56 protein-coding genes, 2 tRNA genes and 1 pseudogene (2 of these 59 running past the window's edge) are annotated in these 57,671 nt (G+C 29.8%); 41 read left to right on the plus strand and 18 right to left on the minus strand.

Features of this window, described 5'->3' with window-relative positions; translation table 11 throughout:
- The 5 genes in view from ACOTU8_RS02060 to argH are tightly spaced (at most 31 nt apart) and all read left to right on the plus strand, a layout consistent with a single transcriptional unit that may run on beyond the window.
- On the plus strand, positions 1-1,215 hold the 3' portion of the coding sequence (locus ACOTU8_RS02060; protein WP_422341571.1) for a sodium-dependent transporter. The gene continues 120 nt to the left of window position 1, outside the view; the window shows 1,215 of its 1,335 coding nt (coding positions 121-1,335); its start codon lies off the left edge, out of view; it ends in the stop codon at positions 1,213-1,215.
- Between the two features lie 12 nt (positions 1,216-1,227).
- Entirely contained in the window at positions 1,228-2,568 is a 1,341-nt protein-coding gene (locus tag ACOTU8_RS02065) for a sodium-dependent transporter (protein WP_422341572.1), read from the plus strand.
- Positions 2,569-2,599: 31 nt separating this feature from the next.
- Positions 2,600-4,387: a biotin/lipoyl-containing protein gene (gene pycB, locus ACOTU8_RS02070; protein ID WP_422341573.1), complete on the plus strand. Its 1,788-nt coding sequence runs from the start codon at positions 2,600-2,602 to the stop codon at positions 4,385-4,387.
- A 12-nt stretch (positions 4,388-4,399) separates the two neighbouring features.
- Positions 4,400-5,974 carry a phosphoenolpyruvate carboxykinase (ATP) gene (gene pckA, locus ACOTU8_RS02075; protein ID WP_422341574.1) on the plus strand — a complete coding sequence of 525 codons (1,575 nt, stop codon included), beginning with the start codon at positions 4,400-4,402 and terminating at the stop codon, positions 5,972-5,974.
- 9 nt (positions 5,975-5,983) lie between these two features.
- Positions 5,984-7,366 carry an argininosuccinate lyase gene (gene argH, locus ACOTU8_RS02080; protein WP_422341575.1) on the plus strand — a complete coding sequence of 461 codons (1,383 nt, stop codon included), beginning with the start codon at positions 5,984-5,986 and terminating at the stop codon, positions 7,364-7,366.
- Positions 7,367-7,387: 21 nt separating this feature from the next.
- On the opposite strand, the gene ychF is transcribed toward argH, so the two are convergent.
- The 6 genes from ychF to rpiB are packed head-to-tail and all read right to left on the minus strand — an operon-like array spanning position 7,388 to position 11,871.
- Positions 7,388-8,491: a redox-regulated ATPase YchF gene (ychF, locus tag ACOTU8_RS02085; RefSeq protein WP_422341576.1), complete on the minus strand. Its 1,104-nt coding sequence runs from the start codon at positions 8,489-8,491 to the stop codon at positions 7,388-7,390.
- Positions 8,488-9,939: a leucyl aminopeptidase gene (locus ACOTU8_RS02090; RefSeq protein ID WP_422341577.1), complete on the minus strand. Its 1,452-nt coding sequence runs from the start codon at positions 9,937-9,939 to the stop codon at positions 8,488-8,490. The genes ychF and ACOTU8_RS02090 overlap by 4 nt, the downstream gene beginning before the upstream one ends.
- Positions 9,936-10,532 (minus strand): DedA family protein, encoded by a 597-nt coding sequence (locus ACOTU8_RS02095; protein WP_260628399.1) that lies wholly within the window; start codon positions 10,530-10,532, stop codon positions 9,936-9,938. The genes ACOTU8_RS02090 and ACOTU8_RS02095 overlap by 4 nt, the downstream gene beginning before the upstream one ends.
- 24 nt (positions 10,533-10,556) lie before the next feature.
- Positions 10,557-11,105, minus strand: a complete 549-nt coding sequence (gene apt, locus ACOTU8_RS02100; RefSeq protein ID WP_422341578.1) for an adenine phosphoribosyltransferase — start codon at positions 11,103-11,105, stop codon at positions 10,557-10,559.
- Complete coding sequence (locus ACOTU8_RS02105) at positions 11,102-11,434, minus strand: membrane protein (RefSeq protein ID WP_004316351.1); 333 nt, start codon at positions 11,432-11,434, stop codon at positions 11,102-11,104. Before ACOTU8_RS02105 ends, apt begins: the two co-directional genes overlap by 4 nt.
- Positions 11,434-11,871, minus strand: a complete 438-nt coding sequence (gene rpiB, locus ACOTU8_RS02110) for a ribose 5-phosphate isomerase B (RefSeq protein ID WP_422341579.1) — start codon at positions 11,869-11,871, stop codon at positions 11,434-11,436. The genes ACOTU8_RS02105 and rpiB overlap by 1 nt, the downstream gene beginning before the upstream one ends.
- 163 nt (positions 11,872-12,034) lie before the next feature.
- Here rpiB and cheB' point away from each other — a divergent pair, with 163 nt between their 5' ends.
- The 9 genes and pseudogenes from cheB' to kcuS all read left to right on the plus strand — a co-directional run bounded on the left by cheB' (position 12,035) and on the right by kcuS (position 19,948).
- Positions 12,035-12,589 carry a CheB methylesterase domain-containing protein gene (gene cheB' / locus ACOTU8_RS02115; protein WP_422341580.1) on the plus strand — a complete coding sequence of 185 codons (555 nt, stop codon included), beginning with the start codon at positions 12,035-12,037 and terminating at the stop codon, positions 12,587-12,589.
- 15 nt (positions 12,590-12,604) lie between these two features.
- Positions 12,605-13,393 carry a CheR family methyltransferase gene (gene cheR, locus ACOTU8_RS02120; RefSeq protein ID WP_422341581.1) on the plus strand — a complete coding sequence of 263 codons (789 nt, stop codon included), beginning with the start codon at positions 12,605-12,607 and terminating at the stop codon, positions 13,391-13,393.
- 120 nt (positions 13,394-13,513) lie between these two features.
- Positions 13,514-14,242, plus strand: a complete 729-nt coding sequence (pebC, locus tag ACOTU8_RS02125; RefSeq protein ID WP_002865902.1) for an amino acid ABC transporter ATP-binding protein — start codon at positions 13,514-13,516, stop codon at positions 14,240-14,242.
- Between the two features lie 21 nt (positions 14,243-14,263).
- Entirely contained in the window at positions 14,264-15,043 is a 780-nt protein-coding gene (gene peb1A / locus ACOTU8_RS02130; RefSeq protein ID WP_422341582.1) for a bifunctional adhesin/ABC transporter aspartate/glutamate-binding protein PEB1a, read from the plus strand.
- 1 nt (position 15,044) lies between these two features.
- A complete protein-coding gene (locus ACOTU8_RS02135; RefSeq protein ID WP_422341583.1) occupies positions 15,045-15,797 on the plus strand; it encodes an amino acid ABC transporter permease in 753 nt (250 codons plus the stop codon).
- A gap of 10 nt (positions 15,798-15,807) precedes the next feature.
- Positions 15,808-16,467: an amino acid ABC transporter permease gene (locus ACOTU8_RS02140; RefSeq protein WP_422341584.1), complete on the plus strand. Its 660-nt coding sequence runs from the start codon at positions 15,808-15,810 to the stop codon at positions 16,465-16,467.
- Positions 16,468-16,574: 107 nt separating this feature from the next.
- Entirely contained in the window at positions 16,575-17,504 is a 930-nt protein-coding gene (gene prsA, locus ACOTU8_RS02145; protein WP_002856539.1) for a ribose-phosphate pyrophosphokinase, read from the plus strand.
- Positions 17,505-17,671: 167 nt separating this feature from the next.
- Positions 17,672-19,782 (plus strand): annotated as a pseudogene (gene cstA / locus ACOTU8_RS02150) (carbon starvation CstA family protein).
- Entirely contained in the window at positions 19,763-19,948 is a 186-nt protein-coding gene (kcuS, locus tag ACOTU8_RS02155) for a KCU-star family selenoprotein (protein WP_422341585.1), read from the plus strand. Before cstA ends, kcuS begins: the two are co-directional and overlap by 20 nt.
- A 39-nt stretch (positions 19,949-19,987) precedes the next feature.
- On the opposite strand, the gene ACOTU8_RS02160 is transcribed toward kcuS, so the two are convergent.
- Positions 19,988-20,401: an acyl-CoA thioesterase gene (locus tag ACOTU8_RS02160; protein WP_002853544.1), complete on the minus strand. Its 414-nt coding sequence runs from the start codon at positions 20,399-20,401 to the stop codon at positions 19,988-19,990.
- A 61-nt stretch (positions 20,402-20,462) separates the two neighbouring features.
- Here ACOTU8_RS02160 and ciaB point away from each other — a divergent pair, with 61 nt between their 5' ends.
- The 3 genes from ciaB (at position 20,463) to cysM (ending at position 23,719) form a co-directional block, all read left to right on the plus strand.
- On the plus strand, positions 20,463-22,295 hold the full coding sequence (gene ciaB, locus ACOTU8_RS02165; RefSeq protein ID WP_422341586.1) for an invasion protein CiaB: 1,833 nt from the start codon (positions 20,463-20,465) through the stop codon (positions 22,293-22,295).
- 101 nt (positions 22,296-22,396) lie between these two features.
- Positions 22,397-22,693, plus strand: coding sequence for an HU family DNA-binding protein (gene hupB / locus ACOTU8_RS02170; protein ID WP_002859562.1), 297 nt, complete (start codon positions 22,397-22,399; stop codon positions 22,691-22,693).
- A 126-nt stretch (positions 22,694-22,819) separates the two neighbouring features.
- Positions 22,820-23,719, plus strand: a complete 900-nt coding sequence (cysM, locus tag ACOTU8_RS02175; RefSeq protein WP_422341587.1) for a cysteine synthase B — start codon at positions 22,820-22,822, stop codon at positions 23,717-23,719.
- 6 nt (positions 23,720-23,725) lie between these two features.
- Here the strand turns inward: cysM and ACOTU8_RS02180 are convergent, their stop codons facing one another.
- The 3 genes from ACOTU8_RS02180 to ACOTU8_RS02190 are packed head-to-tail and all read right to left on the minus strand — an operon-like array spanning position 23,726 to position 25,158.
- Positions 23,726-24,286 carry an SCO family protein gene (locus ACOTU8_RS02180; protein ID WP_422341588.1) on the minus strand — a complete coding sequence of 187 codons (561 nt, stop codon included), beginning with the start codon at positions 24,284-24,286 and terminating at the stop codon, positions 23,726-23,728.
- The gene (locus ACOTU8_RS02185) at positions 24,283-24,735 is read right to left on the minus strand and encodes a hypothetical protein (protein WP_422341589.1); all 453 of its coding nucleotides are present in this window, start codon (positions 24,733-24,735) and stop codon (positions 24,283-24,285) included. Before ACOTU8_RS02185 ends, ACOTU8_RS02180 begins: the two co-directional genes overlap by 4 nt.
- A gap of 3 nt (positions 24,736-24,738) precedes the next feature.
- Positions 24,739-25,158 carry a copper chaperone PCu(A)C gene (locus tag ACOTU8_RS02190; RefSeq protein ID WP_422341590.1) on the minus strand — a complete coding sequence of 140 codons (420 nt, stop codon included), beginning with the start codon at positions 25,156-25,158 and terminating at the stop codon, positions 24,739-24,741.
- 336 nt (positions 25,159-25,494) lie between these two features.
- Here ACOTU8_RS02190 and ACOTU8_RS02195 point away from each other — a divergent pair, with 336 nt between their 5' ends.
- The 4 genes from ACOTU8_RS02195 to ACOTU8_RS02210 all read left to right on the plus strand — a co-directional run bounded on the left by ACOTU8_RS02195 (position 25,495) and on the right by ACOTU8_RS02210 (position 29,499).
- Positions 25,495-26,472 (plus strand): L,D-transpeptidase family protein, encoded by a 978-nt coding sequence (locus ACOTU8_RS02195; RefSeq protein ID WP_422341591.1) that lies wholly within the window; start codon positions 25,495-25,497, stop codon positions 26,470-26,472.
- Entirely contained in the window at positions 26,473-27,459 is a 987-nt protein-coding gene (gene alr / locus ACOTU8_RS02200) for an alanine racemase (RefSeq protein WP_422341592.1), read from the plus strand.
- 2 nt (positions 27,460-27,461) lie between these two features.
- Positions 27,462-27,929, plus strand: coding sequence for a tRNA (cytidine(34)-2'-O)-methyltransferase (locus ACOTU8_RS02205; RefSeq protein ID WP_422341593.1), 468 nt, complete (start codon positions 27,462-27,464; stop codon positions 27,927-27,929).
- Between the two features lie 103 nt (positions 27,930-28,032).
- Entirely contained in the window at positions 28,033-29,499 is a 1,467-nt protein-coding gene (locus ACOTU8_RS02210; protein ID WP_422341594.1) for an alanine/glycine:cation symporter family protein, read from the plus strand.
- Between the two features lie 27 nt (positions 29,500-29,526).
- On the opposite strand, the gene glnQ is transcribed toward ACOTU8_RS02210, so the two are convergent.
- A complete protein-coding gene (glnQ, locus tag ACOTU8_RS02215; protein ID WP_422341595.1) occupies positions 29,527-30,255 on the minus strand; it encodes an amino acid ABC transporter ATP-binding protein in 729 nt (242 codons plus the stop codon).
- A complete protein-coding gene (locus ACOTU8_RS02220) occupies positions 30,248-30,991 on the minus strand; it encodes an amino acid ABC transporter permease (RefSeq protein ID WP_422341596.1) in 744 nt (247 codons plus the stop codon). The genes glnQ and ACOTU8_RS02220 overlap by 8 nt, the downstream gene beginning before the upstream one ends.
- Before the next feature lie 118 nt (positions 30,992-31,109).
- Between ACOTU8_RS02220 and ACOTU8_RS02225 the strand changes: the two genes are divergently transcribed.
- Both ACOTU8_RS02225 and ACOTU8_RS02230 read left to right on the plus strand, forming a co-directional pair.
- Positions 31,110-31,256 carry a hypothetical protein gene (locus tag ACOTU8_RS02225; RefSeq protein ID WP_422341597.1) on the plus strand — a complete coding sequence of 49 codons (147 nt, stop codon included), beginning with the start codon at positions 31,110-31,112 and terminating at the stop codon, positions 31,254-31,256.
- Positions 31,249-31,818, plus strand: coding sequence for a DJ-1 family glyoxalase III (locus tag ACOTU8_RS02230; RefSeq protein WP_422341598.1), 570 nt, complete (start codon positions 31,249-31,251; stop codon positions 31,816-31,818). The genes ACOTU8_RS02225 and ACOTU8_RS02230 overlap by 8 nt, the downstream gene beginning before the upstream one ends.
- Before the next feature lie 29 nt (positions 31,819-31,847).
- Here the strand turns inward: ACOTU8_RS02230 and ACOTU8_RS02235 are convergent, their stop codons facing one another.
- Complete coding sequence (locus tag ACOTU8_RS02235) at positions 31,848-32,213, minus strand: histidine triad nucleotide-binding protein (RefSeq protein WP_422341599.1); 366 nt, start codon at positions 32,211-32,213, stop codon at positions 31,848-31,850.
- Between the two features lie 122 nt (positions 32,214-32,335).
- Here ACOTU8_RS02235 and pheS point away from each other — a divergent pair, with 122 nt between their 5' ends.
- The 10 genes from pheS to abc-f all read left to right on the plus strand — a co-directional run bounded on the left by pheS (position 32,336) and on the right by abc-f (position 45,487).
- On the plus strand, positions 32,336-33,328 hold the full coding sequence (gene pheS / locus ACOTU8_RS02240) for a phenylalanine--tRNA ligase subunit alpha (protein ID WP_422341600.1): 993 nt from the start codon (positions 32,336-32,338) through the stop codon (positions 33,326-33,328).
- Entirely contained in the window at positions 33,325-35,646 is a 2,322-nt protein-coding gene (pheT, locus tag ACOTU8_RS02245) for a phenylalanine--tRNA ligase subunit beta (protein WP_422341601.1), read from the plus strand. Before pheS ends, pheT begins: the two co-directional genes overlap by 4 nt.
- Positions 35,643-36,929, plus strand: coding sequence for a 3-phosphoshikimate 1-carboxyvinyltransferase (gene aroA / locus ACOTU8_RS02250; protein ID WP_422341602.1), 1,287 nt, complete (start codon positions 35,643-35,645; stop codon positions 36,927-36,929). Before pheT ends, aroA begins: the two co-directional genes overlap by 4 nt.
- A complete protein-coding gene (gene ispH, locus ACOTU8_RS02255; protein WP_422341603.1) occupies positions 36,919-37,752 on the plus strand; it encodes a 4-hydroxy-3-methylbut-2-enyl diphosphate reductase in 834 nt (277 codons plus the stop codon). The genes aroA and ispH overlap by 11 nt, the downstream gene beginning before the upstream one ends.
- A 129-nt stretch (positions 37,753-37,881) precedes the next feature.
- Positions 37,882-39,552 (plus strand): 30S ribosomal protein S1, encoded by a 1,671-nt coding sequence (rpsA, locus tag ACOTU8_RS02260; protein ID WP_422341604.1) that lies wholly within the window; start codon positions 37,882-37,884, stop codon positions 39,550-39,552.
- Complete coding sequence (locus ACOTU8_RS02265) at positions 39,552-40,040, plus strand: hypothetical protein (protein WP_422341605.1); 489 nt, start codon at positions 39,552-39,554, stop codon at positions 40,038-40,040. Before rpsA ends, ACOTU8_RS02265 begins: the two co-directional genes overlap by 1 nt.
- Positions 40,037-41,620 carry a phosphoglycerate dehydrogenase gene (gene serA, locus ACOTU8_RS02270; RefSeq protein WP_422341606.1) on the plus strand — a complete coding sequence of 528 codons (1,584 nt, stop codon included), beginning with the start codon at positions 40,037-40,039 and terminating at the stop codon, positions 41,618-41,620. Before ACOTU8_RS02265 ends, serA begins: the two co-directional genes overlap by 4 nt.
- Positions 41,607-42,269, plus strand: a complete 663-nt coding sequence (locus tag ACOTU8_RS02275; RefSeq protein WP_422341665.1) for a response regulator transcription factor — start codon at positions 41,607-41,609, stop codon at positions 42,267-42,269. Before serA ends, ACOTU8_RS02275 begins: the two co-directional genes overlap by 14 nt.
- Positions 42,263-43,552, plus strand: a complete 1,290-nt coding sequence (locus ACOTU8_RS02280) for a sensor histidine kinase (RefSeq protein WP_422341607.1) — start codon at positions 42,263-42,265, stop codon at positions 43,550-43,552. The genes ACOTU8_RS02275 and ACOTU8_RS02280 overlap by 7 nt, the downstream gene beginning before the upstream one ends.
- Before the next feature lie 3 nt (positions 43,553-43,555).
- The gene (abc-f, locus tag ACOTU8_RS02285; RefSeq protein WP_422341608.1) at positions 43,556-45,487 is read left to right on the plus strand and encodes a ribosomal protection-like ABC-F family protein; all 1,932 of its coding nucleotides are present in this window, start codon (positions 43,556-43,558) and stop codon (positions 45,485-45,487) included.
- 28 nt (positions 45,488-45,515) lie between these two features.
- Here abc-f and ACOTU8_RS02290 read toward each other — a convergent pair.
- Together ACOTU8_RS02290 and ACOTU8_RS02295 are read right to left on the minus strand one after the other, a co-directional pair.
- Positions 45,516-45,590, minus strand: a tRNA-Gly gene (locus ACOTU8_RS02290).
- Positions 45,591-45,599: 9 nt separating this feature from the next.
- Positions 45,600-45,686: transfer RNA gene (locus tag ACOTU8_RS02295), tRNA-Leu, on the minus strand.
- A gap of 181 nt (positions 45,687-45,867) precedes the next feature.
- Between ACOTU8_RS02295 and flgL the strand changes: the two genes are divergently transcribed.
- Both flgL and ftsK read left to right on the plus strand, forming a co-directional pair.
- On the plus strand, positions 45,868-48,117 hold the full coding sequence (gene flgL, locus ACOTU8_RS02300) for a flagellar hook-associated protein FlgL (protein ID WP_422341609.1): 2,250 nt from the start codon (positions 45,868-45,870) through the stop codon (positions 48,115-48,117).
- A gap of 107 nt (positions 48,118-48,224) precedes the next feature.
- Complete coding sequence (ftsK, locus tag ACOTU8_RS02305) at positions 48,225-51,065, plus strand: DNA translocase FtsK (RefSeq protein WP_422341610.1); 2,841 nt, start codon at positions 48,225-48,227, stop codon at positions 51,063-51,065.
- 84 nt (positions 51,066-51,149) lie between these two features.
- Here ftsK and rpsO read toward each other — a convergent pair whose 3' ends face one another.
- On the minus strand, positions 51,150-51,422 hold the full coding sequence (gene rpsO, locus ACOTU8_RS02310; RefSeq protein WP_002852579.1) for a 30S ribosomal protein S15: 273 nt from the start codon (positions 51,420-51,422) through the stop codon (positions 51,150-51,152).
- A 175-nt stretch (positions 51,423-51,597) separates the two neighbouring features.
- Between rpsO and ACOTU8_RS02315 the strand changes: the two genes are divergently transcribed.
- The 5 genes from ACOTU8_RS02315 to ACOTU8_RS02335 are packed head-to-tail and all read left to right on the plus strand — an operon-like array spanning position 51,598 to position 56,079.
- The gene (locus ACOTU8_RS02315; protein WP_422341611.1) at positions 51,598-52,008 is read left to right on the plus strand and encodes an Rrf2 family transcriptional regulator; all 411 of its coding nucleotides are present in this window, start codon (positions 51,598-51,600) and stop codon (positions 52,006-52,008) included.
- Positions 51,995-54,169: a flagellar biosynthesis protein FlhA gene (flhA, locus tag ACOTU8_RS02320; RefSeq protein ID WP_422341612.1), complete on the plus strand. Its 2,175-nt coding sequence runs from the start codon at positions 51,995-51,997 to the stop codon at positions 54,167-54,169. The genes ACOTU8_RS02315 and flhA overlap by 14 nt, the downstream gene beginning before the upstream one ends.
- A gap of 8 nt (positions 54,170-54,177) precedes the next feature.
- Positions 54,178-55,224 (plus strand): DHH family phosphoesterase, encoded by a 1,047-nt coding sequence (locus tag ACOTU8_RS02325; protein ID WP_422341613.1) that lies wholly within the window; start codon positions 54,178-54,180, stop codon positions 55,222-55,224.
- Complete coding sequence (locus tag ACOTU8_RS02330) at positions 55,208-55,450, plus strand: hypothetical protein (RefSeq protein WP_422341614.1); 243 nt, start codon at positions 55,208-55,210, stop codon at positions 55,448-55,450. Before ACOTU8_RS02325 ends, ACOTU8_RS02330 begins: the two co-directional genes overlap by 17 nt.
- The gene (locus ACOTU8_RS02335) at positions 55,447-56,079 is read left to right on the plus strand and encodes a hypothetical protein (protein WP_422341615.1); all 633 of its coding nucleotides are present in this window, start codon (positions 55,447-55,449) and stop codon (positions 56,077-56,079) included. Before ACOTU8_RS02330 ends, ACOTU8_RS02335 begins: the two co-directional genes overlap by 4 nt.
- Here ACOTU8_RS02335 and ACOTU8_RS02340 read toward each other — a convergent pair.
- Positions 56,067-56,207: a hypothetical protein gene (locus ACOTU8_RS02340; RefSeq protein ID WP_422341616.1), complete on the minus strand. Its 141-nt coding sequence runs from the start codon at positions 56,205-56,207 to the stop codon at positions 56,067-56,069. The two genes, ACOTU8_RS02335 and ACOTU8_RS02340, sit on opposite strands and share 13 nt — an antisense overlap.
- A 201-nt stretch (positions 56,208-56,408) precedes the next feature.
- Here ACOTU8_RS02340 and ACOTU8_RS02345 point away from each other — a divergent pair, with 201 nt between their 5' ends.
- Positions 56,409-57,395 carry a c-type cytochrome gene (locus ACOTU8_RS02345; RefSeq protein WP_422341666.1) on the plus strand — a complete coding sequence of 329 codons (987 nt, stop codon included), beginning with the start codon at positions 56,409-56,411 and terminating at the stop codon, positions 57,393-57,395.
- Positions 57,396-57,428: 33 nt separating this feature from the next.
- On the opposite strand, the gene dsbA is transcribed toward ACOTU8_RS02345, so the two are convergent.
- Positions 57,429-57,671: the 3' portion of a thiol:disulfide interchange protein DsbA/DsbL gene (gene dsbA / locus ACOTU8_RS02350; protein ID WP_422341617.1), read on the minus strand. Its footprint extends 399 nt past the window's final position; only the last 243 of its 642 coding nucleotides appear in the window; its start codon lies off the right edge, out of view; its stop codon occupies positions 57,429-57,431.

The raw sequence follows: 57,671 nt of genomic DNA on the forward strand, positions 1-57,671 counted from the left end.
TTACTTTATATAATTCTTACTTTGGGTGTAGGTTTTGTGATATTTTTAGCTGAGCTTAGCATAGGAAAGATTAGCGAAAAAGATCCTGTTAATGCTTATGAAAAATTAGCACCTTCAAATAAAAAAGCTTGGTCTTATGTTGGTTTTACTATGGTGGGGGCGATTTTAATAGTTTCTTTTTATACCTTGGTAATCGGTTGGATAGTTAAATATGTGTTTTTAAGTATCACTGGAAATTTGCCTATGGATCTAGAAGTAAGTAAAGCGCAGTTTGGATTTTTTACAAGTGAGGATTTTTTAAGTCAGTTTATTTGTTTTACTTTGGTTTTTTTATGTGTTTTTTATATTGTTTCTAAAGGTGTTAAGAATGGGATTGAAAAGTTAAATGTTTGGATGATGCCTTCATTATTTATTTTGCTTATTTTGATGCTTGTTTATGCTATTAGCAAAGATGGTTTTGTGATGGCGGTTAAATTTCTTTTTGTACCTGATTTTTCCAAAATCAACACTTCAAATGTTCTTGAAGCTTTAGGACTTGCTTTTTTTAGTCTTTCTTTGGGCGTTGGAACGATTATTACTTATTCTGCTAGTCTGCCTGATAAAACTAATTTTATTACAAGTACTTTAAATATTATTTTTATCAATCTTTTAGTTGGTTTATTAATGGGTTTGGTTGTTTTTACTTTTATCTTTGAATTTGGTTACAATCCTAATCAGCAAGGACCAGGACTTGTTTTTATTTCCTTGGCTACTTTATTTGAAAAAATTGGAGCGATTGGTTGTATTTTTGGATCAGCGTTTTTTATTTCTTTAATCTTTGCTGGTATTACTTCAGCTGTTTCAATGATAGAGCCTTTTGCTTTTTATCTTATTAATACCTTTGGTATGAGCCGTAAAAAAGCTTTGATTTTAATCGGAATTGTTGTTTATATTTTAGGAATGTTGTGTATTTTATCTTCTTTAAAAAGTACTCAATTTGGATTTTTTGGAATGAGTTTTTTTGATTTGCTTGATAGTGTTTCAAGCAAGATTATTATGCCTTTAGGTGGAATTTTGGCAGCTATTTTTGTGGGATTTGTGATGAAAAAAGAAGCTTTAAAAATTTTATTTGAACCTTATATGAGGGGTATATTTTTTGAACTTTGGTATGTGTTTTTGAGATTTATTTCCCCTTTGGCTGTTGTTATAGTTATGATAGCCGCTTTTTTAAAGTGAGTTTGAAAAATAATGAGAACATATTTTTCAAAAATCGGTTTTATATTGGCTGTTGCTGGTGGAGCTATTGGTTTGGGTAATGCTTGGAAATTTCCAACTTTAAGCGCAGAAAATGGTGGTTTTGTTTTTGTGCTTTTATATTTGTTTTTTACTTTAACCATAGGATTTAGTATTTTTTTGGCTGAGGTGGCTATGGGACGTTTAAGTAAAAGTGATCTTGCAAATGCTTATTCAAATCTTGCCATAAAATATGGCAATAAATGGCGATATGGCGGCGTTTTTATGTTAGGTGGTATTTTTGTCCTCTCTTTTTATCTAGTTATCATGGGATGGGTTTTAAAATATACTGTAGTTAGTCTTTATTATCTTCCTAAAACTTTAGATGAAGCAGCAAGTAATTTTCAGAATTTAATTACTACAAATTTGACAAGTTCTGTTTTTTTCTTCACTTTATCTTTTTTTCTTACTTTGTTAATAGTATCTAAAGGGTTAATCAAAGGGATTGAAAAATTAAACGTTGTTATAATGCCTAGCTTATTTTTAATGCTTGTTTTTATGTTGTTTTATTGCATGGGATTTAAGCAAGGTTTTGCAAATGCTTTTTTTTATTTATTTTATCCTGATTTTTCACATTTTAAATTTAGCTCTATTGCTGAAGCTTTAGGGCTTGCATTTTTTACCTTATGCTTGGGAATAGGTTGTATAGTTACATATTCATCAGCCTTGGATAAAAAAACAAATTTTATAAAAAGTTCAGTGTATATCGTTTTGATTAATTTATTGATTTCTTTTATTATGGGACTTATTGTTTTTACTTTTATCTTTGAATTTGGAGCCGATCCGCATACTCAAGGAGCAGGAATTGTTTTTGTATCCTTGATGAGTTTGTTTAATCAACTTGGGGCTTTAGGCTATATTTTTGCATTTTGTTTTTTCTTAGCACTTTTTTTTGCTGGTATTACTTCAGCTGTTTCAATGATAGAGCCTTTAACTTTTTATATGATTAATAACTATCAAATTTCTCGTGCTAAAGCTCTATTTTTAATAGGTTTATTTGTTTTTATTTTTGGAATTTGTTGTATCTTATCGTTAAATTTAAATTTTTTTTCTATGTTTAGTTTTTTTGGTAAAGATTTTTTTACTTTATTGGATAAATTAACTTCAAATTTTTTACTTCCACTTGGTGCTATAGTATGTTCTATATTTGTAGGTTTTTTTATGAACATAAAACAAATTTATAAAATTTTTTCTAAATTTATAAGTCGAAAAATTTTCTTGATTTGGCTATTTTTTATTCGTTTTATATCGCCTATAGCAATAATTTTGGTAATGTGTTATCAAATTTTTGTATAATTAATGAAAAAATATTTTTTAAGGAAAAATAATGGCTAAAAAATTCATCGATGTAATGGATACAAGCTTTAGGGATGGTTTTCAGTCTATTTATGGGGCTAGGGTTTTAATGGATGATTTTTTTCCTGCAGTAGAAGCAGCAAAAGAAGCAGGCATTACACATTTTGAATTTGGCGGTGGTGCTAGGTTTCAAAGCTTGTATTTTTATCTTAATGAAGATGCTTTTACCATGATGGATAGATTTAGAGCTATTGTAGGAAAAGATGCCAATCTTCAAACTTTGGCAAGAGGAGTCAATACCGTTACTTTAGATACTGGAAGTAGTGAACTTATTGATTTGCATGCAAAACTTTTTGCAAAACACGGTACTACAACGATAAGAAATTTTGATGCCCTTAATGATGTAAATAATTTAAAATTTAGCGGTGAATGTATAGTGAAACATGGGTTAAAGCATGAAATTGCTATTACTTTAATGGATTTACCGCCGAATTGCAAAGGTGCTCATGATGTGCCTTTTTATGAAAAAATTTTAAAAGAAATTTTAACAGCAGGAATTCCTTTTCATAGTATTTGTTTCAAAGATGCAAGTGGAACTTCTAATCCAAATAAAATTTATGAAACCATTAAAATGGCTAGAAAAATTTTACCTCAAGATACACATATTAGACTTCATACGCATGAAACCGCAGGGGTGAGTATAGCTTGCTATCTTGCAGCGCTTGAAGCAGGGATCGATGGTATCGATTTGGCTGCAGCTCCTGTAAGTGGCGGAACGTCTCAGCCTGATATTTTAACCATGATGCATGCTTTAAAAGGCAAAGATTATGATTTAGGCGGACTTGAAGAAGAAAAAATTTTAAGATACGAAGAAGTTTTAAAAGATTGTTTAAAAGAGTATTTTTTACCACCTGAAGCTACTATGGCAAATCCGCTTATTCCTTTTTCTCCTATGCCAGGAGGAGCTTTAACAGCAAATACACAAATGATGAGGGATAATAATATTTTAGATAAATTTCCACAGGTCATTCATGCTATGAGAGAAGTTGTAGAAAAAGGTGGATTTGGCACTTCGGTTACTCCGGTTTCTCAATTTTATTTTCAACAAGCATTTAATAATGTTATGTTTGGGCCTTGGAAAAAAATCGCAGAAGGTTATGGAAAAATGGTGCTTGGTTATTTTGGAAAAACTCCAGTTGCACCCGATGCAAACATTATTGAACTTGCTTCAAAACAGCTTAATTTAGAACCTACTACAGAACTTGCTATCAATATAGCCGATAAAGATGAGAGTAAAAGTATAGCTTATACCAAAACCTTACTTGAAAAAGAGGGTATAGAAACGAGTGAAGAAAATATATTTATTGCAGCAGCTTGCAAGAAAAAAGGTATAGCATTTTTAAAAGGAGAGGCAAAGGTAAATATACGCAAATTAGCCAGTATGCCAAAACCTATGAGTACAGATGAAAACAAATTCACTGTAGCTGTAAATGGTAACAAATATCATGTAGAAGTAAGCTATGGTTTTGATAAAGATGTTAATGTTAAGAGTGTAAAAAAAGTAGAAGAAAATAAAAATATTATTTCTTCATCTGTAGATGCTGAAAATGAAGTTTTAGCAGGTATTTCAGGTAATGTTTTTAAAATTTATATTAACGAAGGCGAAGAAGTAAAATCAGGTCAAGCTATTATGGTTTTAGAATCTATGAAAATGGAGATTGAGGTTAATGCCCCAAAAGATGGAATTATTTCAGAGCTTTGTATTAAAATAGGCGATACTGTTAATGAAGGCGAAGTTTTAGCTATTTATAAAAATTAAAGTGAGGGAAAAATGAAAAAATTTAACAATTTAGGTTTGGATAATATAAAGGAAATTTTTCATAATTTAAGTTATGATGAATTAAATGCTCATGAAAAAGCAAATAATGAAGGTTTAAGCACGGATAATGATACTTTTTGTGTGGATACTGGGATTTTTACAGGTAGAAGTCCTAAAGATAAATATTTTGTAAAACAAGATCCATCTAGCAAATATATAGCTTGGGGAAAGGTAAATCAGCCTATTACAAAAGAATTATTTGATAAGCTTTTAGCCAAGGCAAAACAAGAGTTAAGCGGAAAGAAAATTTATATTCAAGATGCTTTTTGTGGCGCTTCTTTACAAAGTCGCAAAGCAGTAAGATTTGTTACTGAAATCGCATGGCAAGCACATTTTGTTAAAAATATGTTTATTCGCCCAAGTCAAGAAGAACTTGAGAATTTCAAAGCAGATTTTATTGTTTATAATGCTTGCAAATGTATCAATGAGGATTATAAGGAAGAGGGTTTAAATTCAGAGGTTTTTGTAATCTTTGATATTGAAGAAAATATAGCGGTTATTGGTGGAACTTGGTATGGTGGAGAAATGAAAAAAGGTATTTTTTCTATGATGAATTATTGGTTGCCACTAGAAAATAAACTTTCTATGCATTGTAGTGCAAATGTCGGAGAAAAAGGCGATGTAGCACTTTTCTTTGGACTTAGCGGCACTGGAAAAACTACGCTCTCAACCGATCCAAAAAGAAAACTTATAGGTGATGATGAACATGGTTGGGATGATGAAGGTGTATTTAATTTTGAGGGTGGTTGTTACGCAAAAACAATCAATCTCGATCCTGAACATGAGCCTGAAATTTATGGTGCCATTAAAAGAAATGCACTTTTAGAAAATGTAGTTTTAAGAGCTGATAAGAGTGTTGATTATGCTGATGCTTCAAAAACAGAAAATACAAGAGTTTCTTATCCTATAGAGCATATTGAAAATCATGATCCTAGCTTAAAAGCAGGTCATCCAAAAAATATTATATTTTTAAGTGCAGATGCTTTTGGAATTTTACCTCCGGTGAGTAAACTAAGCAAAGAGCAGGCTATGTATTATTTTTTAAGTGGTTATACAGCAAAAGTAGCTGGAACTGAGCGTGGTATTTTAGAGCCTCAAGCAACTTTTTCAGCTTGTTTTGGAGAACCTTTTATGCCTTTGCATCCAACGGTTTATGCGAGATTGCTTGGTGAAAAGATTGAAAAGCATGAAGCTAATGTTTATCTTGTTAATACAGGCTGGAGCGGTGGAAGTTACGGTGTGGGTAAAAGAATGAGTATTAAGGCTACTAGAGCTTGCATTAATGCTATTTTAAATGGAAGTATTGCAAAATGCGAATTTGAAAATTTTGAAGTGTTTAATTTAGCTATTCCAAAAGCTTTAGAAGGTATAGAAAGCATGCTTTTAAATCCTATAAACACTTGGTCAGATAAAAATGATTATATTGCAACAAGAGATAAATTAGCACATATGTTTATACAAAATTTTAAACGCTATGAAGATGTCAAAGAAGGTATTGAATTTAGTAAATTTGGACCAAAAATTTAAGGTGTTTAAATGAAAAATGAAATGTGGTCAGGACGTTTTAGTGGTGCAAGCGATGAGCTTTTAAAAAAATTTAATGCAAGTTTAAATGTAGATAAAACTTTGTTCAATGAAGATATACAAGGTTCTATAGCACACGCTACAATGCTTGAAAGTTGTGGTATTTTAAAAAAAGAAGAATTAGATGCTATTATAAAAGGTTTAGAGCAGGTTAGAAGTGAAATAGAGCAAGGCAAATTTATTTTTGATATTAAAGATGAAGATATTCATATGGCTGTAGAAAAGCGTTTAAGCGAGATTATAGGCGGTGAAATTGGCGGAAGACTGCATACCGCAAGAAGTAGAAATGATCAAGTGGCTACTGATTTTAAACTTTTTGTCAAAAAATCTCACATTGAACTTATAAAGCTTTTAAAAGAATTGATTCAAACCATGCTTGAACATGCTAAAGTGCATAAAAAAACTATTATGCCAAGTTTTACACATTTACAACACGCTCAGCCTGTGAGTTTTTCTTTTTATATTTTAGCTTATGCTTTTATGTTAATGCGAGATATTAAGCGTTTGCAAAATAGTCTAGAACTCGCAGACTTTTCGCCACTTGGGTCTTGTGCATGTGCAGGAACAAGCTATGTTACCAATCGTGAGTTGAGTGCTAAAATTTTAGGATTTAAGGATATTATGCCAAATGCTATGGATGGAGTGAGTGATAGAGATTTTGCTCTTGATTTACTTTATGATATAGCAGTTATTTTTACACACACTTCAAGACTTTGTGAAGAAATGATCTTATTCTCAAGTTCGGAGTTTTCTTTTATAAGCATAAGTGATAGTTTTTCAACAGGAAGTTCTATCATGCCTCAGAAAAAAAATCCTGATATTTGTGAGCTTATACGTGGAAAAACAGGGCGTGTTTATGGAAATTTGATTTCTCTTTTAACTATAATGAAAGCTTTGCCTTTGGCGTATAATAAAGATATGCAAGAAGATAAAGAAGGACTTTTTGATAGCGTGAAAACCGCTAAAGATAGTTTGACTATCCTAAATGCAATGTTAAAAGAAATACAAATCAATAAAGAAAACATGCTTAATGCTTGTAAAAAAGGTCATTTATTGGCTACTGATTTGGCAGATTATTTGGTGCGTGAAAAAAATATTCCTTTTAGAAAAGCACATTTTATAGTGGGAAATGTTGTTGCACAAGCTGAAGCACAAGGTATTGATATAAGTGAAATTAAAGATCTTTCAAAAATAGATCCTATATTTGATGAAAAAGCTATGAAGCTTTTAAATTTTGAATTTTCTTTAAATTCTAAGCAAAGTGAAGGCTCAAGTTCTATTGCAAGCGTAGAAAAGCAAATTCAAATTTTACAAGGATTTATTAAAAAAATATAAATATTGTTTAGACTATTTTGCCTAAACATTGAATCTAAAATGCATTACATCACCATCTAAAACGATATAGTCTTTTCCTTCAAGGCGCAGCTTTCCTGCTTCTTTGGCACCATTTTCACCTTTGTATTGGATATAGTCTTCATAAGAAATAACTTCAGCTTTTATGAAGCCTTTTTCAAAGTCATTATGAATCACACTTGCTGCTTTTGGTGCTTTCCAGCCTTTTTTGATTGTCCAAGAACGCACTTCAACTACACCAGCGGTAAAATAACTGATCAGTCCAAGTTTAGCAAAAGCAGTACGTATGATTTGATCAAGACCGCTTTCGTTAACTCCTAGAGAACCTAAAAATTCATGACTTTCTTCATCGCTTAATCCTACTAATTCTTCTTCGATTTTTGCACAAAGCTTGATAACTTCATGATCATTTTTTTTAGCATATTCTTTTAAAGCTTTTACATAATCATTATCTTCACCAATACCATTTTCATCAACATTTGCACCATAAATCACTTCTTTAGCGGAAAGCAGTCTTAATTCTTTGATTAAGGCTTGATAAATTTCACTTTCCTTTTCAGGGTAAGAGCTTGCAGCTAAGCCTTTGTTTAAATGATCAAGTAAGGAATTTGCAAGTTCGAGACTTTCTTTAGCACCCTTTTGGTTGGCTTTGGCTTCTTTGGTGAGTTTTTCTATTTTTTTACTAAGTTGTTCAATATCTGCTAAAATAAGCTCTGTATTGATAATTTCCACATCTCGTAAAGGATTAACTCCACCTTCAACATGGGTGATATTTTCTTCATCAAAACAACGTACCATGTGTAAAATAACCTCAGTTTCACGTATATTTGAAAGAAATTTATTTCCCAAGCCTTCGCCTTTACTTGCACCTTTAACAAGCCCAGCGATATCTACAAATTCTATTAAAGAATGCATAATTCTTTCAGGTTTTACTATTTTAGCAAGTTCATTAAGTCTTAAATCAGGAACTTCAACCATGGCTTTATTGGGCTCTATGGTGCAAAAAGGATAGTTTGCGCTTTGGGCATTTTGTGCTTTAGTTAAAGCATTAAAAGTCGTTGATTTGCCAACATTTGGAAGTCCTACTATACCTACGCTTAAACTCATTTAGTTTTCCTTAAAATTTGAATTAAATAATTAACGCACATTCTAACCCCAGCACCACCTGCGCCAAAACTAGAATATCCCCAAGATTTTTCTGTATAAGCAGGTCCTGCTATGTCAAGATGTAGCCATTTGTCTTTGTATTCTTTACGTATAAATTTATCTAAAAATAACCCCGCGGTAATTGCGCCTCCATAGCGACTAGAGGCAGTGTTGCTAACATCGGCAATATTTGATTTTATAAGTTCTCTTAAGTGAGGGTTGAAATGTAAGATTGTAGTATATTCTCCGCTTTTTTTAGAGCTTAGATAAAAATCATTTTGCAATTCTTCATTATTTCCCATAATAGCGCTTGTAAATTCTCCAAGTCCTACAACACAAGCTCCAGTAAGAGTTGCTATATCGATAAGTAAGTCAGGTTTTAAATCCTGTGCAAAAGAAAGACAATCAGCTAAAACCAAGCGTCCTTCTGCATCTGTATTTCTTACCTCTATGCTTATACCTTCACGACTGATTAATACATCATCAGGCTTATAAGCATTGCCGCCTATCATATTTTCAGTTGCACCTAAAATACAATGTACTTCTAAATCTAAAGCAAGTTCAGCTACGGCTTTTATGATTCCCATTGCTGCTGCTGCACCGCTTTTATCAGCTTTCATTGTAAGCATAAAATCAGCTGGTTTTAAGCTTAATCCACCGCTATCGTAAGTTAAGCCTTTTCCGACAAATACAACACATTTTTTTGCATTTTTAGCTTTATAGCTTAGATGAATGAGGCGTGGTGGGTGTACCGAGGCACGATTTACCGCTAAAAAGGCATTCATTTTTTCTTTGGCTAAAAATTTTTCATCATAAATTTTACAAGTGATGTTTTTATTTTCTTTAGCTAAATTTTGTGCATCTTCTGCCATTTTTAAAGGGGTGTAAATTTCAGGAATTTCATTGACTATATTTTTGGTAAAATTTGTGGCATTAGCTAAAATTTCTCCACGCTTTAAACCTATCCTAGCTTCATCTTTATTAAATTTTTCGCCATTTAACGCTTCGCTTGAAATAATGAATTTTTCCAAAGTACTTGTTTTTTTCTCGCTTTTATATTTATCAAATTTATAAGCTCCAAAAAGCACGCCTTCAACTAAAGATGCAAAGCTTCTAACTACACAATCTCCTATTATGCTAGGAAGTTTTACGCTTTTTATATTAAGCTTTTCAAGAGTTTTATATGCTGTGCAAAGACTTAATCTTATATCTTCATAAGCAAGACTTTTAAGCTCTAAATAAAGCTTTTTATTGTTTAAGTCCAATAAAACACCTTCACCTTTGTAATTATTAAGTTTAAAAAAATCTTTTTCTTTGTTAAAATTTTTTAAATTTTTATCTTGTATAAAAACAAGCTCAAAGTCTGCTTTTATAGCATCTAGTTTTTTATCATTTAATTCAAATTTCATGATTTTTTCCTTTTGTCTTTAAGTATAGCTTTTTCCATTTGTTTAAAACCAAATAATAAAAGAGATAAAAAAGCTATAATAATAATAGCTGCATAATACCAATGCTCTTCAGCCCAAGTCACCATCTTCCAAATTTGTTCTCCAAAATACCAAGCTAAAAGTATAGTGATTGATGCCCAAACCCAAGCACTAAAAAGATTGATAATGGCAAATTTTTTCGCACTATAACGTGTGATTCCTATACTCATAGGTATAATGGTTCTAAAGCCATACATATAGCGTTGTATAAAAATAATAGGCCAACCAAAACGTTGTAAAAGTAGGTGTGCTACTGCAAATTTACGCCTTTGAGCTTTTAATTTTTTTTGTATGTAGCGTTTATTATATCTTCCTATGTAGAAATAAATTTGATCGCCTACAAAACCACCAAGTCCTGCTATAAATATAACAAAGCCTAGATTTACATGTCCTTGATGAGCAAAAATACCTGCTAAAATTAAAGCCAACTCTCCTTCTAAAATGCACCATAAAAAAATAATAATATAAGCTAGATCTTTATATTGATAAAGTAAATTTTTTAAAAATTCTTCCATAACTATACCTTTCTATCAAAATTTTTAAATTTCTAAAACACTATAAACTAAAGTAAGTTTTTCAAGTTTATTTGCTCCATTTAAATCTTTAAGATTCATTAAAAAACAAGCTTCAACGCATTTTGCTCCAGCTTTTTGAATGAGTTCATACGAAGCTATAGCTGTTCCACCGGTTGCTATTAAGTCATCTACAAGCAAAACTCTTGCATTTTGAATATTTCTAAAAGCATCTTTGTGAAGTTCCACTTTATCACTACCATATTCAAGATCATATTCACAACTAAAAGTTTCAAAAGGGAGTTTTCCAGGTTTTCTAATAGGCACAAAAGGAAGATTAAGTTTTGCGCAAATCATAGATGCAAAGATAAATCCTCTGCTTTCTGTTCCTGCTATGAAGTCTAGATTGTAATCTTTGTAACGTTCTTTTAAATGTTTAAGTAGAAAATTTAAAGCCTCTTTGTTATTTAGCAGAGTGGTAATATCTCTAAAAATAATTCCTTTTTTTGGAAAATCAGGAATAATTCTAATGCTATCAAGCAGGTATTTTTGTTCTTCTTGTGTTAGTTTTATCATAATAATGCCTCGATTTTTGCTTCTAATTCTTTAATTCTTTGTCTTAGTTTGTCATTTTCTAAACGATATTGAGAATTTCTAGTTCTTAAAGATGTAAGGTCTGCTTTGATTTTGTTAAGTTCTTCTGTAAGTATATCTATATTTCCAAGACTTCTTTGAAGTTGGATTTGTAATTTTCTAATAACAATTTCAGTATCATCAAGATTGTTTTTGATAAAATCTTTTGATGTTTTTTCTTTATTAAGTAGAGTTTTATAGTAAAACAACATTACAATCAAATAGATAGTTGCACAAATTAATATAGTTAAAACAAGCCAGTTTGCAAACATTATATTTTTACCTCAATTTTTTGAATTCTTTGTATATGTCTTCCTTCTTCAAAAGGAGTTTGAATGAATTTTTCTATAATATTTATAGCTAATTCAATTCCAATCAGTCTTCCGCCAAGTGCTAAAACATTAGCATCATTATGTCTTCTTGCAAGCTCTGCACTTAGGCTTTCATGGCACAATGCACAACGAATATTTTTATGACGATTTGCTGCAATAGAAATTCCAATTCCACTTCCGCAAATAAGAATGCCAAAGCTTTGCTTATCTATTTTTTCTGCAAGTAAATGTGCGTAATCAGGATAATCGCAGCTTGTGCAAGTGTTTGTTCCTAAATCGTTAAAAATTACATTTTTTTCTTTTAAAAATAGACAAATTTTTTCTTTTAATTCAAAACCAGCATGATCACTAGCAATATAAATTTTTTCCCTAAGCATTGGTTTCCTACATTACTATATAAAAAAATAAAAACCTAATCTTATCATAATTAATTATAAAAATAGCTTTTCTTTTTTAAAAATAAGTTTTATTTTTCTTTATATATTAAAATTATATAATGCAAGAAAAACAAACTTATTTAAAAAATTAAGGGAGAAGAAAATGAAGCTCATACTTATAGGGTCTTCAACAGGAGGTCCTAATCAGCTCAAGTTTCTTTTAAAGGATATTGATGTAAAAAATACTTGTGTAGTTATAGCTCAACATATGAGTGCTAATTTTATCCCGTCTTTTGTAAATCAATTTAACAAAGAAGCTTTTAGTGAAGTATGCTTATTAAACGATAAAGAAATATTAAGTAATAAAATTTATATTTGCCCTAAAAATACTATTTTATCTGGAAATTTAAATATTGTAGCCGCTTGGCAAGATATGGTTTCAAGTTTTAAACCAAGCGTAGATTTGCTTTTTCATTCCGCTGTTTCTTTGGCAAAGACAAATAAAATACTTGCTATTATTTTAACGGGCATGGGAGATGATGGCGCAAAAGGTCTATTTGATCTTTATAAAACAGGAGTTAGATGTTTATGTGAGAATGAAGCAGATAGCGTCGTTTATGGTATGCCAAAAAGAGCAAAAGATATAAATCCACATTTAAAACCTATGAGTCTAAAAGAAATTAAAAAAGAAATTTTAAATTTTATCAATCAGAATTAGCAAAAGGAAAATTGCATGGAAAAAAAAATAACTCCTAGCGAATTAGAGCTTAATGAATTTATAAAAATTATTAATGAAATAAGCGGTATTGATTTAACTGATAAAAAAAATATACTAGCTTTAAAGTTGAATAAATTTCTTGAAGGGACTAATACTAAAAATTTTTCCGAATTTTTGGGAAAATTAAAAAGCAATAGACAACTTAAACAAGAAACTCTAGATTTTATAACCATAGGTGAAACTTATTTTTTAAGAGAATTGGCTCAATTGAAAGAAATAATTTATTATGCCAAAAGCTTAGAAAAGAGAGTAAATATCCTAAGCGCCCCTTGTTCAAGTGGAGAAGAAGTATATTCTTTAGCATTATTGGCTGCACAGAATTTTATTAAAGATATGTATATTTTAGGTATTGATATTAATTCAAGCGTGATTGAAAAAGCAAAACTTGGAAAATATCAAGGAAGAACTTTGCAGCGATTGAGCGAGAATGAAAAAAAAAGGTTTTTTTTAGAAAGCGAAGATAAATTTTATACTATTAATAAAAATGAGCTTTGTAGTTGTAAATTTGAACTTTGTAATGTTTTTGAAGAAAAATTTTCAAGATTGGGAAAATTTGATATTATAGCTTCTAGAAATATGATTATTTATTTTGATCATGAATCAAAACTAAAACTTATGGAGAGATTTCATAGAATTTTAAATGATAAAGGAAGGCTTTATGTTGGCAATGCTGATTTAATTCCAGAGACTATTTATTTTAAAAAGATTTTCTCTCCAAGAGGTGTTTACTATGAAAAAGTATAAATTAGTTACACTTTAGAAATTTATTAGTAAAAATAAGTTACATTTTGAAGTAGTTTTCTTTATTTAATGATAAAATAATTTTAATTAATTTTATATTTAGTTAAAAATAAAGGAAAAAACTTGATTGAATTAAAAAATGTAAACAAATACTATGGAACTCATCATGTTCTAAAGAATATCAATCTTTCTGTTAAAGAAGGTGAGAAACTTGTTATTATAGGTCCAAGTGGAAGTGGAAAAAGTACAACTATCCGTTGCATGAATGGGCTTGAAGAAGTTAGTTCAGGCGAGGTCGTAGTTAACAATCTTGTTTTAAATCATAAAAATAAAATTGAAATTTGTCGAAAATATTGTGCAATGGTTTTTCAGCATTTTAATTTATATCCACATATGACGGTTTTGCAAAATTTAACCTTAGCTCCAATGAAACTTCAAAAAAAATCTAAAAAAGAAGCCGAAGAAACAGCTTTTAAGTATTTAAAAGTCGTAGGTTTAGTAGATAAAGCAAATGTTTATCCAGCAACCCTTTCAGGCGGACAACAACAACGCGTTGCTATAGCAAGATCACTTTGTACTAAAAAACCCTATATTTTATTTGATGAACCTACTTCAGCCCTTGATCCAGAAACCATACAAGAGGTTTTAGATGTAATGAAAGAAATTTCACATCAAAGCAACACTACCATGGTAGTTGTTACACACGAAATGGGTTTTGCAAAAGAAGTAGCAGATAGGATTATTTTTATGGAAGATGGTGCTATTGTGGAAGAAAATATTCCTAGTGAATTTTTCTCAAATCCAAAAACCGAAAGAGCACGACTCTTTTTAGGGAAAATTCTTAAAAATTAACCAAAATTGAAAGGAGAAAAAATGGTTTTTAGAAAATCTTTGTTAAAGTTGGTAGTTTTTGCTCTAGGTGCTTGTGTTGCATTTAGCAATGCTAGTGCAGCAGAAGGTAAACTTGAGTCTATTAAATCTAAAGGACAAATAATAGTTGGTGTTAAAAATGATGTTCCACATTATGCTTTACTTGATCAAGCAACAGGTGAAATTAAAGGTTTCGAAGTAGATGTTGCCAAATTGCTAGCTAAAAGTATATTATGTGATGATAAAAAAATAAAACTAGTTGCAGTTAATGCTAAAACAAGAGGTCCTTTGCTTGATAATGGTAGCGTAGATGCAGTGATAGCAACTTTTACTATTACTCCAGAGAGAAAAAGAATTTATAATTTCTCAGAGCCTTATTATCAAGATGCTATAGGGCTTTTAGTTTTAAAAGAAAAAAATTATAAATCTTTAGCTGATATGAAAGGTGCAAATATTGGAGTGGTTCAAGCCGCAACTACAAAAAAAGCTATAAGCGAAGCTGCTAAAAAAATTGGTATTGAAGTTAAATTTAGTGAATTTCCTGATTATCCAAGTATAAAAGCTGCTTTAGACACTAAAAGAGTTGATGCGTTTTCTGTAGACAAATCAATATTGTTAGGTTATGTGGATGATAAAAGTGAAATTTTGCCAGATAGTTTTGAACCACAAAGTTATGGTATTGTAACCAAAAAAGATGATCCAGCTTTTGCAAAATATGTTGATGATTTTGTAAAAGAACATAAAAATGAAATTGATGCTTTAGCGAAAAAATGGGGTTTATAATATGAATGAAAGTGTGGGTTTTGTTGAACATTTAAAACAAATTCTTACTTCTTGGGGTTTATATGATGAAAATAGTATAAGCCCTTTTGCGGTATGGAAATTTTTAGATGCTTTGGATAATAAAGATGCTTTTATCAATGGTTTTATTTACACTCTAGATATAAGCATTCTTGCTTTGCTTATAGCTACAATTTTTGGAACTATAGGTGGAGTTATGGCTACAAGTAGATTTAAAATTATCAGAGCCTATACTAGAATTTACGTAGAGCTTTTTCAAAATGTTCCTTTGGTAATACAAATTTTCTTTTTGTTTTATGCCTTGCCTGTTTTAGGTATAAGACTTGATATATTTACTATTGGTGTATTAGGTGTTGGGGCTTATCACGGAGCTTATGTAAGCGAGGTGGTTAGAAGTGGAATTTTGGCTGTACCAAGAGGTCAGTTTGAAGCTTCTGCTTCTCAAGGGTTTACTTATATCCAGCAAATGCGTTATATTATAGTACCTCAAACTATTAGAATTATTTTACCACCGATGACAAATCAAATGGTAAATTTAATCAAAAATACCTCTGTATTGCTTATTGTAGGTGGAGCTGAGTTAATGCATTCTGCTGATAGTTATGCAGCTGATTATGGAAATTATGCGCCAGCTTATATATTTGCAGCAGTTTTATATTTTATAATTTGTTATCCTTTGGCTTATTTTGCAAAGGCTTATGAAAATAAAATAAAAAAAGCACATTTAACGAGATAAAGGGTTGTTAATGGAAAATGTTTTTAATGCACAAAATATTGAATTTTTAATGCAAGGTTTATTTCTGACATTAAAAATAGCCTTAGCAACTTGTATTATTTCGATTGTTTTTGGAACTTTTTTAGCTATAACTAAAAACTATGGGGATAGATTAAGTAAATTTTTAGCAGCTTGCTATATAGATATTTTTAGAAATACTCCTTTATTATTATGGATGCTTGCAGCTTGTTTTGTTCTACCTGTATTTTTTGGACAATTTCCTCAAGCTTTTTGGGGCACTATAGGATTTTCACTTTATACGAGTTCGGTTATGGCTGAAATTATTAGAGGTGGATTAAATTCTATACCAAAAGGTCAGTTTGAAGCAGCTTATTCTCAAGGTTTTGGTAAATTTTTTACTCTTTTTTATATTATTTTACCACAAACTTTTAGAAAAATAATACCTGCTTTATTATCTCAAATTGTAACCACTGTAAAGGATACAGCTTATTTAGCGGGTTTAGGTATAGCTGAACTTACTTATAATTCTAAAACTATATTGGCAAAACTAACAAGTTTTGAAGAAATTTTAGCGATGATAGGTGTTGTTGCGGGAATTTATTTTATAATATGTTTTTCACTTTCTATGTTGGTAAGATATTATGCTAAAAAGATAGCTTACATTTCTTAAAAAAGCTTATATTTTTATATAAGCTTTTTAAATTTACAGCAGTTTTTAACATTTTTTTTATTAAAATCTTTTGTATTAATTCATAATTTTATTGATTAAGGTTTTTTATGCGAGGTTATAAAATTTTTTCAGGCTCAGCTAATGTGGAATTTGCAAGACAAGTTTCTAAATATCTTTCCCTGCCTTTAAGTGATGCTGGAGTAAAACGGTTTAGCGATGGAGAAATTAGCGTTCAAATTGACGAGAGTGTACGCGGAAAGGATGTTTTTATTATTCAAAGTACTTGCGCTCCTACAAACGATAATTTAATGGAGCTTTTAATTCTTACAGATGCTTTGCGTCGCTCAAGTGCAAATTCAATTACAGCTATTATTCCTTATTTTGGTTATGCAAGACAAGATAGAAAAGCAAATCCTAGAGTGCCGATTACTGCTAAACTTGTGGCTAATTTGATTCAAGCAGCTGGGATTGATCGCGTAGCTACGATAGATTTGCATGCAGGGCAAATTCAGGGTTTTTTTGATATTCCAGTAGATAATCTTTATGGAAGTATAGTTTTTAATGATTACATTAAAGCCAAACATTTTAAAAATGCTATTATAGGAAGTCCAGATATAGGGGGTGTTGCAAGAGCTAGGAGTGTTGCAAAGCATTTAGGACTTGATATAGTTATAGTTGATAAGCGTCGCGAAAAAGCTAATGAAAGCGAAGTAATGAATATCATTGGAGATGTAAAAGATAAAGAAGTTATCTTAGTAGATGATATTATTGATACTGCTGGCACTATAGTTAAAGCCGCAGAAGCTTTAAAAGAAAAAGGTGCAAAATCTGTTATGGCTTGCTGTACTCATGCAGTTTTAAGTGGAAAAGCCTATGAGAGAATAGCAAGTGGAGCTTTAGATGAGCTTGTAGTAACAGATACCATACCTTTAAAAGAACAATTACCAAATATTAAAGTATTAAGTGTTACACCTGTTTTTGCTGAAGTGATACGTCGTGTTTATCATAACGAAAGTGTAAATTCTCTCTTTATTTAGAGATTAAAAAAGCTTAAAGATTATTTTTAAGCTTTTCGTTTTTATACTACTTAAAGAAACAAAAAATGTATATTTTTTTAAAATGTGAAAAAACTAAACATCTTTCTATACAATTTAATCTATAAATCTGCTATTCTTTGAAAATATTTTATTTTCTTAGGAGAAATATGACTCAGTTAAGTACTAAATTTTATGGTTGTTTGTTGCAACTTTAGGTGCTATTTGTTTTGGTTATTTGACTTTACAAAATGGTGAAAGTGTATCAGCGATTTATTTGGTAGTCGCTGCTGTATGTATTTATATGATAGGATATAGATTTTATGGGCGTTTTGTAGCTTATAAGGTTTTAGAACTTGATAAAAATCGTGCAACACCAGCGCTTGTAGAAAATGATGGGCGTGATTTTGTACCTACAAATAAAGCTGTATTATTTGGACATCATTTTGCTGCTATTGCAGGAGCGGGTCCATTAGTAGGACCTATCTTGGCTGCTCAAATGGGATATTTGCCTTCTATGCTTTGGATTTTAGTAGGAGGAGTTTTAGCAGGTGCTGTGCATGATTTTGTTGTTCTTTTTATATCTACTCGTAGAAAAGGTAGAAGTCTTGGCGAGATGATTAAAGATGAGATGGGTAAATTTACAGGTGGAGTTGCTATGGTGGCGATTTTTGGCATTATGCTTATTATCATTGCCATTTTAGCTATGGTGGTTGTAAAAGCTTTGGCAGAATCCCCATGGGGTTTATTTACTATCGCAATGACTATTCCTATAGCAATATTTATGGGAATTTATATGCGTTTTATCCGTCCAGGTAGAGTAGGGGAAACCTCTATAATAGGTTTTGTACTTTTAATTTTAGCTATTCATTATGGTAGCGTTATAGCTGCTGATCCTTATTGGGCTAAAATATTTACTTTAGAAGCTCCAACTTTGGCAATTGTTATGATGGCTTATGGTTTTATTGCTTCTGTTTTACCTGTGTGGTTTTTGCTTGCTCCAAGAGATTATCTTTCAACTTTTTTGAAAATTGGTGTTATTGTGGTAATGGCTATAGCTATTGTTTTGGTTGTTCCTGATTTGCAAATGCCAAAAGCAAATACTCAGTATTTTGATGGAACAGGTCCAGTATTTGCAGGTGGAGTGTTTCCATTTTTATTTATTACCATTGCTTGTGGAGCTATTAGTGGTTTTCATGCTTTGATTTCTAGTGGAACTACTCCTAAAATGCTTGAAAACGAAACTCATGCTTTAGCTGTTGGATATGGCTCTATGCTTGCTGAAAGTGCTGTGGCGATTATGGCTTTAATTTGTGCTTGTATTTTACATCCAGGTCTTTATTTTGCTATAAATTCAAGCTCTGCTTTGATAGGAACGGATGTTGTAAATGTAGCACAAACTATTTCAAGTTGGGGATTTAGTATTACTCCTGAAGAAATTACTACTTTAACCACAAATATAGGAGAGCATACTATACTTTCAAGAAAAGGTGGGGCTCCGACTTTTGCTATAGGTGTAGCTTTGATCTTACATGAACTTTTTGGTGGTGTGGATTTGATGGCTTTTTGGTATCATTTTGCTATATTGTTTGAAGCTTTATTTATTTTAACAGCAGTAGATGCTGGAACAAGAGCTTGTCGTTTTATGGTGCAAGATATATTGGGTAATGTTTATAAACCTTTAGGAAATATATATAATTATCTAGCTGGACTTTTGGCTACAGCTTTAAGTGTTGCAGGTTGGGGATATTTTCTTTATCAAGGTGCCATTGATCCTAAGGGAGGAATTTATACACTTTGGCCTCTTTTTGGCGTAAGCAATCAAATGCTTGCGGGTATGGCTTTGCTTCTTGCTACAACCATACTTGTAAAAATGGGCAAGACAAGATATACTTGGGTTACTTTAGTACCTGCGGTATTTGTCTTGGTGGCAACTCTGTATGGAGGAATTCAAAAAATTATGCCTTATGAAGAAGGCAATAAAGTAGCAAATGCGATAAGTCATGTAGCTGCCGTTAGCATACAAAGTCAAAAAATTAAAGATTTAGAATTTAAATTAAATAATACTAAAGATGAAAAAGAAATTTCTACAATTAAAAAAGAAATTTCAATAGCCACTCAAAGTAAAGTTGGAAATTTACTTAATGCAATTCTTTGTGTGTTCTTTATGATAGCTACCTTGCTTGTTATAATTTCTTGTATAGGAATTTGTTTAGGTAAAATTAAAATTCCTCTTAAAGAAACTAAGTATATTAAGATTGATGAATTTCAAAAAATTTAAGTGTTATTATGAAAAAGCCGAAAGGTTTTTTCACCCCTTGGTGGGACTTTCTAGTTATGATAAGTATTTACAAAAACATCCAGGAAAAATTCCAAAAACCAGAGGGGAATTTTTCAAAGAATGTCTAGATAAAAAATATAATAGCGGCGGTTTAAATAAATGCTGATAAGCTTAAAGGATAAAGTTTTATCATACAAAATAAGCTTTAAGCATTTAAAAAGCCATGAATTCTTTTAAGTTCTTCACTAATAGGCTTTTTCTTTCCATCTCTTGTAACACTTACATAAGTTACTAAAGCCGAAGTTACATTAATGCAAGAAGTGCAACCTTGAGAATCCACTCTTTGAGCTGTGACTTCTACTTCAACACTGATTGAAGTGTTGCCCACATTTACAACCTTAGAGTAACAAGAAATTATATCGCCTATAAAAACAGGTTCTTTAAAAACTACTTTATCCATAGAGATGGTTACAACGCGTTCAGGAGAAAGTTCTCTTGCTGCGATAGCTCCTGCTAAATCGATTTGTGAAAGTATCCATCCACCAAAAATATTTCCCGCTGGATTTGTATCACTTGGCATGGCTACAATTTTTAATTTTGGTTCTCCCATATCTCTCATTTTTACTCCTTATTTTAAAAAATGAATTATAATTAAAAAAGTTAAAAAGGAGAATAAAAGTATGAATAATTTTAAAGAAATAGCTAAATTGGTTAGAAAGTACAAAGAAAGAAATAATGCGTTATATGAGTTTTTAGACAAAGAAGATGTGGGTGAGTATTTTAGATCTTTGATTTCTTTAAGCGAATTAAAACAAGATAAAACAACTATGCTAGCTATACTTAGACGTTTGGTTGATTTAAAGGAAGAGAATTTAGTTCAAGAGTGGAAAAAAAACAATTTTAAAGAAGATAAGATCATAGAGTTAAAACATAAGTTCTATGAAGAGGTTAGAAAGTTTTATGAAAAAGAACATCAAAATTTAATTAATGAAATAAAAGAGAAAAAGCTTTTAAATAATTTTTATCAGTCCTTAATACAAGGAGTACATAATATAGGTTTAATTATGAATATTTTTGAAATTTCTTGGACTAAAGAAATTATAGAAAAAAATAATAAAATTTTATCTAAACAATTTCCAAACTTAGATGATGCAATGGAATTTTTGCGTAAAAATCATCTTTATCAAAAAACTCCAGAAGGAGAAATTTGTGAGCGAAGTTATGGTGTTTTAGTTAGGATAGGAAAATTATGGAAATTTGTTCCTTATGCGAGATTTTTCGAAAATGAAATTTTAAAATTAGAATTTGCTTTTGAAAATATGATTGATCAACTTAAAATATTTGCTAGTAACGAAGAGGAAAAAGCTTATATAGAATATTTTGAAAAATTAAAATTGGCGTTTTGCGAAAAAGATGAAGATAGGGTTATAAAAGCTTGGCAAGAAGCTGAATTTGCTTGGATGAAAGTAAAATCACCTTTGCAAGTGGGACATCCTTTAGAATATTATGAAGATAATTATACTCATGCGGTGGCATTAGAATGGGATATAAGAATAGAAGATGAGAATGATTTTGATGTTTTGAAATTTGGTAGTGAAATTAAGGAAAGTTTTGAACATGTTTATAAAAATATAGAACTTGAAGATTTTGAATTAGAAAAAGAAGTTTTATCTAATATAGAAAAAACTCAACTTTATATTTGTACTCCGATGATATTTTATGGTGCTGAACTTAAAGGTTTATTCTCAGCTCAAGTCGTTCCAAATGATGAGTTTGTAAGTTCTAAGGCGGGTAAAAAAATATTTGCTTTCATAAATTTTGTATATGAAAATGCTAAAACAAAGCCTTTTATGAGAATTTCTAGTGAGGTTTTTGATAAAGAATTTTTGGATTTTGGAAGAAATATTTTATTTTATCAGGAAAAAATTTGGAAAAAGGTTTATGAGATATCAACTATAGGGCATGAATTTGGTCATATATTTTTTATTGCTAATGATACTGAAAAAACAATGAATCAGAGTGGTTTTTTTAAAAATATAGAAGAATATAAAGCTACTACAGGTGGACTTGTAAATTTCTTTTATCATGAACAAGATGATTTAATTATGCCTGTTTTTCATGAACTTATAAAAAGAGCTATTGGGCTTATTTCTTGGCAAAGGGTTGATGAAGTTAGACCTTATTATACAGAAGGACTTATTCATCTTAGTTTGCTTTTTGAAAGCGAAGTATTGATTTTTGAAAATAATAATTTGAAGATAAATTTTGATTTATGGCATTATGAAAAATTTAAAAAACTAACTTTAAAAAATTATCATGAATTGGCAAAACACTATGCTTTAAGACTTGATGCAAAAGAGTTTTTAAGTAGATTTTGTGAAATTGAAGATAATATTTTTCTCCCTATTATGCCTAAGTGTAAAGAATTTGTTAAATTTTATTATGATTTATACGAGAAAATTGGCAATGAAATTGATAATAGCGGAGAATTTGAAAGATATAAGAAAAAATAATAAAGTTTTTTGAAAAAAACTTAAAAAAAGCTGTTTTTTACTTGATATTGTTTTTTAAATATGCTAAAATTAGGCGTTTCAATTAAAACAAAGGAGCTTTTATGACTAAAGCAGATTTCATTTCATTAGTTGCTCAAACAGCTGGGCTAACAAAAAAAGACGCTACTACTGCTACTGATGCAGTTATTTCTACTATTACTGATGTTTTAGCTAAAGGTGATAGCATCAGTTTTATTGGTTTTGGTACTTTTTCAACTCAAGAAAGAGCTGCTAGAGAAGCTAGAGTACCAAGTACAGGAAAAACAATCAAAGTTCCTGCTACAAGAGTTGCAAAATTTAAGGTAGGTAAAAACCTTAAAGAAGCTGTTGCAAAAGCAAGTGGCAAAAAGAAAAAATAAAACTTCGGCTAGATAAATTCTAGCCTTCTTTCTTGATTAATTCAGATATTTTGTATCTTTTATTTACTTTATTTTTTTAAACTTTTATAAAACTATCATTATTAAATAAAAAAGGATATTAAAATTATGAAAGTATATGAAAAAATAAGTGAACTTATAGGAAATACTCCTATTGTACATTTGAAAAAATTTGGTATCAATGTTTTTGCTAAATGTGAATTTTTAAATCCTAGTCATTCTATAAAAGATAGAGCAGCTTTTGAAATGATTAAAGAAGCTTTAGATAGTAAAAAAATTAATCAAGATACTACAATAGTTGAAGCAACTAGTGGAAATACTGGAATTTCTTTGGCTATGATTTGCGCAGATTTGGGACTTAAATTTATTGCTGTAATGCCTGAATCTATGAGCTTAGAAAGAAGACAAATGATAACACTTTTTGGTGCTAGATTAGAATTAACTCCTGCAAATTTAGGAATGAAAGGATCGGTTGATAAAGCAAATGAAATTTTATTAAATACTCCAAATTCTTTTATGGTTTCTCAGTTTGAAAATATCTCAAACAAAAATGCGCATCGCAAGAATACAGCTTTAGAAATTTTAAGAGATTTGGATAATAAACTTGATATTTTTGTAGCTGGTTTTGGAACTGGTGGTACTATTAGTGGAGTTGGGGAAATACTAAAAGAAAAATTAGAAAAAGTACATATTGTTGGAGTCGAGCCTCTAAATTCTCCATTGCTTAGCAAAGGTGAAGCGGGAAGCCATAAAATACAAGGAATAGGGGCGAATTTTATACCTGCTATTTTAAATAAAGAAGTTATAGATGAAATGATCACGGTAAGTAACGAAGATGCTATAAATACAGCTAAAGAACTTGCTAAAAGTGGTTTAATGGTAGGTATATCAAGTGGAGCGAATGTATTTGCCGCAAGTATGTTAGCAAAGAAATTCCCAGATAAAAGAATTTTAACTATGCTAAATGATACGGCTGAAAGATACCTCTCAACCGATCTTTTTGCTTAAGTATAATTATTGAGAATTTAGAAAAATTCTAAGTTCTCTTAAAATTTCTTGTGGATTTAAATCGCTAATTTCTTTATAAAAATGACCTTTTTCATCAATAAGATAAAGCATATTACTATGTGCTATAGAATAACCCATAAAAGAATCGTTTAGATCTATTTTTTGATATTGAATATTATATTGTTTTGTTATTTTTTGAAGAGTTTTTTCATCTTTTGCAATTAAAGCATCTGCTTTTGGGTAAAAGTATCGTAACCATTCGTTTGTATTACTTAAGTTATTATCTCTATTTGGATCTAAAGAAATAAAAAGAAGGTGGGCCTTAGGATTATTGATTTGCTTTAAGGCTTTGCCTACTAAACTAAGAGTTGCTGGACAAACATCGGGGCAATAAGTGTATCCAAAATAGATAATAAGCTTATCTCCTTTAAAATCTTTTAGGGTGGTTTCCTTTTTTAAATCTGATTTTAAGATAAAATCATAAGAATTTTGATGATTTTTAAGAAAAAATATTACACCTAAAATAATGGCAACTATAACTATAAACAAAATAATATTTTTTTTCATTTTTTTAGCTCAAAATCAAAATAAAACCCTATAGGTTTATTATTATCCATAAATTCTACCCTAAAATGCATAGTGTCTAAAACGCAAGCAGCAAGAACTATTTTGCTTTCATAGTCTGTTGAATTTAATTGATGTATTTTAGGCTTAATTTCACCCATATACATATTTAATCCATAAATTTTAATTCCTAAATTATTATAATTTCCTAGATTTACAATCTTTAGATTTGTAACATCTAAAGATTGTAAGGGTTTGGGATTTAGGGAAATTAAGACTTCTTTATTGTTAAAACTATATGTGCAGTCTTTAACATTAAGATCACAAGTTAATGGGGCAGAAAAATCAGCTTTTGTTATTTTTTGAGAATCTTTTATTGTATAAAAATCAAAAATAATATATAAAATAACAATAACAAAAGAAAAAGCTAGGATAAAAATAATTTTTCTCATTAATTAAAATTCTTTAGAATCAATATTTTTTAACTCTATGGTTTTGTGATTATTAAATTTTAAATCTAAATTTACCTTTGTGTCTTTAATAATAGGTTTTTTTAGTTTTAAAAGCATTATATGGTAACCTCCTGATTTAAGATCTGTGCTTGAATGAGCTTTTATAATAATTTCAGGAATTTTTTGCATCATTATTTTTCCATCTTTATGTATATGTGTATGCAGTTCACTAACTTCACTGATATCGCTTTTGGCGCTTATTAGAGCAATATCCTTATCGGTGTTATTAAAAATGGTGAGAAAAATAGCACTATTTTGCGCATGAGGTGGAGTTTGTTTTACAAAGGCATTTTTTATCTCTATGCCATTAACAGCCCAAAGATTTACAGTAAAAATAGCACCTAAGAGAAGAATCTTTTTCATATTGTATCCTTATTTTTATAATATTAAATATTTATTAAAGTATTTCACTTTAATAAATATAAATTTTAAACCTTATAAAGTAAAATTTTAAATAAACTATAACCTTGTTTTATTAATGTTTTTTCTGGTTAATAAATATATAAAAAATATCTAAAAATATTCTTAAATATAATAAAAATTTGTATTATTTATAAACAACTCTTTTTAAAAAATATATGATTTATAAAGTTACATTGTGCAATAAGCTTATATTGTTAAAATGTTTTTTAAGAAAAAAAATATTATAATCATAAACATTTTTGACTTAAAAAATTTTGAAATACCTAAGGAAAAACATTGTTAAAACGACTTGCTTTATTAATTACACTTTCTTCATTGATGTTGCATGCCTCAGATCTTGTTAAAATTTATCTTAATCAAGGATTAGATGCTGTTGGTGCAGCGATTGAAAAAGAATTAACTCAAAAGGATTTTTGGTTAAGTGAAATAGGAGATAAAAATATTTCACTTGGATATTATAATGATAATGTTGCTATCGTGCTCACAAATAAAACAGATAAAATTCTCCGTGTTTATTCTTACGAGGACGGAAAAATAAGAAAAGATTTTGAACAAAAAGAAATAATAACTGGATTAATGGGCGATAAAAAAATAGAAGGAGATTTGAAAACGCCAGTAGGTTTTTATGAGTTAGGCCGTAAGTTTAATCCAGGTAATCCTTATTATGGTCCCTTTGCTTTTGCTACAACTTATCCAAATTTACTTGATAAAGTACAAGGAAAAACAGGTGGTGGTATTTGGATCCATGGTTATCCTTTAGATGGTTCTAGACTTGATGAATTTAAAACAAGAGGGTGCATTGCTTTATTTAATAATAATTTGGAGAAATTTGCACAAGTTGTACAAGATAAAAAAGTTTTTGTTATGACAGAAGAAAAAGAAAAAATTAGAGCTAAAAAGGATCAAATAGCTAGTTTATTGGCTGATCTTTTTACATGGAAACTAGCTTGGACAAATAGTGACACTAATACCTATTTAAGTTTTTATGATGAGCAAGAATTTAAACGTTTTGATAAAATGAAATTCGAACAGTTTGCTTCCATGAAAAAATCTATTTTTTCTCGTAAAGAAGATAAAAGGATTAAATTTTCAGATATTAATGTAAGCCCTTATCCGAATTTAAAAAATGAAACTATGTATAGAATTTCATTTTATGAGGATTATTACACTAAAAACTATCAGTTTAGAGGTGATAAAATTTTATACGTTAAGATAGATAGTAAAGGTAAAATGAAAATTTTAGCAGAGCAATAAATGTCTTTAATAAAAATCGATCAAAAAGCTTATGAATATAATTTAAGGCATATTGCTAAAAAAATAGGGAGTTTTCAAAGATTAATTTGCGTTTTTAAAGATAATGCATATGGGCATGGAGCTAAGCTTTTAGCTCCATTAGCCAAAAATTTAGGAGTTTCTTTTGTTGCTGTTAAGAGTGAAGAAGAAGCTCGAGAAATCGAAGAATTTTTTGAGAATATATTAATACTATCACATCGTCCTCATGGTAATGAAAATTCTCGATTTATTTATGCTTTAAATGATATTTCCCAAGTAAAAAATTACAAGCAAGATATAAAAATACATCTAAAAATAGATACAGGCATGCATCGCAATGGAATTTGTGTAGAAAATTTAGAGCATGCTATAGATCTTATTCGAAGTAGTGATTTAAAACTTACTGGAATATTTACACATTTTGCTAGTGCAGATGAAATGGATGGAAGTTTTTTTGTTCAAAAAGAAAATTTTCAAAAAGCTAAAAAGATGGTAAAAAAATATTTTTCAAATTTATTATTTCATTCGCATAATTCTGCAGCATTATTTAGAGGGCAAATTCCTGAAGATGAATATTGTAGAGTTGGACTTGTTCAATTTGGATATGGGGGTTTAAATTTAAAAAAAGTTTTAAGCTTATATGCTCATAGATTAAGTCAAAGGGTTTTACAAAAAGGACAGAGTATAGGATATGGAGGCATTTTTACTGCCACAAAGGATATGGAAGTAGCAACTTATGATTTGGGTTATGCTGATGGTCTTTTCCGTTACAATGGAAAAGGGGAGTTAGTACTTGGAAATGGAAAAGCAATGCTTGGAAAGATGTCAATGGATAGTTTTTCTTGTGAAAATTCTGGTGAGGAAATTTGCGTGTTTAAAGATGCTGATATTTGGGCTGATTTTTTTCATACTATTAACTATGAAATTTTAGTAAAATTAAATCCCAACATTCAAAGAGTTCTAGTATAAATATGTTTAATATAGTTTTAGTTCACCCTAGAATACCGCAAAATACAGGTAGTATAGGTAGAATGTGCTTTAATGCTGGTTTTAAACTTCATATTGTTAAACCAACTATTTTTGATATTTCTCAAAAGGCTGTTAGAAGAGCAGGGCTTGATTACTGGGATAAATTAGAACCCATTATTTGGGAGAATCTTGAAGAATTTTTGAATGAAAATATGATTTATAAAAATCGCTTTTTTTTCGCAACAACTAAGAGTCAAAAAGCTTATTTTGATGTAGAATTTCAAAAAAATGATTTCTTATTTTTTGGAAGTGAGAGTTATGGTTTGCCTATGGAATTAATGCAATTAAATTGGGAAAATGCTATAACTATACCTATGAAATCTTATGGAAGAAGTTTAAATTTGGCTACAAGCGTTGGTATAATCTCTTATGAAGCTTTAAGACAAAATTTTAGCAATTTTGTTTCTTAAAAGTTTCAAATTTACACAATAACTTAAAACAAATAAAATCATAAAGTCCTTTTTATAAAAATTATGTTAAAGTAAAATTTAGATTATTTTTTGAGGAGTTTGGATGAATTTAGATATTATGATAGATTTTGCCAATAAAGCGTCTGATATTATAGCTCATAAGATTGTCCCAAATACAGATATTATTATGGTGATATTGCTTGTTATTTGTGGGTTATATTACAGCTTTTTAACTCGCTTTGTTCAATTTCGTATGTTAAATTCTGTATTTAAAATTCTTACAGAAAAAAACGAAGGACACACTAAAGAACATATTTCACCTTTCCAAGCATTGATGATCTCAACTGCTTCTAGAGTTGGTATAGGAAATATCGCTGGAATTTCTTTGGCATTGGCCACAGGTGGAGCTGGTGCTTTATTTTGGATGTGGGTTATGGCGTTTTTTGGTGGTGCCTCAGCATTTGCTGAAAGTACCTTAGCTCAAGTTTACAAATCAAAAGATGATACAGGTGGGTTTAAAGGTGGTCCAGCTTATTATATAAAAAAAGCCTTAGGCTCACATTTTTTTGGAGCTTTTTTTGCTTTTATTCTTATTATTACTTATGCTTATGGATTTAATGGACTTCAAAGTCAAACAATGACTTCATCTTTTAAAGTTTATTATGATATGTTTAATCCAAATGTTGCTGTAGATTTTGCATCAAGCTCTTGGCCAATGATTATTGGTATTGTTTTAACTATTTTTGGTGCATGGATGTTTTTTTCTCACCATACTAAAATAGGTAAAATTAGCTCTTTAATTGTTCCTTTCATGGCTTTATCTTATGTTTTACTTGCCGTGATTGCTGTTTTAATGAATTTTGATAAAATTCCTTCTGTGGTTCATATGATTTTGCAAAGTGCTTTTGATTTTAAAGCTATTTTTGGTGGTTTTGCTGGTTCTGCTTTAGTTATAGGGATTAAAAGAGGACTTTTTTCAAATGAAGCAGGTATGGGCTCAGCACCTAATGCAGCAGCGGCAGCTTTGACAAGTCATCCAGCTAAACAAGGTGTTATACAAGCCTTTTCGGTTTTAATTGATGTTGTTGTTTGTACAAGTTCTGGATTTTTAGTTCTTTTTTCTATGGTATATTTAGGACTTGGAGAAAGTAAAATTGATGGTGGAATGCCTTTAGTTCAAGAAGCTATGCGTGAGTATTATGGTAGCTTTGGAATCCATTTTATTACTATAGCTATTGTTCTTTTTGCAATAACTTCTTTAATAGGAAATTATTATTATGCTCAAGCTAATGTTAAATATTTAACAAATTCCAAATTTGCAATGAATTTGTTTAGAATTACAGCTGTGGCTATGATTTTTATAGGTTCACAAATGAATTTAAAACTTGCTTGGAATTTGGCTGATTTGACTATGGCTTTCATGGCAACGACAAATATTATATCTTTATTGCTTTTAGGTGGTATAGTAAATAAAGTTTTAAAAGATTTTAATACGCAACAAAAATCTGGTATAGACCCTAAATTTAATGCTAGCAAACTTGGGATTAAAAACGCTGAATGTTGGGATTAAAATTCATAAGCCTTAATGGCTTATGAATTAATGATTTAAAACCTTGTTTAAAAATTCTCTCAATCTTTCATTGCTAGGATTTTCAAATACTTCTTTAGGGCTTGCATCAACAGCGATTTTTCCTTTATCCATAAAAAATATACGATTGGCAACATTTCTAGCAAAGCCCATTTCATGAGTTACCACAAGCATAGTTAAACCTTCTTTTGCAACATCTTTCATAATGCTTAGAACCTCGCCTATCATCTCAGGATCTAGAGCTGAAGTAGGCTCATCAAATAAAATAACATCAGGATTCATCATCAAACTTCTAGCAATAGCTATGCGTTGTTTTTGTCCGCCAGAGAGCTTATGGGGCATTATATTTTCTTTGTCTGCTAAACCAACCTTAGCAAGAAGTGTTTTTGCTTTTTTTATGGCTTCTTCTTGACTTAAAATTCCTGTTTTAATGGGAGTTAAACATAAATTTTCCATAACATTTTTATTAGCAAAAAGATTAAAATGCTGAAACACCATGCTAACTTTTTGCCTGATCTTATTAATATCAATTTCTTTATCAAGTATATTTTGTTTATTGATTAAAATTTCCCCACTATCAGCTAGTTCTAAGCGATTGATGCAGCGTAAAAATGTACTTTTTCCGCCTCCACTTGGACCTATGATAGCTATTACATCGCCTTTTGAGATTGTAGTATTAATATTTTTTAAAACTTCTAATTTTCCATATTTTTTTTGTAAATTTTTAACTTCAATCATTTTTATTCATCCTAAGTTCAAGTTTTTTTGCAAAATAACTAAAAATTTTTACACTTACGTAATAAACAAGCCCAGTGAAAATAATAGGTTTAGGATTGTAAAATACGGCTTGTAAGCTTTGACTTTGCATAGTAATATCAATAACACTAATAAATCCTACAACAGAAGTTTCCTTAAATAAAGAAATAAATTCATTAGCTAATGCAGGTAGAATATTTTTAGTAGCCTGAGGAAGAATAATTTCTTTCATTGAAGTTTTGTAATCAAGTCCCATTGCTCTTGTAGCTTCCATTTGTCCTTTATCTACGCTATTAATGCCACTTCTTACAATTTCTGCTATATATGCTGAACTATTAAGTCCTAACGCAAGAATAGCCGCATACAGATTGTCTAAAAAAGTAAAAATTACAAAAGCAAAAATCATCAATTGTAAAATTACTGGTGTTCCTCGTATAATGTCTATATATTCATCTATAATAAAATTAAGCGTTTTAAATTTAGAGAAGCGTAAAATAGCTAAGCCAAAACCAATAATCACTCCGATAATAACAGCACAAGCAGTTAATAAAAGCGTAATAAGATAACTTTTTAAATAAGCCTTTGCATTTTCTGTATAGCCATAGCTTACAACTCCACTAGGATCTTGAATTTTTAATATTTCTATTGGGAAAGAAAAATAGCCCCATAAAATAATAATAACAAAAAAAACAAAAATTCTTATATTTTTCTGATTCAATTTTTAAACCTTTTCAGAGAAATTATTTAAAAAAATAAATTTTATAAAAATATTTTTAAATTTTCTCTAAAGATTTATAAAAATTGTGTTATAATTTTTATAAATCAAGGTTGTATTTATGAAAATTTTAGATTTTCTTTTAATAGTTATTTTTGTGTTTTTAATGATTGTTTTGGTTATAGGTTTTAATCATCAAATGATGCGAAAAAACAAAGAAAGAGAAGAAAGATTTAAAAAATATAAAAAAGGAGAACAAAATGAGTAAAAAAGTATTAATTCCATTAGCTCAAGGTTTTGAAGAAGCTGAATTTATAGGAATTGCAGATGTTTTAAAACGTGCAGGAGAGCTAAGTGGAAATTTAGATGTTATTATAGCTTCATTGGACAATGAATTGCTGATAAAAGGTGCAAATGGCATTAGTATAAAAGCAGATTGTTCTGTGCAAAGTATTGATATAGAAAAATTAGATGCTATTGCTTTAGCAGGTGGTTTTGATGGTATGAAAAATCTTAAAAATTCAGATATTATTTTAAATATTATCAAGCAGCTTCATAGCAAAAATAAAATCGTTGCTGCAATTTGTGCTTCTCCTATAGTTTTAAATGAAGCAGGAGTGTTGGAAGGTGAATTTACTTGTTATCCTGGTTGCGAAGTTGGACTTAATGGGAAACGTATTAATAAAGCTGTAGTTGTAAATAATAATGTTATCACCTCTGCAGGACCAGCTACGGCAATTCTTTTTGGTTTAGAACTAGCTAAAAAGTTATGTGGTGATGAAATTTATCAAAAATTATATGAAGGATTGTTAATATCTTTAACAAAATAATTAAAATGGTAGTAAAGCTACCATTTTAATTAGAATAAAGCTTGTGGATTTTCTTTTTTTATTTTTTCTTTGGGTAACTCAAAGCCTCCAAGCATATGAAAATGCAAATGAAAAATTTCTTGCCCACTATTTTTTCCGCAGTTTGTAACTAGTCGATATCCACTTTTATCTACACCTAAAAGAATAGCTAACTCTTGTATAAAACTTGTCATTTTGGCCATAAGTTCAGGATCAAATTCTTGAAAGTCTTTAAAATGTTTTTTAGGGATTATAAGTATATGTATAGGCGCTTTGGGTGCAATATCATGAAATGCTAGAAAATCGTCACTTTCAAGTACTTTATTGCATGGAAGTTTACCTTCAACTATGAGTTCAAAAATTGTTTTTTCTTGCATTATTTATCCTTTTTTATTGTTGGTTTAATACAATTATATCCTTAAAGTTTGTTTTTTATGCTGAATTTAAAATAGTTTTTAATAGAATTAGAACTTGAAATATTTTATTTAAGGTAAGAAAATTGCAAAATTTTATAGAACAAATTCAAAGATGTAAAAATTTAAATGATTTAGAAGCTATCAGGATTTCCGTTCTTGGAAAAAAAGGTATTTTAACAGAAGGTTTTATAAAGCTTAAAGAGTTGGAAGGTGAAGCAAAAAAAGAACTTGCTGCTAAACTAAATACACAAAAAGAAATATTTAATGAGGCTTATTTAGCCAAATTTAAAGATTTGGAAAATCTTGCTTTAGAAGAAAGAATGAAACAGGATGCTTTAAATTTTAACTATTTTGATGAAAGTATTACAACAGGTGCCTTACATCCTGTTATGAGCACCATGGATAAAATCATAGAGTATTTTATAGCTTTGAATTTTAGCATAGAGAAAGGCCCTTTAATAGAAGATGACTTCCATAATTTTGAAGCGTTAAATTTACCTAAATCTCACCCCGCAAGAGATATGCAAGATACCTTTTATTTTGATGATAAAAGGCTTTTAAGAACACAAACTTCGCCAGTGCAAATACGGACAATGCTTGCACAAAAACCTCCTATTAGGATGATAGCCCCTGGTGCTGTATTTAGAAGAGATTTTGATATTACGCATACTCCCATGTTTCATCAAGTTGAAGGCCTTGTGGTGGAAGAAGGGCAAAAGGTTAGCTTTGCAAATTTAAAAAGTATATTGGAAGATTTTTTGCGTTATATGTTTGGAGATGTGAAAGTTCGTTTTCGTCCAAGTTTTTTCCCATTTACAGAACCTTCTGCTGAAGTTGATATTTCTTGTGTATTTTGCAAAGGAAAGGGTTGTAGAGTTTGTAAACATACAGGTTGGCTCGAAGTTTTAGGATGCGGAATAGTTGATCCTAATGTTTATAATTTTGTTGGTTATGAAAATGTAAGTGGTTATGCTTTTGGACTTGGAGTAGAACGTTTTGCAATGCTTTTGCATCAAATTCCAGATTTAAGATCTTTATTTGAAGGTGATTTGAGATTATTGGAGCAGTTTAGATGATAATTACTAAAAGTTGGTTGAATGATTGGTTAGAACTTGAAGAAATAAGTTCAGATAAAATAGCTAAAACTTTAAACTCTATAGGTATAGAAGTTGATAGGGTTGGTGCTTTAAAGGCTCCAGATAAAGTTGTTGTAGGTTATGTTAAAGAAAAAATTAAACATGAAAATTCAGATAAATTAAGTATTTGTCAAGTTGATATCGGAAGTGAAGCCTTGCAAATTGTCTGTGGTGCTACAAATGTTGATGCAGGACAATTTGTAGCTGTTGCAACTAAAGGTGCTATCATGCCAAATGGTATGGAAATAAAAGAAGCAAAATTGCGAGGAGTGGATTCTTGTGGTATGCTTTGTTCTAGTTTAGAACTGGGTTTTGAAAAAATCAATGAAGGAATTATGCTTTTAGATGAGAGTATAGGGAAATTAGAACTTGGGAGAGCTTTAAATACTTATGAAATTTTTAATGATGAGCTAATAGAAGTAGAACTTACTCCTAATAGAGGTGATTGTTTAAGTATTTATGGTATTGCTCGTGATTTAGCCACAGCTTTAAATTTAAATTTAAAAGAACCAAAACCATTTAAAGAAAGTGAAAATGTTTTAGGTATTGGTAGAATTTTGCGCTTAGCAGCTGAGAAAGAACTTAATGGACTTTATAATTATCGAGCTATAGAACTAAAAGAAGAAATTCAAACAAATTTATTGATTAGTTTAAGACTTGCTCAAATTGAAGGTTTGGGAAAAAATTCCATAGAAAATTTATTAAATTATGCAACGCATTCAACTGGTGTTCTTTTTAATGCTTATGATTTAAGTAGTTTTTCTGAAAAAGATGAAGAATTTACCATTAATTTAAGCAAACAAGCGCATGGAGAAACAAAAGTATCTTGTAAAGATAAACTTTTAAGCTTTAGCGGAATTTTCCAAAATAATGAAAGTAGATGTAAAGATGATTCTAAAATAATTATTATTGAGGCTAATTATACCGATCCATGGGTAATTGCAGATGCTAAAATATATCATAAAGATCAAGATGAAAAAATGCTTTATAGAAGTTTTAGAGGAAGTGAACCTAAATTAAATTTAGGAATGGATTTTTTACTTGGTATTTTTGAACGGATCCCAAATCTTGTTATTTATAGTTCTTCTCAACAAATTTTAACCGACAAAGAATTACCAATTATACCAATAAGTATTGAAAGTATTGGCGATATAATAGGGCAAAATGTTGATAAAGATGAAGTATTAAAAATATTGAAAAAATTAGGTTTTGAGCTCATACTTTCAGGTGAAGGGCTTATAAATGTTAAAGCGCCTTTACATCGTCCTGATATTAAAAATTTATCAGATATTTGCGAAGAAGTTGTAAGAATTATAGGTATTGATAATATTGCTTCTAAGGGTTTAGAATTTGTAGAAAAAAATCGTTTAAATTCTACATATAAAAATTATATTGAGTTTTTGAATTTAAGGAAAAGAGCAGTAGCTAGTGGTTATTTTGAAAGCTTACATTATATTTTGGATAATGAAGAAGAGCTTAAAAGATTGGATTTTGACTCTGTTAAATTAAAACTAATCAATCCAATTACAGCAGAACTTAATACTCTAAGAACAACCCTTTTGAATCATTTGTTAAATGCAGCAAGTTTAAATGCAAAAAATTCTAAAAAAATTATTAAACTTTTTGAACTAGGGGCTGTTTTCAATGTCAATAATCAAGAATTAAATCGTATCGCATTTATCCATTCTGGCTTAAAAGAAGAAGCTAAAATTTCCAACAAGGCAAAACCTGAATCGGTACAATTTTATGATTTTCTTTTAGATATTAAAAATATTATAGGTGATTTTAAACTAAAATCATCAAAATATAATATTTTAAGCCCTTATGAACAAGCAGATGTTTATCTATCAGATATTAAAGTAGGTTTTATAGGCCGTTTGCATTTAAAAATAGAAAATGAGAGAGATTTACCAAAAACATATATTTGTGAACTTGATCTAGATTTAATCAAGCAAGATTTTAAAATAGCTAAGCCTTACTCCAAATTCCCAGCTATCACTAGAGATCTTAGCGTATTAATACCTAAAGGTTTTGAATACAATCAGATTAAAAACTGTATCGAAGAATTGAATTTAGAAATACTTGAAAATTTTCGTTTAGTTGATATTTATAGCGATGAAAATCTTAAAGAAACTTATAGTATTACTATAAGCTTTACTTTTAGAGATATAAACAAAACTTTAGAAGATGAACAAGTAAATGAATGCATGGATAAAATTTTAAATACTCTTAAAAATTTGGGTCTTGATTTAAGATGAAAATTTACAAATTGCAAACTCCTATAAATGCTATACTTGAAAATATAGCAGCAGATAAAAGCATATCTCATCGTTTTGCTATATTTTCGCTTTTAACACAAGAAGAAAATAAGGCTCAAAATTATCTCTTAGCTCAAGATACTTTAAACACTCTTGAGATTATAAAAAATCTTGGAGCTAAAATTGAACAAGAAGATTCTTGCGTCAAAATTATACCCCCTAAAGAAATTTTATCTCCAAATTGTATTTTAGACTGTGGAAATTCAGGAACTGCTATGCGTTTAATGATAGGCTTTTTAGCAGGAGTTCCTGGTTTTTTTGTTTTAAGTGGAGATAAATATTTAAATAATCGTCCTATGAGAAGGATAAGCAAACCACTTACTCAAATAGGCGCTAGAATTTATGGAAGAAATGAGGCAAATTTAGCTCCACTTTGCATAGAAGGTCAAAATTTAAAAGCTTTTAACTATAAAAGCGAAATTTCTTCAGCTCAAGTTAAAACAGCTATGATTTTATCTGCTTTTAGGGCTGATAATATATGCACTTTTAGTGAAATTTCTCTTAGTAGAAATCATAGTGAAAACATGTTAAAGGCTATGAAAGCTCCAATAAGGGTTGGTAATAATGGCTTAAGTCTTGAAATAAGTCCTTTAAAAAAACCCTTAAAAGCTCAAAACATAGTCATTCCAAATGATCCATCTTCGGCTTTTTATTTTGCTTTAGTAGCTATTATTTTGCCTAAATCTCAAATTATTTTAAAAAATATTTTGCTTAATCCTACTCGTATAGAGGCGTATAAAATTTTGCAAAAAATGGGTGCAAAACTTGAAATGACAATAACTCAAAATGATTTTGAAACTATTGGTGAGATCAGAGTGGAGTCTAGCAAGCTTAATGGTATAAAAGTTAAAGATAATATCGCTTGGTTGATAGATGAAGCACCTGGTTTGGCTATAGCTTTTGCTTTAGCTAAGGGTAAATCTAGTTTAATAAATGCTAAAGAATTACGCGTTAAAGAAAGCGATAGGATTGCTGTGATGGTTGAAAATCTAAAGCTTTGTGGTGTTGAAGCTAGAGAACTTGATGATGGTTTTGAAATAGAAGGTGGATGCGAACTAAAATCTTCAAAAATTAAAAGCTATGGGGATCACCGTATTGCTATGAGTTTTGCTATTTTAGGTTTGCTTTGTGGAATTGAGATTGATGATAGTGATTGTATAAAAACTTCTTTTCCAAATTTTATAGAGATTTTATCAAATTTAGGAGCTAGGATTGATTATTGAATTGGCAAAAAATTATGGTTTTTGTTTTGGTGTTAAAAGAGCTATTAAAAAAGCAGAACAAATAAAAGATGCTGCAACTATAGGTCCTCTTATTCATAATAACGAAGAAATTTCTCGTTTGCAAAAAAATTTTAATGTCAAAACTTTAGAAAATATACAAGCTTTAAGCAATGAAAAAAAAGCTATTATAAGAACTCATGGTATTACAAAGCAAGATTTAGAAGAATTAAGAAAAAAAGATATAGAAATTTTTGATGCCACTTGTCCTTTTGTTACAAAACCACAACAAATTTGTGAACAAATGAGCAAGGAGGGTTATGAAGTTGTTATTTTTGGAGATGAAAATCATCCTGAGGTCAAAGGGGTAAAAAGTTATGTAAGTACAAAAGCTTATGTGGTTTTGGATAAAAAAGAACTTCAAAATATAAAACTTCCTAATAAAATAGCTGTAGTAAGCCAAACAACTAAGAAGCCTGAACATTTTATGGAGATAGTAAATTTTTTAATACTTAAAGCCAAAGAAGTAAGAGTTTTTAATACTATATGTGATGCAACCTTTAAAAATCAAGATGCTATTAAAGAACTCTCGCTTAAAAGTGATGTTATGGTTGTTGTAGGAGGTAAAAACTCAGCCAATACAAAACAACTTTTTTTGATTGCAAAGACCAATTGTGAAGATAGCTATCTAATTGAAACCGAAGAAGAGTTAAAAAAAGAATGGTTTTTAGATAAAAAACATTGCGGCATTAGCGCAGGTGCTAGTACTCCTGATTGGATCATACAAAAAGTTATCGCCAAAATAGAAAATTTTGAAATTAATTAAAAAATGTTTTCAATATAGAAAAAAGTCAAAAATTTAAAAAAAATTAATAAAAATAAAAAAACTTAACACTAATTAAAGAAAAATAAGGTAAAATCAATCAATTTTTAAAAATTATTTTAAAGGACCATAATGAGCGAGGTGAACAAAAAAGTTCAAGGCGGTGTAGATGATTATCTTGAAGAGGAAGATTTTGGACAGCTTTTAGAGGCTTTCGATAAATCAAGAGAAGAGGCTACAACAGAGGGTGTGATTGTAGAGATCAAAAATGATGAAGTTTATGTAGATATAGGTAAAAAATCTGAAGGTATTTTAGCTCTTAGTGAAATACAAGATGATAATTCTAAGCTATTATTTAATGTAGGCGATAGCATTAAAGTTGCTGTTATAGGTTTTCGTGGTGGCAGATCTTTACTTTCTCATAAAAAAGCTTTGAGAAAAGAAAAAGTTATTGAATTTATTAAAAACTATCAAGAAAATCAAGATGATATTTTTACTATAAAAGTAGTTGGAAAAAATAAAGGCGGATTGATAGTTGTTGATGAAAATGATGTTGAATTTTTCTTACCAAAATCTCAATATGGCTTCAAAGAAACAAATAATATTATAGGTAAAACGTTTAAAGTTAAAATTATTAAAATCGACAAAGATGAGCAAAGCATCATTGTTTCTCGTAAAAAAACTTTAGATGACGAGAGAAGAAAACGCAAAGAATTGATCAATAATGTAGCACAACAAGAAGATTTAATTGAAGGTATTGTGAAAAAAATTACCACTTATGGTATGTTTGTAGATGTAGGAGGTGTTGATGGCCTTGTTCATTACAGCGAAATTTCTTACAAAGGACCTGTAAATCCTGGAACACTTTATAAAGAGGGTGATAAAGTTCTAGTTAAAGTTATAAAGTATGATAAAGAATGCAAACATTTATCCTTATCCATAAAAGCAGCTTCACCTGATCCATGGAATGAAATTAAAGATACTCTTGATGTAGGTGATACCATTAAAGTAATAGTATCGAATATAGAGCCTTATGGTGCTTTTGTAGATTTAGGAAATGACATAGAAGGATTTTTACATATCAGTGAAATTTCTTGGGATAAGAATATTAAAAATCCAAAAGATTATATCAACAAAGGTCAAGAAATTGATGTTGAAGTAATTGAAATCAATCCAAATGAAAGACGCTTAAGAGTATCTTTAAGAAATTTACTTTCTAGACCTTTTGATGAATTTATGAAATCTTACAAAATTGCAGATGTAGTTGAAGGAGAAATTACCTCAGTAACTTCTTTTGGTGCGTTTGTTAAACTTGGCAGTATTGAAGGTTTATTGCATAATGAAGATGCTTCTTGGGATAGAAACGATAAATGCAAAGACAAATTTTCTCAAGGAGATAAAATCAAGGTAAAAATTATCAAAATAGATGAAGAAAACCAAAAAATATCATTAAGTACAAAAGAATTAAGTAGCTCTCCAGTTCAAGAATATGCCAAAATTCATAAAGTCGGTGATATTGTGAAAGGCACTATCCGTGATATTAAAGATTTTGGTGTTTTTGTAGAGCTAAGTAAAAATGTTGATGCTTTAATTCATAAAGAAGATATAAGTACTTCTATGTTTGAAAATTTAAAAATTGGCGACGATATTGAAGCTGCTATAGTTTTTATTGATGAAAAGAAAAATAGAATTCGCCTAAGTGTTAAAAGTCTTGCTAGAATGAAAGAAAGAGAAGTTCTTAATGAAATCAATAATGATGATAAAGTAACTTTAGGTGATATCATTAAAGATCAACTAGCTTAATGAGGAAATACATTACAATAAGCATTTTGAGTATTTTATTACTCATTTTGCTTGTTATTGTTTTTACGTTGCTTTGGCAGTTTAAAGCAAATACAGATTTTATTCCACAATTTGCTAAAGATACAAATACGCAGCCAAGCATTCAAACCCAAAATCAAGAACTTTCATGGCAAGAAGAATTAGCAAAATGGCCTACAAGAGATTTTACTCCAGCAGCAGAGAAATTTACTCTGTATTTTAACGCGGATACTAGTGAACTTAAGGAAAAAAACAAATATTATCAACTTATAATTGGAAAATATGACATTTATTCTATGTTTTGCTTAAGACAAACTTTAAATTCTTTCAATGTAAAGTATTTTCTTCTTAAAGCAGGGGATAGTCCAGAAATATTTTTAGATACAGATAATGAAAAACTTATAGATGATATTATTAAAGAATTAAAAAAATATAAAATAAATACAGAAGCAAAGGAAATTTGGCTATGAAAAAAAAGATTATGGTTTATGATGCTATTTTAGATAAAGGTCTTGAAATTTTAAGAAAAGCTGAGGATGTTGAACTTATAGAAGCTGCAAAAGTTCCAAAAGATGAATTTATGCAAATGCTAAGCGATGTTGAAGTTGCAATTACTAGAAGTTCTACGGATGTAGATGTAAATTTCTTAAATCATGCCAAAAAATTAAAAGCACTCGTACGTGCTGGGGTGGGTGTAGATAATGTTGATATTCCAGAGTGTTCCAAACGAGGAGTGATTGTGATGAATGTCCCAACCGCAAATACTATTGCCGCAGTTGAACTCACAATGGCGCATCTTTTAACATCAGCTAGAAGCTTTGTCAATGCTCATAATTTTTTAAAAATTGAAAGAAAATGGGAAAGAGAAAAATGGTATGGTATTGAATTGATGAACAAAACGCTAGGGGTTATAGGTTTTGGAAATATAGGCTCAAGAGTAGCTATCCGCGCTAAAGCATTTGGTATGAAAATTTTAGCCTATGATCCATATATTCCTACTTCTAAAATTACAGATTTAGATATGGAGCAAGCAAAAAATTTAGATGAAATTTTAGAAAAAAGTGATTTTATTACCATTCACACACCAAAAACCAAAGAAACCAATGGTATGATAGGAAAGCAAGAAATTGCAAAAATGAAAGATGGAATAAGATTAATAAATTGTGCTCGTGGAGGATTATACACAGAAGAGGCTTTATATGAAGGTTTAAAAAGTGGTAAAATAGCATGGCTTGGTATAGATGTGTTTGATAAGGAGCCCGCGACTAATCATCCTCTTTTAGACTTTGAAAATATTTCAGTTACTTCTCACCTAGGAGCAAATACTTTAGAAAGTCAAGACAATATTGCAAGAGAAGCTTGTGAGCAAGCATTAAGTGCAGCACGAGGCGTGGCTTATCCTAATGCCTTAAATTTACCAATTAAAACTGAAGATTTACCACCTTTTGTAGCTCCTTATATAGAACTTGTTTCTAAAATGGCTTTTTTAGCTGTTCAAATTGATAAAAATCCTATAAAAAGTATTAAATTAGAGGCTGAAGGAATTATTGGCGAGTATGCAAATTCTATGCTAACCTTTGCAGCTGTTGGCGCTTTGGGTGGAATTTTAGGAGAGAAAATTAATTATGTTAATGCAGAATTTGTAGCCAAAGAAAAAGGAGTTGAGTTATCTTGCGAAACTCTTCCAAATAGTGGTTATAATAATAAACTTGGCGTTAAAATTATCACCGAAAATTCAAATATCAGTGTTTCAGGAACAGTGTTTAATGAAAATGAACAACGCATAGTTGGATTAAACGGCTTTAAAACTGATTTTAAGCCAAAGGGAAAAATGATTATTTTTAAAAACAAAGACATACCAGGAGTTATAGCTAAAATCAGTTCTGCTTTGGCAGCTAAAAATATCAACATAGCTGATTTTAGGCTTGGTAGAGACGGTTTTGGGTACGCCTTGGCTGTTGTTTTGATTGATGAAAAAGTTCAAAAAGAAGTATTAGATGAACTAAAACAACTAGAGGTGTGTGTATTTGTCCAATATGTTGAAATTTAAAATTTTAATTATAGAAGATGATATAGATTTAAACGAACTGCTTGTTTTAAAGTTAAAATCTAGTGGTTATGAAGTTATATCTTTAGTGGATTTTTTTGGAGTTGAAGATTTGCTTGATAATGAGCAAATCGATCTTTTAATAGTCGATAGAAATTTGCCAAGTGGAGATTCTTTAGAAAAAATTCAAGATTTAAGAGAGCAAGGATACAAAGAAGCAGTTATTTTTCTTACAGCCAAGGCCTTGCATCAAGATTTGCTCAAAGGCTTTGAAAGTGGTTGTGATGATTATGTTTGCAAACCTTTTGATTTTAATGAGCTTTTGCTTCGCATTAAAGCAATTTTAAAACGCCATAAAAAAGAAGAAGAAAAACTATCTTTTGGTGATTTTATTTTAGATTTGGCTAATTATGAATTCTTTTACAAAAATCAAAAATTAGAAATCTCAAATCTTGACTATGAACTTTTAAAATGTTTTTTTGAAAATCCAAATACCTTGCTTGCTAGACAATTTCTAAGCGAAAGTGTTTGGAAAGATGATACTACAAGTGATAAAACAATCAATATAGCTCTAACAAGACTTAGAAATAAATTTCCAAAACTAAAAGATCATATTATAAGTGTTAGGGGTGTTGGCTATAAATTATGCTAAAAACTAAAAATATTTTTATAATTTTTTTTGTTGTATTGGCTTTGATTTTTGGGTTTATTTTTTATACTTTTACTAACTCTTATCTTAATTTCTTGCTTATAAAACAATATGAACAAAAAATCAAAAGCCTTGACGATGTTTTAAAATTTTCTCTCTTAGAGCATTTAAATGATGCTAATATCAAGGATTTTGCTAAAGATACTAGGGCTGATTTTATTATTCTAAACAATGATATGAAAATAAGTTCTGTAAAAAATCCTGATTTTTTTTCTAATCTTAAAGAAGGAGAAATTTTAAATTTCAATTCAAAAAAAATTCTCACTAAAAGTTTTAGTTATAAAGGATATAGATATATCATTATTGTTTATCCTCGTTTTTTAGATTTAAAACTTTTTTGGATAAAAATAGCAATCGGTTTCGGAATATGCTTGCTGTTTATTTTTATTTTAATGTTGCTGTTAGGTAGAAGAATAGAGAAAAATTTTAATAAAATTTTGGATTTTTTGGATTCTATAGGGGATTATAAAGTTGTTATATTAGAAAAAGGAATGTTTGAAGAATTTAATTTGCTAAATGAGAAACTTTTAAAAACTAAGGATAAAATTTTAAAAAATATCCAAAAAAATAAAAAACAAAGTGATAAAATTACTTTAAAAAATACCCAGCTTGCTAGTGTGATTTCTGCTATTTCTCATGAGCTTAAAAATCCATTAAGCGTGATTGATCTTAGTTTAGAAATGCTAAAAGACGAGGAATTGGAAGATAAAAAATTAAAAAAGGAATTGCTAGAAAAAATTTCGCGTCAAAGCATTAAACTTAATGCTTTGACCCATAAGCTTAATTTTGTTTTTAATCTTAATAGCGAAGCCTTGCAAATGCAAGAATTTGATCTTTTTTCTCTGTGTGAAAAAATCACTAAAAACCCAGGTTTTGAAAGAGTTATATTGCAAGGTAAAAGCACGAAAGTTAAGGCTGATGAATTTTTAATCGAACAAGTAATTATAAATTTGCTTTCTAATGCTTTAAAATATAGTCAAAAGGAAGTAATTTTGATAGCAAAAAATCAAAAAATAGTAGTACAAGATTTTGGAAAAGGTATAGAAAAAGATAAATTAAAATTGATTACAAAAAAATTTTATAAAATCGATGTCAAAAGTGATAATTCTTTTGGCTTAGGACTTTTTTTAGTAAAGAAAATTTTAAATATACATAAAAGTTATCTTGAAATTTCTAGCGCTTTAGGCTATGGTTCTAGTTTTAGCTTTAAACTCAGCCAAGGATAAAAAATGGCTCTTATAGATTTAATTGAAGCTTCAAAAAAATTTGGAGACAAAATAATTTTAAATGAAGCAAATTTTAGTGCAAATGAGGGAGAAAAGATTGCCATTATAGGGAAAAATGGAGAAGGAAAATCTACTTTTTTAAAAACGCTTTTAGGCACGCTTCCTTTAGATAGCGGTAGAGTAATAAGACAAAATGGCAAAAGTATAGCCATGCTTTCACAAACCGTTGATTTTAATGCAAATTTAAGTGTAAAAGAAGCTATCAAGCAAGAGCTTGCAGAAATTTACAATGCTTTAGAAGAATATAAAATACTGCATAAAAAACTAGAAGAAGACCCTAGTAATAAAGATTATCTTAAAAAAATAGATACACTTATGACTCTGATTGATAGTAAAGATGCTTGGAATATAGAATCTAAAATAATACGTGTTTTAAAAGAATTTAGTTTGCTTGAGTATGAAAAACGCATTATATCTACTTTAAGTGGCGGAGAGATACGCCGCGTTGGGCTTTGCATACTTTTACTAAAAAATCCTGATATTTTATTGCTTGATGAGCCAACTAATCATTTAGATGTATATATGACAAGCTTTTTGGAAGAATTACTAAAAAATTCAAAGATGTGTGTGATTTTTATTTCCCATGATAGATATTTTATCGACGCTATAGCGCACAAGTGTGTAGAAGTAGAGCAGGGCAAACTTAGTGTTTTTAAAGGCGGATATGCAAACTATTTAGAGAAAAAAACACAAATTTTAGAAAATCTTGTTAAGAGTCATGAAATTCTTTTAAAGCAATTAAAAAGCGAAGAAGAATGGCTTAGAAGAGGGGTAAAAGCAAGACTTAAAAGAAACGAAGGACGAAAAGAACGCGTTTTTAAAATGCGTGAAGAAGCTAAAAAAAATCCTGGAGCAATCAAACGTTTAAAACTTGAAATTTCAAGAGCAGCTTTAAATTTTAATGGAGAAAAAATAGGTAATCGCAAAAAAATGCTTTTTGAACTTAAAAATATAAGTAAAATTGTAAACGATAAAAATCTTTTTAAAAATTTTTCAACACGTATTTTACAAGGCGAACGCATTGCTATTGTAGGAAAAAATGGTTGTGGAAAATCAACATTGCTAAAAATTCTTCTAGGAGAATTAAAGCAAGATAGTGGAGAAATAAAACGCGGGGAACTTAAAATAGGATATTTTGATCAAGCTAGAAGCTTGATAAATTCCGATAAAAGCTTGCTTGAAATTTTTTGTCCCAATGGTGGAGATAGAGTTGAAGTTCGTGGTAAAAATATGCATGTTTATGGATATTTAAAAAATTTTTTATTTCCTAGAGAATTTTTAGATAAAAGCATTGCTCTTTTAAGCGGTGGAGAGAAAAATCGTGTTGCTTTGGCTTTACTTTTTACCAAAGAATATGATATTTTAGTTTTAGACGAACCAACTAATGACCTTGATATAGCTACAATTAATATACTAGAAGAATATTTACTTAGTTTTAAAGGGGCTATTTTACTTGTATCACATGATAGATATTTTGTCGATAAAATTGCAACAAAACTTTATGCTTTCGAAGAAAATGGATATATAAATATCTTGCATACTCTTTATACTGAGTATCTTGAAAATGAAAAAGAAATTAAAGAATTTGATAATTTTATTTTAGAACTTCAAACCCGAGAGCAAAATAATAATCAAAAAGAAAAAAGTTCTAAAAAATTAAGCTATAAAGAAAATGAGATATTAAGAAATCATCCTGAAAAAATAGATTTTTTAGAACAAAAAATAGCAAAATTAAATCAAGATCTATCCGATCCAAGTGTATATCAAAAAATAGGCGTGGGAAAACTTTATCAAGAACTTGAAGTAGCACAAAAGGAACTTGAAATTCTAGAAAATGAATATTTTTTAGTATTAGAAAAAAGTGAAAATTTATAATTAAAAAGATTTTATAATTTTTATTCGATGGAGCGGGAAACGAGATTCGAACTCGCGACCCCAACCTTGGCAAGGTTGTGCTCTACCCCTGAGCTATTCCCGCAAAAATAAGTGGTGCCCGAGGTCGGACTCGAACCGACACAAGGTTGTCCTTACCAGATTTTGAGTCTGGCGCGTCTACCAGTTTCACCACTCGGGCTAGTTTAATATTTTAAAAGATAAAATTATACTTTTCTAGTCTAAAAAATACTTTAAAAATAAAAAGTATTTTCAAAAAGACGATATAAAATTATGTAATTTAAATTTTTGGAACAGTTATTGCTTTTAGCTATCATAGCAATTTTGAAAAGATTTCAACTTTAATATTTTCGAGGATAAAAATGAGAATTACAAATAAACTTAATTTCACAAATAGTGTGAATAATTCCATGGGTGGGCAAAGTGCTTTATATCAGATATCTCAACAACTTGCTTCTGGCTTAAAGATACAAAATTCATATGAAGATGCAAGTACTTATATAGATAATACGCGTCTTGAATATGAGATTAAAACATTAGAACAAGTAAAAGAATCAACAAGTAGAGCTCAAGAAATGACTCAAAACAGCATGAAAGCTTTGCAAGATATGGTTAAACTTCTTGAAGATTTTAAAGTTAAAGTAACTCAAGCTGCAAGTGATGGGAACTCTCAAACTTCAAGGGAGGCTATAGCAAAAGAATTAGAACGTATAAAAGAAAGTATAGTTCAGCTTGCAAATACTAGCGTTAATGGTCAGTATCTTTTTGCAGGCTCACAAGTTGCAAATAAACCTTTTGATTCTAATGGAAATTATTATGGAGATAAAAATAATATCAACGTAGTAACTGGAGCTGGAACTGAAAGTCCTTATAATATACCCGGATGGGATTTATTTTTCAAAGCGGATGGAGACTATAAAAAGCAAATTACTACTAATATCAGCTTTAAGGATAATCGCTATGCAGATAAAGATAAACAAGAATATTTAAACGGAGATTCTGCTTGGAAACAGCTTATCGGGCAAAATTATGTAAAAGATGGAAAATTAGATCCGGATATAGATTTTGAAGATAAAGACCGAAAACTTAACTTTCCACCTTCAACACTCTATGTTCAAGGAACAAAACCAGATGGAACAAGCTTTAAAAGTGCAGTTTTAGTAAAACCAGATGATAAAATAGAAGATGTATTAGAGCAAATTGGAGCACTTTATGGTAATACCGCCGATAACAAAGTCGTAGAAGTAAGCATTAATAATAGCGGCCAAATTCAAATCATAGATTTAAAACAAGGCAATAATAAATTAGACTTTCATGCCGTAGCCTATACTCCACAAATGGATAAAACTGAAGATTTTAAAGCAATGGAGAAATTTGTTAAAGAAAATGACCTTAATATGGATGATGTCACTAATGCTGTTATGCAAGAAGCTATGAAAAATGGTGATATTACCAATCCAACTAGTCCAGTTACTATTAAGTTAACAGGAAAAAACGGGGTTGAACAAGAATTTAGTTTTAGCTTAGCTCAAACTGATTTTATCAAAAGTAATATGACAGATTCGGCTGGAGATAAAGCAAATGGTGCAGATTATGATAATGTATATTTTGAAAAAAATGGTAATACAGTTTATGGTAATGTTTCTCAAGTTATCAAAGGAAGCAATGCTTATGCAACAGATTCAACTAAACTTAGCGAGGTAATGGCGGGAGATAGCCTAAATGGCACTACTTTAAATTTAAAAGTCAATTCCAAAGGTGGAAATTCTTATGATGTCACTATAAATTTAGGAAATTCAACTGTAAGTTATCCTGATCCTAATAATCCAGAACAAACCATAAGTTTTCCTATCATGCACACTGATCCAACAACAGGGAATAGTGGAGTAGTAACTCCATCAAATGAAATAACTTATGGTCAAATTAATGATATCATAGGTATGTTTGCAGCAGATAAAATTCCAACCCAAAGCATAACAGCTACAAATGGAAAAGTTGATGCAAATGGTTATAATAATTTACAACAACTCATGAAAGATTCACAAGCTACTGTTGATGTAAGTATGGATTATAAAGGTCGCATTAGCGTTACCGATAAGCTATCCTCAGGAACTAATATAGGAATTTCTTTAAGCGATTCTCAAAGTGGACATTTTCCACAACCACCTTATAGCACAACTGCACAAGTAGAGAATGGTCCAAATTTTAGTTTTAGTGCCAATAATGCTTTAGTTATAGATGAACCAAATGTTGATCTTATAAAAGATTTAGATACTATGATAGATGCGGTTTTAAGTGGTAATATGAGAGCCGATGGAAATTCGGCTGATCCAAGAAATACCGGAATGCAAGGAGCTTTAGAAAGGCTTGATCACTTAGCAGATCACATTAGCAAGCTTAATACAACTATGGGTGCATATCACAACACAATAGAAGATGTAAATACTCGTTCTACTTTTTTAAGCGTAAATGTACAATCTATCAAATCAAATGTTATTGATGTAGATTATGGTGAAGCGATGATGAATTTAATGCAAACCCAACTTGCATATCAAGCTTCTCTTAAGGCTAGCACAACCATATCTCAACTTAGCTTATTAAATTATATGTAAAATTTTATGGTATAATTTGGCTTCGATTTTATTTTCAAGGAAAGAATATTAAAAAAGAAGCCATTTTTACCAGCTCTACACTTGTTATTTTTTATCTTTGTCTTTGTATGCTAGCACCTAGTATGGGAGAATGGGTTTACAAGGCTAATTTATTTTTATTTGGAGAATTTGGGTATTATTATCCATTTTCTTTGCTTATATTAAATTATCTCTACTATAGAAAAAATTATAAAATAGAAAATTTTAAGCGTAGAGAGCTTTTTGGTTTTTCTTTAGCCTTTTTTTCTACCTTGCTTTTATTTTCTGTCTTTTATAGAGAGTTTGGATATATTTTAGAAATTGTATATGGATTTTTTTCTATAATCTTAGGGCATACAGGGAGTGGAATTTTTGCTCTTTTACTTTTACTATTTTCTTTGGTTTTATTGTTTCCAAAATTTGCAAAAGAAATTTTAAAAATAGAATTAGATTTTACTTATTTATTAAAAGCAGAGCAAGCTTTCAAATCTTTACTTATGCGTGTATTTGGTGGAGAAAATGAGAAAGAAGATGTAGGTAAATCAGAACCTATGGCTCCAAAATTAAATATTTTGCAAGATAGTGTTTATGAAAATTTACAAATAAATAAAAAAGAAAAAACTAATAACTTAGAACAGATAATTAAAGATAGTAATATCAATGCAAGTAAAAATTCAATTACCACAGCTAAGGAAAATTTTGAAAAACTAAAAAATCAAATTTTAGATGAAACCATAGAGATTGATAAACAAAGTTTAAAAGAATCAAGAAGTTTTGTTCATGAGTATTCTCAACAAGTGCGAAATTTCGCACAAAAGGCTAGTAAAATGAGCATTAGTCTTGATGAAGATTTTAATTTTATTTCAGAAGAAGAGGTAGATATGATTCCTGAACGTTTTTTAAAACCTAAAAAACTTGAAGATATAAAGCAAATAGATACAAATAAAAATTTAGATGAACCAAGTTATAAGCGTAAAAATATTGAAATTCCAGTTTCCAAACAAGAAGTTAAACCAAAAATTTTTACAAAAGAGCTTGAACTTAGAGAGAATTTGATAAAAAAAGAAAAACTAGAACAAGAATACAAAGCCTATCAAAATGAAATTTTAGAAAATAAAGTAAAACAGGAAATTAAAAAATTAGAAGAATATGATGCAATAAATTCAAGCGATATTATAGAAGGGAATAAATATAGTTTTAATAGCCCAAAAACAATCAAAACAGAAACAGAAGAATCAAACAAAATAAATGAAAATAAAAATCCAGATAAAGCAGACAATATCTTCGAATTTGCTCCCATTGTAGAAGAGTTAAATCATCCTTATATAGAACCTACTCCTATAAAAAATATAAATGAAATAGTTATAGAAGAAAAAAATACACTAGATTTTATCCAAAATACAGAAACTAAAATCGATGATGAAAAAACAAATGATCAAGAAATTAAACTTCAAAAAGCAGTTTTAGCCAAAGAAATTGCTATTAATCAAGCTTTATTGCGTGAAATAGAGCAGGGCGAAGTAGAAAAACCAAAAGATTTCACCTTGCCGCCATTAGATTTTTTGGCTAATCCAAAAGAGCATAGACAAGAAATCAATGAAAGTGAAATAGATAAAAAAATTTATAATCTTCTTGAAAAGTTGCGTCGTTTTAAAATAGGCGGCGATGTTATAAGCACTTATGTTGGTCCTGTTGTGACTACTTTTGAATTTCGTCCTAGTGCAGATGTAAAAGTAAGTCGTATTTTAAATTTACAAGATGATTTAACTATGGCTTTAATGGCAAAATCAATCCGTATTCAAGCTCCAATACCAGGAAAAGATGTTGTAGGTATAGAAGTTCCAAATGATGAAATTCAAACCATTTATCTAAGAGAAATTTTACAAAGTGAAGTTTTTAAAAATGCTAAAAGTCCTTTAACTATAGCTTTGGGTAAAGATATAGTAGGCAATGCTTTTGTAACCGATCTTAAAAAACTTCCGCATTTGCTTATTGCAGGAACTACAGGTAGCGGTAAAAGCGTAGGGATAAATTCTATGCTTTTAAGTCTTTTGTATCGCAACTCTCCTAAAACTTTGCGTTTGATGATGATAGATCCTAAAATGCTTGAATTTAGCATTTATAATGACATTCCGCATCTTTTAACTCCTGTTATCACAGATCCAAAAAAAGCAGTCAATGCGCTTTCAAATATGGTAGCTGAAATGGAAAGACGCTATCGTTTAATGGCCGATGCAAAAACCAAAAATATAGAAAATTATAATGAAAAAATGAAAGAATTAGGCGGAGAAGAACTTCCTTTTATTGTAGTAATTATCGATGAACTTGCTGATTTAATGATGACTGCAGGTAAAGATGTAGAATTTTATATAGGAAGACTTGCACAAATGGCAAGAGCAAGCGGGATTCACTTGATTGTAGCTACACAACGACCTTCTGTGGATGTTGTAACAGGACTGATCAAAGCGAATTTACCAAGTAGAATTTCTTATAAAGTAGGGCAAAAAATTGACTCTAAAGTTATCTTAGATGCTATGGGTGCTGAGAGTTTACTTGGAAGAGGGGATTGTTTATTTACTCCTCCTGGAACAAGCTCTATAGTGCGTTTGCATGCGCCTTTTGCAAGTGAATTTGAAATAGAAAAAATCGTGGATTTTCTAAAGGATCAACAAAGCGTAGAATATGATGAAAGCTTTTTAAAAGATCAGCAAAGTGTGGGTGTTACAACAAATGAAAGCTTTTATGAGGAAGTAGATGAGCTTTATGAAGAAGCTAAAAGAGTAATCTTAGAAGATGGAAAAACAAGTATTTCTTATCTACAACGTCGTTTAAAAATCGGCTATAACCGCTCTGCAAATATTATTGAACAACTTACGCAAAACGGGATTTTAAGCGAACCTGATGCCAAAGGACAAAGGGAAATCTTATAAGATTTTCTTGTATTTTTGATATATAAAGCTGATTACAAAAGAAGAAATTTAAAAGACAAAAGCCCTATAAAAAGGGCTTAAAAATTATTTATCTCTAAGATTTAATTCGGTAATTAACTTACTATAAGAATTATAATCTTTTCTTTTAAGATAAGATAGAAGTCTTTTTCTTTGACCTACAAGTTTTAAAAGTCCCAATCTTGATGAAAAGTCTTTTTTGTAGATTTTTAAATGTTCTGTAAGTTCTGCAATTCTTGCAGTTAAAAGAGCTACTTGAACTTCTGTTGAACCAGTATCACCTGGTTTTTTAGCGAATTTCGCAACTATTTCTGCTTTTTTGGCCGAATCCAAAGCCATGATAGACCTCCTGAATTGGTAGAATAATAAAATTAAAGAACTGTAATTTTATCTTAAAAAGCAAAAAATAAACTGAATTTATCTTTTTTAGAAGGTTTTGTCAAAATTTAAGTCTTTTTCTAAGAATTATTTATTATAATTACTGCTATTTCTGTAGTTATAATAAGGAGAATTTGTGCTATTTACCAAAGCTAGCGAATACGCTTTACTTTCTTTAATTTATATTTCTCAAAAAGAAACACCTCAAGATGTAGATTCTTTAGCTTTAGAGCTTGATATTCCCAAAAGTTTTTTAGCTAAAATTTTACAAACTTTAGCTAAAGATGGTTTGTTAAAATCTTTTAAAGGAGCAAAAGGTGGTTTTGCTTTAATCAAAGAACCAAGTCAATATACTATAAAAGAAGTTGTTAATAGTGCTGAAAAAAAGGATATTAGTGTATTTGAATGCAGTGGTGGTACTTGTCCAAATAATAAAGAAGAAAATTGCACCTTAATGCCTATGTTAGTAAATTTACAAAATAAAGTAGATGAATTTTTAGATTCTATTACTTTAGAAGATATTATGAAAAATAATGGCAAAAAATAAAATAGTCGATTTAGTTTTTCCTTTCTTGGGGCCTTTAATTGCTCCTGTTTTAAAAGCTAAAAGCTTAACTATTGTTGGTTTTTTAATTTGTATTTTAGCTATTATTATAATTCCTTTACCAAGTCCTATTTTGGACTTTTTCTTAGCTTTAAGTATAGCTTTATCAGTATTAATTATTTTAATTTCTATTTATATACCTAAACCAACAGATTTAACAACTTTTCCAACTTTAATCTTGATTATTACTTTATTTAGACTTTCATTAAATATAGCTACCACAAGAATGATTTTAAGCGAAGGGCAAAATGGTCCTGAAGTCGTGAGTGAGATTATAGCAGCATTTGGAGAATTTGTTGTTGGCGGAAATATGGTCATTGGTGTGATCGTATTTTGTATCTTAGTATTGATTAATTTCATGGTTGTAACAAAAGGTAGTACAAGGGTTTCTGAAGTACAAGCAAGATTTACGCTTGATGCGATGCCAGGTAAACAAATGGCTATTGACGCAGATTTAAATGCAGGACTTATTGATGAACAAACCGCTAGGGCAAGACGTCAAGAAGTTATTGCTGAAGCAAACTTCTATGGTGCAATGGATGGTTCTTCTAAATTTATCAAAGGGGATGCTGTTGCAGGAATTATCATAACTATTATAAATATCATAGGTGGTTTTTTAATAGGATCTTTTCAACACGATATGGCTTTAAGCGATGCTGCTTCTACCTATACTATTTTAACCATAGGTGATGGACTTGTATCGCAAATTCCAGGGCTTATTACTTCTACTGCAACCGCTATAATTATCACTCGTGCAAGCAAAGATGAGGAAAATTTTGCAGAAGGAACTTTAACTCAACTTTTAAGCGAATATCGCACACTTTTAATAGTAGGTTTTGTACTTTTTATCTTTGCTTTAGTGCCTGGTTTGCCAACTTTATCCTTGGGCTTTATGGCTTTAGTTTTTTTAAGTCTTGGCTATCTTACCAAGCAGGTTAAAGAAGGTAAAATTGATATAACCACAGTTAAAAAAAGCAAACCAAGTGCTGCAGCTACATCTCAAAGTGGAGCAGGTGGAACAATGGCAGCACCTGCTAAGAAAAGCGAAGAGGAAATTCTCAAAGAAGAAGAGCACAAGATTAACGACATACTCAAAGTTGAAATTTTAGAACTTGAACTTGGATACGGACTTATTAAACTTGCTGAAAATGAACTTACAGAAAGAATTCGCTCAATGAGAAGAAGTATTGCTGAAAGTTTAGGATTTTTAATGCCGAAAATAAGAATAAGAGATAATTTAAGACTTAAACCAAATGAATATAGTTTTAAACTTAAGGGCGTATCTATAGCAAGTGCTGAAATTTATCCGGATAAATATTTAGCCATGGATAGTGGTTTTATCACAGAAGAGATAGAAGGGATTGCTACAAAAGAACCCGCTTTTAACTCTGATGCACTTTGGATTGATGCGAATTTAAAAGATGAAGCAACATTAAATGGCTATATAGTAATAGACCCTGCAAGTGTTATTTCAACACATATGAGCGAACTTATTAAAGCACACGCAAGCGAACTTCTTACACGTCAAGAGGTGCAAAATCTTCTTGATAAGGTTAAAAATGATTATCCAATCATCGTAGAAGGTGCTTTAGGTGTTGCACCTGTAAGCCTTATTCAAAAAATTCTTAAAGACTTACTTAAACACCACATACCTATTAAAGATATGCTTACTATCTTAGAATCTATAAGCGATATAGCTGAAGTAAGCAAGAGTTTTGATATGATTATCGAGCATGTAAGGGCGTCTTTAGCTAGGATGATTACAAACATGTATCTAGATGATAAAGGAAATTTAGATATTTTTATTTTAGATTCTGCTAGCTCTGCAGTTTTAATGGAAAATGTGCAATTTAGAGATGGGAGCTATCATTTACCCTTAAGTGTAGCTCAAACAGGAACTTTAGTAGATACTCTAAGGGCTGAAGTTGCCGCAGTAGCAAACGGTCGTATCAAGCCTTTTATACTTTGTGTTGAGCCGCAGCTTAGAAAATTCATTGCTGATATTTGTTATAATTTTAGCATTAATATAGTAGTGTTAAGTTTTGCAGAAATTGCAGAAAATACAAATTTTAATACCGAGGGTATTATTAGGATAGAACTTTAAGGAATATAATGAAAATTTATCATCTTTCACACACAGATCTTGATGGTTATGCTTGTCAATTTGTAGTAAATTTTTATTTTAAAAATGTGAAATTTTATAATTCTAATTATGGTAAAGAAATTAATGAAAATTTTAATTCTATTATAGACGATATAGAAAAAGATAAAAATTTCGGAAAAGCTATTATTCTAATAACAGATTTAAATTTAAATTTAAATCAATGCGAAGAATTTGAAAAAATTTGTAAAGAGAAAAATATTAAAATTTTTCTTCTTGATCATCATCAGAGTGGCGAAGAATGTGCTCAAAAATATTCTTGGTATTTACTTGATTCTAAAAGATGTGCAACTAAAATCGTTTATGATTTTTTCTCTAAAATCTGCACCCCTATTTTAGAACTTTCAAAATTTGTTGATGTGGTTAATGCTGTTGATATTTGGCTAAGCGAGGATGAAAATTTTGAACTTGGAAAGGTTTTTTTAAGCTTGATTGCCAATGCAAAAGAAATAAATCGCGTGATGTTTAAAGAATCACAAATTGATTATATGTTTTTCTTGCTTGATAAGGCTTGGAAATTTATAGGAAAAGAAAATGCGAATATTTTACTCGATAATGCTACTCATTTTATAAAAAAGGATTATTTTGCCAGAAAAAATGATGATACTCTTTCCAATTTAATTTCTTATTTTGTAGTTGAAAAACTAAGTGAACTAAAAGAAAATTTCAGTATAGAATATGAAGGCCATAAAGGTATTTTAACTTCAAATATAGGCAATACTTCTATTATTGGAAATGATTTTTTAGTAAAAAATCCTGATTATGACTTTTTTATTGATGTTAGTTCTAGAAAAACCTTAAGTTTTCGTGCAAATGGAAAAATAGATGTATGTTTAATGGCTAAAAATTTGGTAGGTGGTGGTGGACATAAAAATGCCAGTGGTGGACTTTTTGCGACATTTAAAGATGGAACAAATTATAATCATATTAAGGCTCAAATTATTGATTTAATCAAAAGCAAAGAACTTAAAAAGGAAAACAATGAATCAAAACAATAATAAAACCTTAAAAAATGAACTAGAAGCTTTACAATATGAGCTTAGCATAGTTTTAGAAGCTATGCTTTTATACGCCGGAGTTAAAAGAGAAAAATTAGAAAATGCAATAGAAGCTTATATCGATAATATAGATAATGTGCTCGAAAATTCTAACAAAGAAGGAGTTGATGAAATTTTAGAAGTGGTGGAATTTCTAAAAAATAAATACAAAGATTTTTTTCAATGAAAAAGTGTATTTTATTTTTTTTTAGTTTATATTCTTTAAGTTTTGCTAATATTTATGAAAAATTAAATGATTTTGCTTATGAAAAAAAACCAAACAAAGATTTTAAGATTCAAGAAGTTAAATTAGTGCAATTTTCACAAGAAAATAAAGAATGTCTTGAACTTTTAATAGAAGCTGGTCAAGTTAGAATTTTAAACAGTTATAATTCTTGTCAAAAATTGTCTAAAGATGAAAGTTTTCAAAAATTTCTTAATGAAGATTTTTTAAAACTTTATAAAAATAATGGATATTTAATTAATGAAAATTTACAAAATTTGAAAAATACCATGCAAGATATTATGATATATTATAAACTCCGATATTCTTTTAGTAAAGATGTAAAAGATATGAGTAAAAATAAGAATTTGGATATTTTAAATATAAATGAAAAAGACGGTGGTACTTTACTTTACAAAATCAACAATCAAGCTTGCGTTGGAATAGAACTTACAAGACATGACTCAAGAATGGCTATGAAAATATACGGAATAGAAAATTTGGATAAAGAGTGCAAACTATTTATCCAATCACCTTCTTTTAAAGATCTTTCCTATACAAAAAAAGATTTTAAATGGTATTATTTAGAATAAATAAATGCTTTAATTTTTAAATAAAAATTTTTAAAAATCGCACTTAAAGTAAAAGTATTTTGCCTTCCAAGATTTTGAAAAACGCAATTGTCTAAGTCTTTTTTTTCTTGAATGCTTAAATTTTTCATTAAACCAACCTCTAAAAATATTGCAAGCTTCAATTTTATCAAAAAAACTTTATTTTTATTTTAAAGTTTTAATTGTAAGACGAATAAATATTGTTTTAAGGATTTAAATTTTTTTATTGAAATATTATTAACTTTTATTGACTTTTTTAAAGCAAAGTTATATACTGAATTCGAGTTAGACAATTTTAAGGAGGAAAAATGATGAATAAATTTTCTATAGTTTTAACTTTGTTGCTATGTGGAAGTTGTGCTTTAGCCTTAGATCCAAATTTAGAAAAAACAAAAAGTGCAACAGGTATTGATCTGCCTACCGCTAAATGGAATTTACCTAAGGCTTTAAATGAAGATGGCACCATAGATGAAACTAAAATGCCAAAAAATTCAGAATATAGCAAAATGGTTATTTTGGGAAACAAGATTCTTAATGAAACAAGCAAATATGTAGGTCCACAGGCCAAAGATCCTAAAAAAAGATTTGCAGGAAATAATCTTTCTTGTTCAAGCTGCCATGCTAATGGTGGAAGTGTACAAAATCAATCAGGTTTTATAGGAATTTGGGCAAGATTTCCACAATATAATGCTAGGGGAGATAAAGTAATTACCTTAGCAGATAGGATCAATGGCTGTTTTGAGCGATCTATGAATGGTAAAAGAATGCCTAGTGATGCGCCTGAAATGAAAGCCATGCTAACTTATATGCAATGGTTATCTCAAGGGGTTCCAGTAGGAGCTAAGATAGAAGGGCAGGGACTTAAGAAGATAGATTTCATCTCAAGAGCAGCTGATCCTAAAAAAGGTAAGGCAATTTATATGGACAAATGCGCCGTTTGTCATCAAGAAAATGGATTGGGGCTTAAAAATGAGGATAGTGCAGGGGCGTATTATCTTTATCCACCACTTTGGGGTAATGATAGTTATAATACAGGAGCTGGAATGTATCGTCTTATCAAAGCTGCTTCTTATATTAAAGAAAATATGCCTCAAGGTGCACCTGACTTAAGTCTTGAAGATGCTTATGATGTAGCAGCTTACATGAATTCACAAGCTCGTCCTATTAAAGCAAATAGAGATAAAGACTTTCCAGATAGAAAGGTCAAGCCTTTAGATATGGATGTAGGACCTTATGATGATAGCTTTTCTACAACCCAACATCGCTATGGACCTTATACAAATATGATCAAAAAATAATTTTAAGGCAATTTTTATTGCCTTAAAAATTTATTATTTTATATTGCTTAATTTTTTAACTAGATCTTCTAAATCTTGCATTGAATTGATTGCACTTGGGTTAATTTGATATTTTCCATTAACAACAAAAGCAGGGGTGCCATAGGTTTTAGCTATATCATTAGCTCTTTGAAATTCACTTAAAATTTCTTTAGCTTTTGGGGTGCTTAAAAAATTTAACACTTCATTTTTATTTACATTCATAGCCTTTAAACCTATGTCGTAAAATTCATCTAA

This window comes from Campylobacter jejuni (assembly GCF_049221745.1).
Taxonomy (GTDB): Bacteria; Campylobacterota; Campylobacteria; order Campylobacterales; family Campylobacteraceae; genus Campylobacter_D; species Campylobacter_D jejuni_E.

Coding starts and splice junctions, on each gene's coding strand:
- ACOTU8_RS02065 (WP_422341572.1), top strand. CDS start 1,228: ATGAGAACATATTTTTCAAAAATCGGTTTTATATTGGCTGTTGCTGGT.
- pycB (WP_422341573.1), top strand. CDS start 2,600: ATGGCTAAAAAATTCATCGATGTAATGGATACAAGCTTTAGGGATGGT.
- pckA (WP_422341574.1), top strand. CDS start 4,400: ATGAAAAAATTTAACAATTTAGGTTTGGATAATATAAAGGAAATTTTT.
- argH (WP_422341575.1), top strand. CDS start 5,984: ATGAAAAATGAAATGTGGTCAGGACGTTTTAGTGGTGCAAGCGATGAG.
- ychF (WP_422341576.1), bottom strand. CDS start 8,491: ATGAGTTTAAGCGTAGGTATAGTAGGACTTCCAAATGTTGGCAAATCA.
- ACOTU8_RS02090 (WP_422341577.1), bottom strand. CDS start 9,939: ATGAAATTTGAATTAAATGATAAAAAACTAGATGCTATAAAAGCAGAC.
- ACOTU8_RS02095 (WP_260628399.1), bottom strand. CDS start 10,532: ATGGAAGAATTTTTAAAAAATTTACTTTATCAATATAAAGATCTAGCT.
- apt (WP_422341578.1), bottom strand. CDS start 11,105: ATGATAAAACTAACACAAGAAGAACAAAAATACCTGCTTGATAGCATT.
- ACOTU8_RS02105 (WP_004316351.1), bottom strand. CDS start 11,434: ATGTTTGCAAACTGGCTTGTTTTAACTATATTAATTTGTGCAACTATC.
- rpiB (WP_422341579.1), bottom strand. CDS start 11,871: ATGCTTAGGGAAAAAATTTATATTGCTAGTGATCATGCTGGTTTTGAA.
- cheB' (WP_422341580.1), top strand. CDS start 12,035: ATGAAGCTCATACTTATAGGGTCTTCAACAGGAGGTCCTAATCAGCTC.
- cheR (WP_422341581.1), top strand. CDS start 12,605: ATGGAAAAAAAAATAACTCCTAGCGAATTAGAGCTTAATGAATTTATA.
- peb1A (WP_422341582.1), top strand. CDS start 14,264: ATGGTTTTTAGAAAATCTTTGTTAAAGTTGGTAGTTTTTGCTCTAGGT.
- ACOTU8_RS02135 (WP_422341583.1), top strand. CDS start 15,045: ATGAATGAAAGTGTGGGTTTTGTTGAACATTTAAAACAAATTCTTACT.
- ACOTU8_RS02140 (WP_422341584.1), top strand. CDS start 15,808: ATGGAAAATGTTTTTAATGCACAAAATATTGAATTTTTAATGCAAGGT.
- prsA (WP_002856539.1), top strand. CDS start 16,575: ATGCGAGGTTATAAAATTTTTTCAGGCTCAGCTAATGTGGAATTTGCA.
- kcuS (WP_422341585.1), top strand. CDS start 19,763: ATGAATTTCAAAAAATTTAAGTGTTATTATGAAAAAGCCGAAAGGTTT.
- ACOTU8_RS02160 (WP_002853544.1), bottom strand. CDS start 20,401: ATGAGAGATATGGGAGAACCAAAATTAAAAATTGTAGCCATGCCAAGT.
- ciaB (WP_422341586.1), top strand. CDS start 20,463: ATGAATAATTTTAAAGAAATAGCTAAATTGGTTAGAAAGTACAAAGAA.
- hupB (WP_002859562.1), top strand. CDS start 22,397: ATGACTAAAGCAGATTTCATTTCATTAGTTGCTCAAACAGCTGGGCTA.
- cysM (WP_422341587.1), top strand. CDS start 22,820: ATGAAAGTATATGAAAAAATAAGTGAACTTATAGGAAATACTCCTATT.
- ACOTU8_RS02180 (WP_422341588.1), bottom strand. CDS start 24,286: ATGAAAAAAAATATTATTTTGTTTATAGTTATAGTTGCCATTATTTTA.
- ACOTU8_RS02185 (WP_422341589.1), bottom strand. CDS start 24,735: ATGAGAAAAATTATTTTTATCCTAGCTTTTTCTTTTGTTATTGTTATT.
- ACOTU8_RS02190 (WP_422341590.1), bottom strand. CDS start 25,158: ATGAAAAAGATTCTTCTCTTAGGTGCTATTTTTACTGTAAATCTTTGG.
- alr (WP_422341592.1), top strand. CDS start 26,473: ATGTCTTTAATAAAAATCGATCAAAAAGCTTATGAATATAATTTAAGG.
- ACOTU8_RS02205 (WP_422341593.1), top strand. CDS start 27,462: ATGTTTAATATAGTTTTAGTTCACCCTAGAATACCGCAAAATACAGGT.
- ACOTU8_RS02210 (WP_422341594.1), top strand. CDS start 28,033: ATGAATTTAGATATTATGATAGATTTTGCCAATAAAGCGTCTGATATT.
- glnQ (WP_422341595.1), bottom strand. CDS start 30,255: ATGATTGAAGTTAAAAATTTACAAAAAAAATATGGAAAATTAGAAGTT.
- ACOTU8_RS02225 (WP_422341597.1), top strand. CDS start 31,110: ATGAAAATTTTAGATTTTCTTTTAATAGTTATTTTTGTGTTTTTAATG.
- ACOTU8_RS02230 (WP_422341598.1), top strand. CDS start 31,249: ATGAGTAAAAAAGTATTAATTCCATTAGCTCAAGGTTTTGAAGAAGCT.
- ACOTU8_RS02235 (WP_422341599.1), bottom strand. CDS start 32,213: ATGCAAGAAAAAACAATTTTTGAACTCATAGTTGAAGGTAAACTTCCA.
- pheT (WP_422341601.1), top strand. CDS start 33,325: ATGATAATTACTAAAAGTTGGTTGAATGATTGGTTAGAACTTGAAGAA.
- aroA (WP_422341602.1), top strand. CDS start 35,643: ATGAAAATTTACAAATTGCAAACTCCTATAAATGCTATACTTGAAAAT.
- rpsA (WP_422341604.1), top strand. CDS start 37,882: ATGAGCGAGGTGAACAAAAAAGTTCAAGGCGGTGTAGATGATTATCTT.
- ACOTU8_RS02265 (WP_422341605.1), top strand. CDS start 39,552: ATGAGGAAATACATTACAATAAGCATTTTGAGTATTTTATTACTCATT.
- serA (WP_422341606.1), top strand. CDS start 40,037: ATGAAAAAAAAGATTATGGTTTATGATGCTATTTTAGATAAAGGTCTT.
- ACOTU8_RS02275 (WP_422341665.1), top strand. CDS start 41,607: ATGTTGAAATTTAAAATTTTAATTATAGAAGATGATATAGATTTAAAC.
- ACOTU8_RS02280 (WP_422341607.1), top strand. CDS start 42,263: ATGCTAAAAACTAAAAATATTTTTATAATTTTTTTTGTTGTATTGGCT.
- abc-f (WP_422341608.1), top strand. CDS start 43,556: ATGGCTCTTATAGATTTAATTGAAGCTTCAAAAAAATTTGGAGACAAA.
- flgL (WP_422341609.1), top strand. CDS start 45,868: ATGAGAATTACAAATAAACTTAATTTCACAAATAGTGTGAATAATTCC.
- ftsK (WP_422341610.1), top strand. CDS start 48,225: ATGCTAGCACCTAGTATGGGAGAATGGGTTTACAAGGCTAATTTATTT.
- rpsO (WP_002852579.1), bottom strand. CDS start 51,422: ATGGCTTTGGATTCGGCCAAAAAAGCAGAAATAGTTGCGAAATTCGCT.
- flhA (WP_422341612.1), top strand. CDS start 51,995: ATGGCAAAAAATAAAATAGTCGATTTAGTTTTTCCTTTCTTGGGGCCT.
- ACOTU8_RS02325 (WP_422341613.1), top strand. CDS start 54,178: ATGAAAATTTATCATCTTTCACACACAGATCTTGATGGTTATGCTTGT.
- ACOTU8_RS02330 (WP_422341614.1), top strand. CDS start 55,208: ATGAATCAAAACAATAATAAAACCTTAAAAAATGAACTAGAAGCTTTA.
- ACOTU8_RS02335 (WP_422341615.1), top strand. CDS start 55,447: ATGAAAAAGTGTATTTTATTTTTTTTTAGTTTATATTCTTTAAGTTTT.
- ACOTU8_RS02340 (WP_422341616.1), bottom strand. CDS start 56,207: ATGAAAAATTTAAGCATTCAAGAAAAAAAAGACTTAGACAATTGCGTT.
- ACOTU8_RS02345 (WP_422341666.1), top strand. CDS start 56,409: ATGAATAAATTTTCTATAGTTTTAACTTTGTTGCTATGTGGAAGTTGT.